General features: G+C 75.4%; 58 protein-coding genes and 1 pseudogene (1 of these 59 only partly in view). 28 read left to right on the plus strand and 31 right to left on the minus strand.

The window, feature by feature from the left end:
* The 3 genes from BMW62_RS14340 to BMW62_RS14350 form a co-directional block, all read right to left on the minus strand.
* A partial coding sequence (locus tag BMW62_RS14340) for a transposase (RefSeq protein ID WP_244524052.1) occupies positions 1-261 on the minus strand: 261 nt, incomplete at its 3' end.
* 46 nt (positions 262-307) lie between these two features.
* On the minus strand, positions 308-496 hold the full coding sequence (locus BMW62_RS14345; protein ID WP_091931746.1) for a hypothetical protein: 189 nt from the start codon (positions 494-496) through the stop codon (positions 308-310).
* Between the two features lie 396 nt (positions 497-892).
* The gene (locus BMW62_RS14350; RefSeq protein ID WP_170852382.1) at positions 893-1,456 is read right to left on the minus strand and encodes a Crp/Fnr family transcriptional regulator; all 564 of its coding nucleotides are present in this window, start codon (positions 1,454-1,456) and stop codon (positions 893-895) included.
* Between the two features lie 96 nt (positions 1,457-1,552).
* Between BMW62_RS14350 and BMW62_RS22685 the strand changes: the two genes are divergently transcribed.
* Positions 1,553-1,795, plus strand: coding sequence for an HAD family hydrolase (locus BMW62_RS22685; protein WP_170852383.1), 243 nt, complete (start codon positions 1,553-1,555; stop codon positions 1,793-1,795).
* Between the two features lie 135 nt (positions 1,796-1,930).
* Here the strand turns inward: BMW62_RS22685 and BMW62_RS14360 are convergent, their stop codons facing one another.
* The 4 genes and pseudogenes from BMW62_RS14360 to BMW62_RS23500 all read right to left on the minus strand — a co-directional run.
* Entirely contained in the window at positions 1,931-2,449 is a 519-nt protein-coding gene (locus BMW62_RS14360; protein WP_139206272.1) for a hypothetical protein, read from the minus strand.
* Positions 2,450-2,749: 300 nt separating this feature from the next.
* Entirely contained in the window at positions 2,750-3,730 is a 981-nt protein-coding gene (locus BMW62_RS14365; RefSeq protein ID WP_091931757.1) for an SDR family oxidoreductase, read from the minus strand.
* Entirely contained in the window at positions 3,727-4,911 is a 1,185-nt protein-coding gene (locus BMW62_RS14370; protein ID WP_091931759.1) for a zinc-dependent alcohol dehydrogenase, read from the minus strand. Before BMW62_RS14370 ends, BMW62_RS14365 begins: the two co-directional genes overlap by 4 nt.
* A gap of 262 nt (positions 4,912-5,173) precedes the next feature.
* A pseudogene (locus tag BMW62_RS23500) lies at positions 5,174-5,344 on the minus strand (antitermination regulator); the annotation flags it as partial.
* A gap of 188 nt (positions 5,345-5,532) precedes the next feature.
* Here BMW62_RS23500 and BMW62_RS14375 point away from each other — a divergent pair.
* Positions 5,533-5,997 carry an ATP-binding protein gene (locus tag BMW62_RS14375; protein WP_139206273.1) on the plus strand — a complete coding sequence of 155 codons (465 nt, stop codon included), beginning with the start codon at positions 5,533-5,535 and terminating at the stop codon, positions 5,995-5,997.
* Between the two features lie 109 nt (positions 5,998-6,106).
* Here the strand turns inward: BMW62_RS14375 and BMW62_RS14380 are convergent, their stop codons facing one another.
* Positions 6,107-6,649 (minus strand): hypothetical protein, encoded by a 543-nt coding sequence (locus BMW62_RS14380; protein WP_091931765.1) that lies wholly within the window; start codon positions 6,647-6,649, stop codon positions 6,107-6,109.
* 150 nt (positions 6,650-6,799) lie between these two features.
* On the opposite strand from BMW62_RS14380, the gene dtd reads away from it, so the two are divergent.
* Both dtd and sigB read left to right on the plus strand, forming a co-directional pair.
* Complete coding sequence (dtd, locus tag BMW62_RS14385) at positions 6,800-7,231, plus strand: D-aminoacyl-tRNA deacylase (protein WP_091932043.1); 432 nt, start codon at positions 6,800-6,802, stop codon at positions 7,229-7,231.
* 279 nt (positions 7,232-7,510) lie between these two features.
* On the plus strand, positions 7,511-8,497 hold the full coding sequence (sigB, locus tag BMW62_RS14390; protein WP_091931768.1) for an RNA polymerase sigma factor SigB: 987 nt from the start codon (positions 7,511-7,513) through the stop codon (positions 8,495-8,497).
* Between the two features lie 111 nt (positions 8,498-8,608).
* Here sigB and BMW62_RS14395 read toward each other — a convergent pair whose 3' ends face one another.
* Positions 8,609-11,359: a bifunctional acetate--CoA ligase family protein/GNAT family N-acetyltransferase gene (locus tag BMW62_RS14395; RefSeq protein ID WP_244524053.1), complete on the minus strand. Its 2,751-nt coding sequence runs from the start codon at positions 11,357-11,359 to the stop codon at positions 8,609-8,611.
* Positions 11,352-12,533, minus strand: coding sequence for an acetoin utilization protein AcuC (locus BMW62_RS14400; RefSeq protein ID WP_091931771.1), 1,182 nt, complete (start codon positions 12,531-12,533; stop codon positions 11,352-11,354). Before BMW62_RS14400 ends, BMW62_RS14395 begins: the two co-directional genes overlap by 8 nt.
* A 156-nt stretch (positions 12,534-12,689) precedes the next feature.
* On the opposite strand from BMW62_RS14400, the gene BMW62_RS14405 reads away from it, so the two are divergent.
* On the plus strand, positions 12,690-13,415 hold the full coding sequence (locus BMW62_RS14405; RefSeq protein WP_091931774.1) for a metal-dependent transcriptional regulator: 726 nt from the start codon (positions 12,690-12,692) through the stop codon (positions 13,413-13,415).
* Between the two features lie 225 nt (positions 13,416-13,640).
* Positions 13,641-15,707: a S9 family peptidase gene (locus tag BMW62_RS14410; protein ID WP_091931778.1), complete on the plus strand. Its 2,067-nt coding sequence runs from the start codon at positions 13,641-13,643 to the stop codon at positions 15,705-15,707.
* Positions 15,708-15,721: 14 nt separating this feature from the next.
* Here the strand turns inward: BMW62_RS14410 and BMW62_RS14415 are convergent, their stop codons facing one another.
* From BMW62_RS14415 to BMW62_RS14425, 3 genes are all read right to left on the minus strand, one after another.
* On the minus strand, positions 15,722-16,801 hold the full coding sequence (locus BMW62_RS14415; protein ID WP_091931781.1) for a DUF4192 domain-containing protein: 1,080 nt from the start codon (positions 16,799-16,801) through the stop codon (positions 15,722-15,724).
* A 286-nt stretch (positions 16,802-17,087) separates the two neighbouring features.
* Positions 17,088-17,828 carry a hypothetical protein gene (locus tag BMW62_RS14420; RefSeq protein WP_091931784.1) on the minus strand — a complete coding sequence of 247 codons (741 nt, stop codon included), beginning with the start codon at positions 17,826-17,828 and terminating at the stop codon, positions 17,088-17,090.
* A 37-nt stretch (positions 17,829-17,865) separates the two neighbouring features.
* A complete protein-coding gene (locus tag BMW62_RS14425) occupies positions 17,866-18,159 on the minus strand; it encodes a Dabb family protein (protein ID WP_091931787.1) in 294 nt (97 codons plus the stop codon).
* Between the two features lie 95 nt (positions 18,160-18,254).
* Here BMW62_RS14425 and BMW62_RS14430 point away from each other — a divergent pair, with 95 nt between their 5' ends.
* From BMW62_RS14430 to BMW62_RS14450, 5 genes are read left to right on the plus strand one after another with little or no spacing between them, the layout of a single operon-like run.
* The gene (locus BMW62_RS14430) at positions 18,255-19,508 is read left to right on the plus strand and encodes a glycosyltransferase family 4 protein (RefSeq protein ID WP_091931789.1); all 1,254 of its coding nucleotides are present in this window, start codon (positions 18,255-18,257) and stop codon (positions 19,506-19,508) included.
* Complete coding sequence (locus BMW62_RS14435; protein WP_091931791.1) at positions 19,502-20,266, plus strand: class I SAM-dependent methyltransferase; 765 nt, start codon at positions 19,502-19,504, stop codon at positions 20,264-20,266. The genes BMW62_RS14430 and BMW62_RS14435 overlap by 7 nt, the downstream gene beginning before the upstream one ends.
* Positions 20,267-20,300: 34 nt before the next feature.
* Positions 20,301-21,365, plus strand: a complete 1,065-nt coding sequence (locus BMW62_RS14440; RefSeq protein ID WP_244524054.1) for a prenyltransferase/squalene oxidase repeat-containing protein — start codon at positions 20,301-20,303, stop codon at positions 21,363-21,365.
* Positions 21,362-22,243 (plus strand): glycosyltransferase family 2 protein, encoded by an 882-nt coding sequence (locus BMW62_RS14445; protein ID WP_091931795.1) that lies wholly within the window; start codon positions 21,362-21,364, stop codon positions 22,241-22,243. The genes BMW62_RS14440 and BMW62_RS14445 overlap by 4 nt, the downstream gene beginning before the upstream one ends.
* The gene (locus BMW62_RS14450; protein WP_091931797.1) at positions 22,240-23,187 is read left to right on the plus strand and encodes a glycosyltransferase family 2 protein; all 948 of its coding nucleotides are present in this window, start codon (positions 22,240-22,242) and stop codon (positions 23,185-23,187) included. The genes BMW62_RS14445 and BMW62_RS14450 overlap by 4 nt, the downstream gene beginning before the upstream one ends.
* Before the next feature lie 79 nt (positions 23,188-23,266).
* On the opposite strand, the gene BMW62_RS14455 is transcribed toward BMW62_RS14450, so the two are convergent.
* The 4 genes from BMW62_RS14455 to BMW62_RS14470 all read right to left on the minus strand — a co-directional run bounded on the left by BMW62_RS14455 (position 23,267) and on the right by BMW62_RS14470 (position 26,195).
* Complete coding sequence (locus BMW62_RS14455; protein ID WP_091932049.1) at positions 23,267-23,599, minus strand: TraR/DksA family transcriptional regulator; 333 nt, start codon at positions 23,597-23,599, stop codon at positions 23,267-23,269.
* Positions 23,600-23,727: 128 nt separating this feature from the next.
* Positions 23,728-24,405, minus strand: a complete 678-nt coding sequence (locus BMW62_RS14460) for a class I SAM-dependent methyltransferase (protein WP_244524055.1) — start codon at positions 24,403-24,405, stop codon at positions 23,728-23,730.
* Complete coding sequence (locus BMW62_RS14465; RefSeq protein WP_091931799.1) at positions 24,402-25,670, minus strand: YibE/F family protein; 1,269 nt, start codon at positions 25,668-25,670, stop codon at positions 24,402-24,404. Before BMW62_RS14465 ends, BMW62_RS14460 begins: the two co-directional genes overlap by 4 nt.
* A 48-nt stretch (positions 25,671-25,718) precedes the next feature.
* Positions 25,719-26,195, minus strand: a complete 477-nt coding sequence (locus BMW62_RS14470) for an STAS domain-containing protein (RefSeq protein ID WP_244524056.1) — start codon at positions 26,193-26,195, stop codon at positions 25,719-25,721.
* Between the two features lie 145 nt (positions 26,196-26,340).
* Between BMW62_RS14470 and BMW62_RS14475 the strand changes: the two genes are divergently transcribed.
* From BMW62_RS14475 to BMW62_RS14500, 6 genes are all read left to right on the plus strand, one after another.
* Positions 26,341-26,838, plus strand: a complete 498-nt coding sequence (locus tag BMW62_RS14475) for an Hsp20/alpha crystallin family protein (RefSeq protein ID WP_091931801.1) — start codon at positions 26,341-26,343, stop codon at positions 26,836-26,838.
* A 100-nt stretch (positions 26,839-26,938) separates the two neighbouring features.
* Complete coding sequence (locus BMW62_RS14480) at positions 26,939-27,265, plus strand: helix-turn-helix domain-containing protein (protein WP_091931804.1); 327 nt, start codon at positions 26,939-26,941, stop codon at positions 27,263-27,265.
* A gap of 119 nt (positions 27,266-27,384) precedes the next feature.
* Positions 27,385-27,654, plus strand: a complete 270-nt coding sequence (locus BMW62_RS14485; protein WP_211435140.1) for a metal-sensitive transcriptional regulator — start codon at positions 27,385-27,387, stop codon at positions 27,652-27,654.
* A gap of 25 nt (positions 27,655-27,679) precedes the next feature.
* Positions 27,680-27,892: a heavy-metal-associated domain-containing protein gene (locus tag BMW62_RS14490; protein ID WP_091931810.1), complete on the plus strand. Its 213-nt coding sequence runs from the start codon at positions 27,680-27,682 to the stop codon at positions 27,890-27,892.
* 13 nt (positions 27,893-27,905) lie between these two features.
* Positions 27,906-28,817, plus strand: a complete 912-nt coding sequence (locus BMW62_RS14495; RefSeq protein ID WP_091931813.1) for a hypothetical protein — start codon at positions 27,906-27,908, stop codon at positions 28,815-28,817.
* Positions 28,814-31,132 (plus strand): heavy metal translocating P-type ATPase, encoded by a 2,319-nt coding sequence (locus BMW62_RS14500; RefSeq protein WP_091931816.1) that lies wholly within the window; start codon positions 28,814-28,816, stop codon positions 31,130-31,132. Before BMW62_RS14495 ends, BMW62_RS14500 begins: the two co-directional genes overlap by 4 nt.
* Positions 31,133-31,318: 186 nt before the next feature.
* Here BMW62_RS14500 and BMW62_RS14505 read toward each other — a convergent pair whose 3' ends face one another.
* Both BMW62_RS14505 and BMW62_RS14510 read right to left on the minus strand, forming a co-directional pair.
* Entirely contained in the window at positions 31,319-32,242 is a 924-nt protein-coding gene (locus tag BMW62_RS14505; protein WP_091931819.1) for a M56 family metallopeptidase, read from the minus strand.
* Positions 32,243-32,257: 15 nt separating this feature from the next.
* On the minus strand, positions 32,258-32,626 hold the full coding sequence (locus BMW62_RS14510; protein WP_091931822.1) for a BlaI/MecI/CopY family transcriptional regulator: 369 nt from the start codon (positions 32,624-32,626) through the stop codon (positions 32,258-32,260).
* 112 nt (positions 32,627-32,738) lie between these two features.
* Between BMW62_RS14510 and BMW62_RS14515 the strand changes: the two genes are divergently transcribed.
* From BMW62_RS14515 to cydC, 3 genes are read left to right on the plus strand one after another with little or no spacing between them, the layout of a single operon-like run.
* Positions 32,739-34,319 (plus strand): cytochrome ubiquinol oxidase subunit I, encoded by a 1,581-nt coding sequence (locus tag BMW62_RS14515; RefSeq protein WP_091931825.1) that lies wholly within the window; start codon positions 32,739-32,741, stop codon positions 34,317-34,319.
* A 26-nt stretch (positions 34,320-34,345) separates the two neighbouring features.
* Complete coding sequence (gene cydB, locus BMW62_RS14520) at positions 34,346-35,389, plus strand: cytochrome d ubiquinol oxidase subunit II (protein WP_091931827.1); 1,044 nt, start codon at positions 34,346-34,348, stop codon at positions 35,387-35,389.
* Positions 35,386-38,769, plus strand: coding sequence for a thiol reductant ABC exporter subunit CydC (gene cydC / locus BMW62_RS14525; protein ID WP_091931830.1), 3,384 nt, complete (start codon positions 35,386-35,388; stop codon positions 38,767-38,769). Before cydB ends, cydC begins: the two co-directional genes overlap by 4 nt.
* A gap of 453 nt (positions 38,770-39,222) precedes the next feature.
* On the opposite strand, the gene BMW62_RS14530 is transcribed toward cydC, so the two are convergent.
* Positions 39,223-39,852, minus strand: a complete 630-nt coding sequence (locus BMW62_RS14530) for a hypothetical protein (RefSeq protein ID WP_091931833.1) — start codon at positions 39,850-39,852, stop codon at positions 39,223-39,225.
* Between the two features lie 19 nt (positions 39,853-39,871).
* Here BMW62_RS14530 and BMW62_RS14535 point away from each other — a divergent pair, with 19 nt between their 5' ends.
* Both BMW62_RS14535 and BMW62_RS14540 read left to right on the plus strand, forming a co-directional pair.
* Positions 39,872-40,105, plus strand: a complete 234-nt coding sequence (locus BMW62_RS14535) for a hypothetical protein (RefSeq protein ID WP_091931836.1) — start codon at positions 39,872-39,874, stop codon at positions 40,103-40,105.
* Between the two features lie 94 nt (positions 40,106-40,199).
* A complete protein-coding gene (locus BMW62_RS14540; protein ID WP_091931839.1) occupies positions 40,200-40,748 on the plus strand; it encodes a hypothetical protein in 549 nt (182 codons plus the stop codon).
* 55 nt (positions 40,749-40,803) lie between these two features.
* On the opposite strand, the gene BMW62_RS14545 is transcribed toward BMW62_RS14540, so the two are convergent.
* The 4 genes from BMW62_RS14545 to BMW62_RS14560 are packed head-to-tail and all read right to left on the minus strand — an operon-like array spanning position 40,804 to position 44,336.
* The gene (locus BMW62_RS14545) at positions 40,804-41,220 is read right to left on the minus strand and encodes a universal stress protein (RefSeq protein WP_091931841.1); all 417 of its coding nucleotides are present in this window, start codon (positions 41,218-41,220) and stop codon (positions 40,804-40,806) included.
* Positions 41,217-42,758 carry a tripartite tricarboxylate transporter permease gene (locus BMW62_RS14550; RefSeq protein WP_091931844.1) on the minus strand — a complete coding sequence of 514 codons (1,542 nt, stop codon included), beginning with the start codon at positions 42,756-42,758 and terminating at the stop codon, positions 41,217-41,219. The genes BMW62_RS14545 and BMW62_RS14550 overlap by 4 nt, the downstream gene beginning before the upstream one ends.
* Positions 42,751-43,308, minus strand: a complete 558-nt coding sequence (locus BMW62_RS14555; RefSeq protein WP_091931846.1) for a tripartite tricarboxylate transporter TctB family protein — start codon at positions 43,306-43,308, stop codon at positions 42,751-42,753. Before BMW62_RS14555 ends, BMW62_RS14550 begins: the two co-directional genes overlap by 8 nt.
* Positions 43,305-44,336, minus strand: a complete 1,032-nt coding sequence (locus tag BMW62_RS14560) for a Bug family tripartite tricarboxylate transporter substrate binding protein (protein ID WP_091931848.1) — start codon at positions 44,334-44,336, stop codon at positions 43,305-43,307. Before BMW62_RS14560 ends, BMW62_RS14555 begins: the two co-directional genes overlap by 4 nt.
* A 150-nt stretch (positions 44,337-44,486) precedes the next feature.
* On the opposite strand from BMW62_RS14560, the gene BMW62_RS14565 reads away from it, so the two are divergent.
* Together BMW62_RS14565 and BMW62_RS14570 are read left to right on the plus strand one after the other, a co-directional pair.
* Positions 44,487-46,082, plus strand: coding sequence for an ATP-binding protein (locus BMW62_RS14565; RefSeq protein ID WP_211435131.1), 1,596 nt, complete (start codon positions 44,487-44,489; stop codon positions 46,080-46,082).
* A complete protein-coding gene (locus BMW62_RS14570) occupies positions 46,079-46,792 on the plus strand; it encodes a response regulator (protein WP_244524057.1) in 714 nt (237 codons plus the stop codon). The genes BMW62_RS14565 and BMW62_RS14570 overlap by 4 nt, the downstream gene beginning before the upstream one ends.
* Before the next feature lie 6 nt (positions 46,793-46,798).
* Here the strand turns inward: BMW62_RS14570 and eutC are convergent, their stop codons facing one another.
* The 5 genes from eutC to BMW62_RS14595 form a co-directional block, all read right to left on the minus strand.
* The gene (gene eutC, locus BMW62_RS14575) at positions 46,799-47,524 is read right to left on the minus strand and encodes an ethanolamine ammonia-lyase subunit EutC (RefSeq protein WP_091931854.1); all 726 of its coding nucleotides are present in this window, start codon (positions 47,522-47,524) and stop codon (positions 46,799-46,801) included.
* Complete coding sequence (locus BMW62_RS14580; protein WP_091931857.1) at positions 47,521-48,936, minus strand: ethanolamine ammonia-lyase subunit EutB; 1,416 nt, start codon at positions 48,934-48,936, stop codon at positions 47,521-47,523. Before BMW62_RS14580 ends, eutC begins: the two co-directional genes overlap by 4 nt.
* A complete protein-coding gene (gene eat / locus BMW62_RS14585; protein ID WP_091931861.1) occupies positions 48,933-50,396 on the minus strand; it encodes an ethanolamine permease in 1,464 nt (487 codons plus the stop codon). Before eat ends, BMW62_RS14580 begins: the two co-directional genes overlap by 4 nt.
* A 110-nt stretch (positions 50,397-50,506) precedes the next feature.
* Positions 50,507-51,406 (minus strand): SDR family NAD(P)-dependent oxidoreductase, encoded by a 900-nt coding sequence (locus tag BMW62_RS14590; RefSeq protein WP_091932059.1) that lies wholly within the window; start codon positions 51,404-51,406, stop codon positions 50,507-50,509.
* Between the two features lie 79 nt (positions 51,407-51,485).
* Positions 51,486-51,887 carry a hypothetical protein gene (locus BMW62_RS14595; RefSeq protein ID WP_091931864.1) on the minus strand — a complete coding sequence of 134 codons (402 nt, stop codon included), beginning with the start codon at positions 51,885-51,887 and terminating at the stop codon, positions 51,486-51,488.
* A 77-nt stretch (positions 51,888-51,964) separates the two neighbouring features.
* Here BMW62_RS14595 and BMW62_RS14600 point away from each other — a divergent pair, with 77 nt between their 5' ends.
* Positions 51,965-52,234 (plus strand): DUF2277 domain-containing protein, encoded by a 270-nt coding sequence (locus BMW62_RS14600; protein ID WP_091931867.1) that lies wholly within the window; start codon positions 51,965-51,967, stop codon positions 52,232-52,234.
* Positions 52,235-52,371: 137 nt separating this feature from the next.
* Positions 52,372-52,875, plus strand: coding sequence for a PGPGW domain-containing protein (locus BMW62_RS14605; protein ID WP_091931869.1), 504 nt, complete (start codon positions 52,372-52,374; stop codon positions 52,873-52,875).
* Between the two features lie 13 nt (positions 52,876-52,888).
* Here the strand turns inward: BMW62_RS14605 and BMW62_RS14610 are convergent, their stop codons facing one another.
* Positions 52,889-53,128 (minus strand): hypothetical protein, encoded by a 240-nt coding sequence (locus BMW62_RS14610; protein WP_091931872.1) that lies wholly within the window; start codon positions 53,126-53,128, stop codon positions 52,889-52,891.
* 75 nt (positions 53,129-53,203) lie between these two features.
* Here BMW62_RS14610 and BMW62_RS14615 point away from each other — a divergent pair, with 75 nt between their 5' ends.
* Together BMW62_RS14615 and BMW62_RS14620 are read left to right on the plus strand one after the other, a co-directional pair.
* Complete coding sequence (locus BMW62_RS14615) at positions 53,204-53,662, plus strand: GNAT family N-acetyltransferase (RefSeq protein WP_091931874.1); 459 nt, start codon at positions 53,204-53,206, stop codon at positions 53,660-53,662.
* Positions 53,663-53,729: 67 nt separating this feature from the next.
* A complete protein-coding gene (locus BMW62_RS14620; protein WP_091931876.1) occupies positions 53,730-55,184 on the plus strand; it encodes a glycosyltransferase family 39 protein in 1,455 nt (484 codons plus the stop codon).
* Positions 55,185-55,194: 10 nt separating this feature from the next.
* Here BMW62_RS14620 and BMW62_RS14625 read toward each other — a convergent pair whose 3' ends face one another.
* A protein-coding gene (locus BMW62_RS14625) for a glycosyltransferase (protein ID WP_091931879.1) crosses the window boundary here: on the minus strand, positions 55,195-55,362 show its end. The gene runs 504 nt beyond the window's last position; only the last 168 of its 672 coding nucleotides appear in the window; its start codon lies off the right edge, out of view; the stop codon is at positions 55,195-55,197.

Below are 55,362 nucleotides of genomic sequence, written 5' to 3' on the forward strand. Positions count from 1 at the left end.
GGCATCGGCCAACAGGGCCGCATGCACCCGGTCCCAGGTGCCGTCAGCGGCGAAGCGGCGATGCCGCTTCCACACCGTCTGCCATGGCCCGAACTCCGCCGGCAGATCCCGCCACGGTGTCCCTGTCCGGTACCGCCAGATGATCCCCTCCACCGTGCGCCGGTGATCGGCGAACGGCCGGCCGCCCTTTCCCGACGCCGCCGGCATCAACGGCTCCACCAGGGCCCAGGCCCCATCCGACAGCGACACCATCCGAGACACCCCGTCAGCCTGCCGCTCCCGAGCGTCGACGGTTAGGAGACACGCCCTAGGTGACCGAGCCGAAGTAGACCAGCAGGGGTTTGCCGCCGATCAGCTCCCCGCTGGTGGCGCGCCTCCCGTCGATAGTGGGTAGGTCGAAGTCCGGGAAGCGGCCACCGGGCTCGACACCGCCCAGGAAGCCCCGGTCCTCGACGAGCAGGCCGGCGTGGAAATGGTCGTAGGCGTATTCACTCATGGTGTCCCCGGATCGTGATCGGTCTGTTCACGTCAGACGGTCAGGTGCCCGCTACTGGGACCGGCACACGCAGAACCGTCATCCCGCACCCCACGGCCCCGTTCTGCGCCCGGTGGATCCGGCCGGGGATCACCCTCCTGCCCGATGTCCGCCGGAGGCGGAAACGGTGATCGCCGCCACCTCGGCGTACCGAAGCCTTGCCGGGGCAGCCTGGGTGTCCGTTCCATGGCAGCGCCGGGTTCGGGCCTTCTCGACCGGTGCGGAGCCCACATCGGTGCCCCTGTCGTCACCTGCTCCTCATTCACTCCCGCGAACGAAGTGAAGGCGGCCGGTGACCCGCGACGCCTCGGTGACGGCTCACACGGGACCGGGGGGCCACGCTTGGGAGGCTGATCGTCACGCGTCCCGCACCGCCGCCAGTCCGTCCTCGTCGAGGAGGCGGATGGCGCCGGAGCCGGCGCTTACGTGTCCCCGGCGCTCGCGGTCCTTCACCACCTTGTTGAGCGAGGGACGGGCCACGCCGAGCATGGCCGCCAGTGTGCGCTGCGGCAGCCGGACCATCCCGTCCTCCGCCTCCTCGATCAGGAGCCCGGCCAGCTGGGCCGGCAGCGGGCGGCCCAGCAAGGAGATCAGGCGTCCGTGGCTCGTGGCGAGGCGCTGCGCGACGCTGGACAGCCAGCGCCGGGAGATCCCGGGATGCCGGTTCAGCAGCGACTCGAAGCCGGCCGCGGCGAATAGGAGGCAGATGGCGTCGTCGAGCGCGTGGGCCGTGTACGGCACGGGGATCCCGAGCAGCAACGGCACGTCTCCGTCGATGTCGCCCGGGTGGAGCACACCGACGACCACCCGGCCCCACGACGTCGGGACGCTGAGCTCGACATGTCCGGCCCGGACGATGCAGACGCCCGGCCCCGTGCCGCCCCCGTCGCCGAAGAACCGTTCGCCCCGCTGGAACGTCACCGAGGAAATCCGGCTGGCCAGGGCGGCGATGTCCTGAGGCCCCAGGGGCGCCTCACCGGCGCCGGCATCCGCGACCAGTCCGACGCGCTGCTGTCCGTGGAGGACGCCGGCGCCTGGAAGCCGGCACGCCGCGCCTACGAGTACGCCGCCCGGACCTGCGACACCGACCCGGCCGACATGCTGCTCGTCTCCGTCCACCCCTGGGACATCGACGGCGCCGCCCGCGCCGGACTGGCCACCGCGTGGATCGACCGGGCCGGAAGCCCGTACCCGTCGTCCTTCACGGCGCCGTCACTGCGCGCCAGCGGCCTGACCCAGCTCGCCGCGCAACTGAGCTGACCGCGACCCAGGTGGGTGTCCTCGACCCGGGTCACCCGGTCGTCGTCGGACGACCGGCCCCCGACCGCCCGCAGCGCGTCGGGCACGACTTCTCTCGGAGGCCGGCGCCTTGCTCGCACCGCACGCGGTCGGGCCTCACCGTCGGCCGGCGGCGAGGAACGGCTCGTCGCGACGCACGCCGGAGCTGTAGAAGAAGAAGCTCAGCAGGGTGCCGAAGACGATGTGCATGACCAGCTCGAACGGCTGGTTGGGCATCTGGAACTGCGGCAGGATCGTGTTCGCGATGATCACGAAGTTGACCACGTAGATGAGTGCGCCGTAGACGGTCCCGACCAACGCGGCGGTGCCGTTGGTGCGCAGCGCCGGGGCGATGAGCGCGAAGGCGATGCCCAGGAGAGCCGAGAGCACCATGTGGACGGCGACGCCGACCCACGGCTGCGCGGTACCGGCCTGTAGTGCGTCGGCGCCCAGCACGATCGTGGAGATGAGCTTGAGCGGCGCCAGCCAGCCGCCACCGGTCGTCGCGGCGAACCACATCGTGATCACCGCGAAGGGGATGCCGGCGACGATGCCACCGATGGCCCCGCGGAGCAGCCGGCGCCCCACCGGCTCAGGGGCGAGCGTGCCAGGTCGGTGCGTTGCGGATTCGTTCATCTCGTCCTCGCTCGTCGTCGGGTCCGTCCCGGCGACGGCCAGGACGGACGGAGGTTGCGGTTCCGGGCGCGCGTCAGCGCCGCATCTGCCTTGCCCTCTCCCGGCCACCCGTACCGGCGAACGTCACCTGGCCGACAAAGTCGGTGGACGGCCTGGTGCCGTGGTGACGTCGGGACCGATCCGCCCGTCCTGTCGCACCACTCAGGTCGCAGGGCCGGTCAGGAGGAGGTCTCCCCCGGCCTCTCGGGGGCTGAACCCCTCACCGCCGGGACCACGGCCTCCCGACGACACGCAGCGGCATCACGGTGCGCGATCGGCGGCCCGGCGCAGCGCGCCCATGGCGCCGGCTGCCGCGACGACGGCACCGGCGCCCACGGCCATGCGGGCGGCCCTGTTCGGCCATCCACCGCGCACCGCGTCCAGCTCGGGCTGCGGCGTGAACACGTTCCCGTCGTCGGCCGGTGCCGGCTGCTTGCCGAGGGCCACGAGCCGCATGGCCAGCGGCGCCAGTTCGCTGTAGGTGCGCGGCAGCAGCGCGTGCCCCCACGAGCCGAGGTGGTGCAGCTGCCCGACCGTCACCTCCCGGCGCGGGTGCTCGGCGCACCGGACGATGGCCCGGGCGGCCCGCGTGGGCGAGGAGACCGGTGGCACCGGCTTGATGTTCCGGCCGGTGTAGTTCGCCGCGTGGCGGAAGATCGGCGTGTCGATCGAGCCGGGCAGGATCGTGCACACGTGGATGCCGCGGTCCTGCTTCAGCTCCTGGCGCAGCACCTCGGAGAAACCCACGATCCCGAACTTGCTCGTCGCGTAGGCGCTGACGTAGGGCGAGGTCATTTTCGCGTACAGCGACGCGACGTTGATGATCACGCCCCGGCCCTGCCGTTTCAGCGCCGGCAGCGCGGCCCGTGCGCCCTGCATCGTGCCGAGGAGGTTGACCTCGATGATGCGGTGCTGGACGTCGACGGGGACCTCCCCGATCGCGCCGTAGGCCATGACGGCCGCCGCGTTGACCCACACGTCGATGCGGCCGAACTCCGTGACCGCCTGCCGGGCCAGCGCCTCCACCGCCTCGCTGTCGGCGACGTCGGTGGGCACGGCTACGGCTCGCGCCCCGGCCGCCCGGCACTCCGCGGCCGCCGCGGCCAGCGAGGGGCCGCCGCGCGCGGCCAGGACGACGTTCGCACCCCGTCCGGCGAACCGCTGCGCGGCGGCCCGGCCGATGCCGCTGGACGCCCCGGTGACGACGACCGCGGCACCGTCGAGATCGACGCCCCGGCTCACGGCTTGAGGACGACCTTGATGCAGCCATCCTCCTTGTTCTTGAAGATCTCGTAGCCGTGCGGGGCCTCGTCGAGCGCCATCTTGTGGGTGGTGAGGTCCTCGGTCCCCAGCGGATCGGCGTCGTCCTGCAGCGCCGGCATGATGTCGTCGATCCAGCGCTTCACGTGCGCCTGCCCCATGCGCATGGTGACGCCCCTGTCGAACAGCTGCATCATCGGCATCGGGTCGGCCTCGCCGCCGTACACGCCGATGAGCGACACCGTGCCGGCGCGCCGGACGGAGTCGAACGCCGTCCGCATCGCCGCCATCCGGTCGATCCCGAAGGTCTCGGTCGCCTTCCGGGCCATGGCATCGGGTAGCAGGCCCGCCGCCTTCTGCGCGACCTCCTGGAACGGCGTGCCGTGGGCCTCCATCCCGACCGCATCGACCACGCCGTCGACGCCGCGCCCGCGGGTCAGTTCGCGGATCGCCGCCGGGACGTCGTCGACCTCGTTGCTGTCGAGCACGGTGATGCCGTGCCGCCGGGCCATCTCCAGCCGCTCGGGCACGTTGTCCACCCCGATCACCTGCTCGGCGCCGAGGTGCTTCGCGACCCGCGTGGCGAACTGGCCGACCGGGCCGAGCCCGATCACCGCGCAGGTGTCACCCTCACCGACGTCGGCGTACTTCACCGACTGCCAGGCGGTGGGCAGGATGTCGGACAGGAACAGCCACCGCTCGTCGGCGTGCTCCTGCGGCACCTTGATGGGCCCGAACTGCGCCTGCGGCACGCGCAGGTACTCGGCCTGCCCGCCGGGGACCTGGCCGTACAGCTTCGTGTAGCCGAACAGGGCTGCGCCCTTGTCCTGTTCGCGCACCTGCGTCGTCTCGCACTGCGCCATGAAGCCGTGGGTGCACATCCAGCAGTGCCCGCAGGAGATGTTGAACGGGATGACGACCCGGTCACCGGGCTTGACGTGCGTGACCTCGGGGCCGACCTCCTCGACGATCCCCATCGGCTCGTGGCCGATGATGTCCCCCTTGTCCAGGTACATCCCGAGGACGTCGTAGAGGTGCAGATCCGAGCCGCAGATCGCCGTCGACGTCATCCGCACGACCGCATCGGTCGGTTCCGCGATCACCGGGTCGGGCACCGTCTCCACCGAGACCTTGCCCGTCCCCTGCCATGTCAGCGCCTTCACCGCGTCACTCCGTCCAGTAGGTGTCCGTCGTCCGAGGACCGGTCCTCTTCGGCGCTACCCGGCGCCGGGAACGGCATGCGATCCGGACCGGACGGGAACATGTCGGTCCTGTGACGCCGCGGCCGCCGAGTTGCTCGACCGGACGCCCGCCGGTCGCTCCCCGTTCGAGCTGCCGCCGTCGCGGGGGCGGTCCCGCCGCCCGCTCGACTGGAGCGACGGGACCTGACCGCTGGAGGCCCCCCCGGGGGACACCGGCGGCTGATCAGGAGTGTCCCGGGGCTCCGGGATCCGGGCGACCGCGCGTCGGCCCGGGACGGCGGCTCCCGCGGTCGCGCGGTACGGCGACGGGGAGCTCGCCGGTGTGCACGAGCTGGTCGGCGATGTCGCGAACCTTGTGGTTGGCGTGCATCGACGCCTGGGCCAGCAGCTGGAAGGCCTGGTCGGGGGCGCGACGTCGTGGAGGTCGCGCGGGGCCACCTGCTTACCGCACCGGCGGCTGGGTACCGGGCGGCGGACGGAGTCTGCTAACACGGGTCCGGTTGCTCGACGGGTGCGCACTGCCGCTCTCCCGGGGACGAGGACCTCTCGCATGCCGGTGGTCCGGCATCCCGGGAGAGGTACATGACACAGCAGTTCTGGGCGTACCGGCCACCGCCGGCGCCCGACGCAAGGATGCCGTCCCTGTACCACGGGGAGCCCGCCACGGCCGCCGAGATCAGCGCCGGACGGGCGCAGCTGCGCACCGCGGCGGTCGGCTCGGCAGCGGTGAGCGGTCCCTGCGACGACGATCTCGACCGGCTCCTGCTGGTCTTCGAAGAGCTCGTCTCGAACGGGCTGCGGCACGGGTCCCCGCCGGTGCAGGTGACCGTCACCGGCACGGCCGGGGGCTGGCTGCTCCAGGTCAGCGACGCCGCGGTCGACCGTCCGCCCACCCCACCCGTCGGCCGGGACCCCTCCACCGGCGGCATGGGCCTGAACCTGGTGGCGGCCCTGTGCCCGGCGCACGGCTGGGACGTGCACGCGGGCCGCAAGGTCGTGTGGGGCTGCCTGGAACCGGTGCCGCCGCTCGGCACGCACCGCCCGTGACGACGGCTCGGCCGCCGGGCGTCCCGGCGTAGCCAGGTGCTCCGACGGCCGAGGCCCGCTGCGGCGGCGCCGTCTCCCGGCCGCAGCGCCGCCGCACCGGCGGGCGGGATCAGTCCCGGTGGCGCCCGCCGCGCCGGCCGGTGCCCGCGTCCTCGTCGGCCACCCGCGCGCTCACCCGCTGCTCCAGGTCGGCGAGGCGCTCGTCGGCCTCCTCCTGCGTGAGGGCACCGTCCTCGACGGCCTGGGCGATGCGCTCCTCCTGCGCCGCCACGAGCGCGTCGACGAGCACCTCGACGGCCACGCCCTGCTGCTCGGCGACGTCGGCCAGCGTGGTGCCCTCGGTGGCCAGCGCCTCCCGCAGCTCGTCGTCGGTCAGGTCGAGCGCCGTCGCGGCCGCGGCGAGGTGCGGCCGGGCCGCAGGGCCGTGACCACGGCCTCCGCCGAGCCCGCTCCCGGCCAGGGTCGCGGCGACCTCGTCGGCCTGCTCCCCCGTGAGAGAGCCGTCGTCCACCAGCCCCGACAGGGCGTTCCGGATCCGGTCCTGGCGGGTGGTCGAGGCCTCCTCGTCGGCCAGCGCCGGAACGGCGACCGCCAGCCCTCCGCCCAGCGCGAGCGCCCCGGCGGTCGTGGCGATGATCAGTTTCCTCCGCACGTTCCCCTCCTCGGTCCGGATCGGTCCGTCGTGACCGACGCGGCAGCAGCCTCGGCCCGCCGGCTGCGGTGCGGCTGTGCGTCGAGCGGGCAGGTGCCTGTGAGCCGGGCGGCCCGCGCCGCCGCCGGCGCCGTCGGGGAGGATGCCCCGGTGAGAGCGGTGGTGAGCCGGGTGGTTGCAGCGGCTGTAACGGTCGAGGGTGCCGTCGTCGGCGAGATCGGTCCGGGACTGCTGTCACTGGTCGGAGTGGGCCGGGACGACGACGCCGACCGCGCGCGGGCGATGGCGCGCAAGATCCACGAGCTGCGCATCTTCACCGGGCCCGACGGGGCCGTCTCGGCGTCCGACCTCGGTCTCCCGGTGCTCGTCGTCAGCCAGTTCACCCTCTACGCCGACACGCGCAAGGGCCGACGGCCGTCGTGGCAGGACGCCGCCCCGGGCGAGCTCGCCGAGCCGCTGGTGGAGGAGGTGGTCGCGGAGCTGCGCCGTCGGGGTGCCACGGTGGCCACCGGCGTCTTCGGCGCGAGCATGCGGGTGTCGTCGGTCAACGAGGGGCCGATGACCCTGCTGCTGGAGGTCTGAACCGCCGCCGTCGTCATGTGAATGACATGTCTGGGACTCCACGGCGGCGGGTATCGGCGGATGACCGAAGACACTCCCTGTCGGTTTGCTGTGAACGACCGGATCGCGGAACACCGGACCCCTCAGTGGCCGTTGTGCAGGGCGTACCACACCGGACAGAGAAGAGCGGGACCGGCCGGTGACCCCGGAACCGTGGCCCCCGCTCCACGCCTGGATCGCACCGCCGCCCATCGACGCCGGCGGGTGCATCCGAAACCAAGGCAAGGACGAAGACCCATCGTGACGCTGCTGCAGTCCTCCCCCACCGACACCCTGGACGTGCGCGCCCCCCGGCGGGAGCCCGACACCAGCGGCCTGGTCTCCACCGACCTCGTGCGCGTCTACCTCAACACCATCGGCAAGACCGCTCTGCTCACCGCGGAGCAGGAGGTGGAGCTGGCCAAGCGGATCGAGGCCGGTCTCTACGCCGAGCGGCTGCTCGCCGAGCAGGAGGGCCTCACGCCCGCCCGCAAGCGCGACTACAAGATCCTCGCCACCGACGGCAAGGCGGCCAAGGCCCACCTGCTGGAGGCCAACCTGCGGCTCGTCGTCTCGGTGGCCAAGCGCTACACCGGCCACGGCATGACGTTCCTGGACCTCATCCAGGAAGGCAACGTCGGCCTGATCCGCGCGGTGGAGAAGTTCGACTACACCAAGGGCTTCAAGTTCTCGACCTACGCCACCTGGTGGATCCGGCAGGCGATCACCCGGGCGATGGCCGACTCCGGGCGCACCATCCGGCTGCCCGTCCACCTGGCCGAGCAGGTCAACAAGGTGGTCCGCACCCGCCGGCGCCTGCACCAGGAGCTCGAGCGCGAACCCACCGCCGAGGAGCTGGGCCTCGAGCTCGACCTGCCCGAGGAGCGGATCACCGAGCTGCTGGAGTACAGCCGCGACCTGGTCAGCCTCGACCAGACCGTCGGCGCCGACGAGGAGTCGCGGCTCGGTGACTTCATCGAGGACGCCGACGCCGCCGTCGCCGAGGACGCCGTCGCCTTCCAGATGATGAAGGGCGACGTGCGCAACGTCCTCTCCACGCTGGAGGACCGCGAGCGGGACGTCGTCGTGCTCCGCTTCGGCCTGGACGGCGGCCAGCCCCGGACGCTCGAGCAGATCGGCAAGCAGTTCGGCCTCTCCCGCGAGCGCGTGCGGCAGATCGAGCGCGAGACGATGGCCAAGCTGCGCGACCCGCAGCGCGCCGACGCCCTGCGCGACTACCTGGCGTAAGTACGGCTCAGCGAGGGCCGGTCACCTGCGGGTGGCCGGCCCTCGCTGCGTCCGCGACCGGGTCGCCCCCGCATCGGTGATCAGCGCACCGATCATCGCGGCCGGGACGGTTCACACCGGCGAGCGCATCCTCCGCGGGCCGGGGTCGACGCGGGCGGTGGGCGGGCCGACCAGCCCGGTGCCGCCGGCGACGACCAGCGAGCGGCCGCCGTGCCAGGCGTTGGCGGGGCCCACGATCACCGGCTCCAGCGTCAGCCGCAGGACCTCCGGCAGGTCGTCGGCCAGCCGGGCCACCCGCAGCAGCAGGTCCTCCAGAGCGGCGAGGTCGACCTGCTCGGAGCCGCGGTAGCCGTCCAGCAGCGGGAACGCCCGCGGCGAGCGCACCAGCTCCGCGGCATCCAGGTCGGTCAGCGGCAGGGTGCGGTAGGCGCGGTCGCCCAGCAGGTCGGTGGCCACGCCGCCGAGCCCGAAGCTCACCAGCGCGCCGAACGACGGGTCGTCGACGATCTCGACGACGGTGGCCACGCCGGGTGCGGCCATCTCCTGCACGATCACCGGGTCGCCGGAGGGGATGGCGGTGAAGGCGCTGCGCACCGCCTCGGCATCGGGCAGGTCCAGGCGCACGCCACCGAGGTCGGACCGGTGCCGCAGCCACGGCGCGGTGGACTTCAGCACGACCGGGTACCCGACCGCTCCCGCGGCAGCGACCGCCGCCTCCGCGTCGGTGACCCTGCGGGTGCCCAGCAGCGGGATGCCGTAGGCGGCCAGCAGTCCGATCAGCTCGTCGTCGGTGAGCTCCCGGCCGGCCGGCGCCCCCGCGAGCGCGGCCCGCACGATGCGCTCGGCGGCGGCCTCGTCGACGTCGGGCAGCTCCGGCACGTCGCCGACCGGGCGCCGCCGCCACTCCGCGTACTGGACGGCCTTGGCCAGCGCGATCACCGCCCGCTCCGGCGTGGAGTAGGACGGCACCGAGCCGCGGCCGGGCACCCCGTGCTCGTCGAGCACGGCGAGTTCCTCCGGGACCCCCTCGGTCGAGAGGAAGCTCGCCACGATCGGCTTGCCCGATGTGCGCGCCACCGCGCGCAGCGCCGGCCCGAACTCCGCCGAGCCGGCCATGAGCGGCGGGAGGAAGACGGCGACGACGGCGTCGACACCGTCGTCGTCCACCGCTGCCTGCAACGCGGCGCTGAAGTCCTCCGGTGTGCCCGCTGCCCCGATGTCCACGGGTTCCTCGCGCGCGAGCTCCAGGCCCTCTTCCAGGACGGCGTCCGCGACGAGCCACCCGATCGCCGTGGAGTTGCCCACGACGGCCACGCGCCTCCCCGCCGGCAGCGGCTGGTGCGCCAGCAGGGTGCCGACGTCGAACATCTGCGCGACGGTCTCCACGCGGATCACGCCGGCCGAGGCGAACAGCGCCGCCACCGACTGCTCCGGCACCGCCACCGACGTGCCGGCGAGCCCGCGGGTGACCTGCACGTGCCGGCCGCTCTTCACCGCCACCACCGGCTTGGTGCGCCCGACGGTGCGCGCCAGGCGGGCGAACTTGCGCGGGTTGCCGAAGCTCTCCAGGTGCAGCAGCACGACCTCGGTGCCGGGATCGGTGGCCCAGTACTGCAGGAGGTCGTTGCCGCTCACGTCGGCGCGGTTGCCGGCCGACACGAAGGACGACAGCCCGAGGTTGCGGCTCCGCGCGCTCTCGAGGAGGGCCACGCCCAGCGACCCGGACTGGGCGAAGAAGCCCACCCGGCCGCGTCCGGGGACCATCGGCGCGAGGCTGGCGTTGAGCCGCACCTCCGGGTCGGTGTTCACCACGCCCAGGCAGTTGGGGCCGACGACGCGCATGCCGGAGGCCCGGGCCGCGGCGACCAGCTGCCGTTCGCGCTCACGGCCTCCGGGTCCGGTCTCGCCGAAACCACCGGAGATGACCACCAGCCCACGCACCCGCTTGCGGCGGCAGGCCTCCACCACGCCGGCGACCTCACCGGCGGGCACCGCCAGGATCGCCAGGTCCAGGTCGTCGGGGATGGACTCGATGTCGGCGTAGGCGGGCACGCCCCGGACGTGCCGCGCGCCGGGGTTCACCGGGTAGACCGGCCCGGCGAAGCCGTAGTCCAGCAGGTGCCGGAGCACCGCGTTGCCGATCTTGCCGTCGTCGTTGCTGGCCCCGACCACGGCGACCGACGACGGCGTCAGCAGCCGGGCGATGGACCGCGACTCGCTGCGCTGCTCCCGCTCGTAGGCGACGGCGAGGGCGTCCTCGGTCTGCTCGATGGGGAAGGTCAGGTGGACGACGCCGTCCTCGTAGCTGCGCTCGGCCTTGTAGCCGGCGTCGCGGAAGACGCGCACCATCTTGCTGTTCTGCGCGAGCACCTCGGCGACGAAGCGCTTGATGCCCCGCTCGCGGGCCGCCGCGGCGAGGTGCTCGAGCAGCACCGAGCCCAGCCCCCGCCCCTGGTGGGCGTCCTCGACGAGGAAGGCCACCTCGGCATCGTCCGTGCCGGGGTAGCGGTCGTAGCGGCCGACGGCGATGACCTGATCGCCCAGCAGCACCACGAAGGCGACGCGGGAGTCGTGGTCGACGTGGGTGAACCGGTGCAGGTCGCGCTCGGAGAGCCGCTTCATCGGCCCGAAGAACCGGTAGTAGCGGGTCTGGTCGCTGCTGCGCTCCATCAGGCCGTTGAGGCCCTCGGCGTCCTCGGGGCAGATCGGGCGCAGGTGCACCGTGCCGCCGTCGGCGGCGACGATGTCGGCCTCCCAGCCCGGCGGCGGGGTGGGGTTCTCCTGCTCCTCGGGCGGCCCCTCTCCAAGGGCCCGCTGCGAGCCTGCGAGCAGTGGTGGGGAGAGGCGTCCTTCGTCAGTCACGGGGGTCGTCCGGGTCGAGGCCGAAGTACGGGAAGCTGGCGCGGCGGGTGCGCATGATCGCCCGGTCGACGCGGGACTCGGTGAAGGAGTCCCAGCGGGAGAAGCCGGTGTACCCGCCCTCGGTCATGTGCGTCGGGGGCCGGGCGCGCAGGCCGCGGCGCAGCACGTCCTCCCGCCACGACTCGGGGATCTCGGTGGCGGGGTCCAGCTTCACGCCGCCGGCCTCGGCGATCAGGTGGGTCCACGCCCGGGGCACGCAGCGCACCAGGCCGTAGCCGCCGCCACCCAGGGCGATCCAGCGCCCGTCGCAGATCTCGTGGGCCAGCTCGTGCATGGCCTTGTAGCTGGCGCGCTGCCCGTCGACGGTGAGCGCGAGGTCGGCCAGCGGGTCCTCGTGGTGGGCGTCGCAGCCGCACTGGGTGACGATGATCTGCGGCTGGAACGCCGTGAGCACGCTCGGGACGACGGCGGTGAACGCCCGCAGCCAGGAGGAGTCGTCGGTGCCGTTGAGCAGGGCAAGGTTGACCGCGCTGCCGAGCGCCTTGCCGGGGTCGCCGGTCTCCTCCGGGAAGCCCGTGCCCGGGAACAGCGTGAGCGGCGTCTGGTGGATGCTGACCGTGAGCACCCGGGGGTCGTCGTAGAAGGCCGCCTGGACGCCGTCACCGTGGTGGACGTCGAGGTCGACGTAGGCGATCCGCTCGTACCCCTGGCCGAGCAGCCAGGCGATGGCGACGGCGGCGTCGTTGAAGACGCAGAAGCCCGAGGCCGATCCGCGCATCGCGTGGTGCAGGCCGCCGGAGATGTTGACGGCGTGCTGCGCCGCACCGCTGTGCACCTGCTGGGCGGCGAGCACGCTGCCGCCGGTGATCAGGGCGGCGGCCTCGTACATCTCCGGGAAGATCGGGTTGTCCGCAGTGCCCAGGCCGTACCCGACGCCCGGGTCGGCCGGCGCCTGGCGCACCGCCTCCAGGTAGACCGGGTCGTGCACCAGGGTGAGCAGGTCCTCACCGGCCGGCTCGGGCTTCAGCACCTGGAGCCGGTCGGAGGCCAGCAGGCCGAGGCCGTCGGCCAGGCGCATCGTCAGGTCGAGCCGCACCGGGTGCAGCGGGTGGTCGCCGCCCATCGTGTAGCCGAGCAGCGCGTCGTCCCAGACGACCGCGACCGCGTCGCTCACGGGCACCTCCCCTCCCGGCGCGCCCGGCCGGGCGCGGCGGCTCGGTCCGGACGCTACCGGGTCCCGTGGTGCCCGGTGCGCCGGCGAGACCACCCGCCGGTGGCCCGGTGCCGGGCCTCCGGCCCCGTAGACTGGCCGCCGACACGGAGGAGACCTGTGAACGACCTCATCGACACCACCGAGATGTACCTCCGGACGATCTTCGAGCTGGAGGAAGAGGGCATCGTCCCGCTCCGGGCCCGCATCGCCGAGCGGCTGCACCAGAGCGGCCCGACGGTCAGCCAGACGGTCGCCCGCATGGAGCGCGACGGGCTGCTCACCGTCGAGGGCGACCGGCACCTGCAGCTGTCCGAGGAGGGGCGCCAGCTCGCCACCGCGGTCATGCGCAAGCACCGGCTCGCCGAGTGCCTGCTCGTCGACGTCATCGGCCTGGACTACGCCGACGTCCACGAGGAGGCCTGCCGCTGGGAGCACGTGATGAGCGAGGCGGTCGAGCGCCGCCTGCTGTCGCTGCTCGGCAACCCCACGGTGTCGCCCTTCGGCAACCCCATCCCCGGGCTGGAGGCCCTGCGCGGCGACGAGCCGCTCGGAGACGAGACCTCCGCGGTCCTGGACTCGCTGACGCTGCTGTCCGCCACCGCCACGGCGGAGGGCCGCCCGGTGGTGATCCGCCGGATCAGCGAGCAGCTGCAGGAGAACGCCGAGCTGCTGCGCGCGCTGGCCGACCACGGGGTGCGCCCGGGCGTGACGATGACCGCGCAGCTGGTCGAAGGCTCGGTGGCCCTCGACGGGTACGTGCTGCCGACGGGCGTGGCCCAGCACATGTTCGTCAGCGCCACCGACGAGGAGCTGACCCCGCTCGGGGCCGCACCGCTCCTCTGACGACGTCGTGGTGACCCGGCGGGCCCGACGGCAGCGAGGTGCTGCGCGTGCCGGCCGGTGACCCCCTCGCGGCCGGGGACATGCTGCGGGAGGTGGAGACCGAGCTCGGCCCGCTGTGTCCCGACGAGTTCCTCCGGGCCTGGGACGTCCGCTGACGCACGGCGGGGCGTGCACCGGCTCACTACGGTGAGGCGGTCCCCCGCTGCCGCCTGAGAGAAGGCCCCGGTGAGCACGTCCGCTCCTGCCCCCGACGACCCGGCTCCCACGCCCTTCCACCGCCTGGCCGACTTCGTCGCGCTCCCGCGGATCGGCGGCCTGGCCCTCTCGCCGGACGGGACTCGGCTCGCGGTGCCGCTGCAGACGCTCGACCGCGAGGGCAAGAAGTGGCAGACGGCGCTGTGGGAGATCGACCCGCAGGGGGTGCGGCCCGCCCGGCGGCTCACCCGCAGCACGCCCGGCGAGTCGGCGCCGGCCTGGGCGCCGGACGGCTCGCTGCTGTTCACCTCGGCCCGGCCCGACCCCGGTGCGGAGCCCGCGGCCGAACCCAGGCCGGCGCTGTGGCGCCTGCCCGCGGACGGCGGCGAGGCGCGACCGGTGCTGGCCCGGCCGGGTGGCATCGCCGGTTTCGCCGTCGCCGCGGGCAGCGGTGACGTCGTGGTCGTCTCCGCCACGATCGCCGGAGGGTCGGCACCGGACGCGGACGAGGAGCGGCGCAAGGCACGGACCGACGCCGGGGTGTCGGCGATCTTGCACGAGGCCTACCCGGTGCGGTACTGGGACCACGACCTCGGGCCGGCGGTGCCGCACCTGTTCTGGGCCGGGCAGCTGCCGGCCGACGAGCAGCCCGGCGCGGAGCAGCCGCTGGAGCTGCGCGACCTGACCCCGGACGCGGCACCGCCGAACGGCTCCGGCGACGACGTCGACCTCTCCCCCGACGGGACGCTGCTCGTCCGGGCCGAGGAGGTGCCCGACGGCCCCGCCGGGCGGCGCACCCGCCTGGTGCTGGTCGGCACCGGGTCCGGGGAGACCCGGGTGCTCGTCGACGACCCGCTGGCCGACGTCCACGGGGCCGTCTTCTCCCCCGACGGCAGCCGGCTGGTGTGCGTGCGGGAGGCGATGTCCTCCTACGCCGACCCGCCGGACTACACCCTGCTCGTGGTCGACGTCGCCGACGGCACCGCCCGCGACCTGACCCCCGGCTTCGACCGCTGGCCCAGCGCCCCGCAGTTCTCCGCCGACGGCACCGCCGTCTACTTCCTCGCCGACGACGACGGCCGCCACGCGCTCTTCCGCGTGCCGCTCGACGGCGGGGAGCCGCTGCGGCTCACCGCCGACGGCGCCTACAGCGACCTGCAGGTCGCCCGCGACGGGAGCGCCCTCTACGCCCTGCGGTCGGCGGTCGACTCCCCGTCCCTGCCGGTCCGCCTGGACCCGGCGACCCCGATGCAGGACCCCGCTCCCCTGCCCACCCCCGTGGCCGTCGACCGGCTGCCCGGGACGCTGCACGAGCTCGACGCCACCGCCGCCGACGGCGCACGGGTGCAGTCGTGGCTGGTCCTCCCGGAGGGCGCGTCGGCGGAGTCGCCCGCCCCGCTGGTGCTCTGGATCCACGGCGGGCCGCTGATGAGCTGGAACTCGTGGTCGTGGCGCTGGTGCCCGTGGGTGCTGGCGGCCCAGGGCTACGCGGTGCTGCTGCCCAACCCGGCGCTGTCGCAGGGCTTCGGCCAGGAGTTCGTGCGCCGCGGCTGGGGCGAGTGGGGCGACGCCCCCTACACCGACCTGATGGCGGCGGTGGACGCGGCCGAGCAGCGGCCGGAGATCGACGAGGCGCGGACAGCGGCGATGGGCGGCTCGTTCGGCGGCTACATGGCCAACTGGGTGGCCACGCAGACCGACCGGTTCCGGGCGATCGTCACCCACGCCAGCCTGTGGAACCTGGAGCAGTTCACCGGCACCACCGACGCCGCGTACTACTGGGAGAAGGAGTGGGGCGACCCCTTCACCGAGCCCCGGCGGTACGAGCAGAACTCCCCGCACCGCTACGTGGACCAGATCCGCACCCCGGTGCTGGTCATCCACGGCGACAAGGACTACCGGGTGCCGATCGGCGAGGCCCTGGCGCTCTGGTACGGCCTGCAGAAGCGCGGCGTGCCGTCGAAGTTCCTCTACTTCCCCGACGAGAACCACTGGGTGCTGACGCCGGGGAACAGCCGCGTCTGGTACGAGACCGTGCTGGCCTTCCTGGCCGAGCACGTGCTGGGCCAGGAGTGGCGGCGGCCGGAGCTGCTCTGAGCTCCAGCCGGCGGTCACGCCTGCGGATCGGGCTCGGCCGCGCGCCCGATCAGGTCCCGCAGGCCCGCGGGCGGCAGGCAGGCGTCCAGGGCCCGCCGGAGCAGGAGCGCGAGGGTGTGCTCCGGGTCGGCGTCCAGGGCGCGGTCCAGGGCGATGCCGGCCATCGCCCCGTCGCCGCGCAGCCACGCGCTGACCGCGAGCAGGGTGGCCGGCGCCGCGTCGAGCGGCGCCGGCACCCGCCGCGTGCACTCGGCCCAGAGGACCTCCGCCGCTGCGGCGTCGGGGCCGAGCGCGAGCTGCAGGGCGCGGTCGCGCACCCGGACGTCGCGCAGCGCCCAGCCCAGCGCGGCGAGCTCGTCGTCGTCCAGCGGGCCTTGGCCGGCCGCGCCCGGCCGGCACCGGGCGACCGCCCGCCGCACCGCGGCCCACGACTCCTCCACCAGCGCCGGCCGGCCCACCTCCTGGAGCCGGGCCGCACGGCCGGCGGCGGCGCGGAGGCAGGCGGCCTGCATGCCCGGCCCCGACCCGGGTGGCGCGTCGAGCCGCTCGGCGAGCTCGGCCCGGTCGGCCGCGACCACCTGCCCCGTGCAGACGGCGGCGGCCGCCAGCGCGCTCACCCCACCGGGTAGCGGCGTCCCCGCCCCCGGTGCGCAGCAGGCGTGCGGGCAGTCATAGGACCACCAGCGCCCGCGCCGGACCAGCAGCACGTCCCGCGGGGCGATGCCGGCCGCGGCCAGGGCCAGCACCAGCTCGTGCACCAGCGCGCGGTGCGGCAGGTCGTCGGCCACCGAGCCGTCCGGAGCGGGGTCGTCGGGCTCCTCGGACACCACCACGGCCAGCGCCGCGGCAGGCCGGTCGCTGTGCAGGCTGCGCACCAGCAGCCGCGCCGTCCGCGCACCGTCGCCGTCCGGGGGCAGGTCGCCCCGGACGGTCAGCCCGACCCGCCCGCCGGACGGCCCGCCGAGGCCGACCAGGACCACCGACTCGGCCGGGTGGAACCCCAGCAGCTGCGGCAGCGCGGCGGCCACCTCCCCCGGGTCGGAGAGCCGGATCTCCAGCTGGTCGGCGGGCTGCTGCGCGGTGGGGACGTCCATGCGGCGACCCTGCTCGCGCCGCGACCGCGGTGGGGCGGTCCGGACCGGTCTGTGGACGGAGGTCGGCGCTGTGGACGCCCCTGCCCACGGGGTCTGTGCGGCAACACGTGGGCAGAGATGTGGGACTTCCGCACCGAGCGGTTCGAGCGCCGGATGATGGGCGCTGACGCCCACTTCCGGGGCCGAGAAGTGGGCGTCATCGCACATCGTCAGCCGGTGACGGGCGGGTGCGCGGGTGCCGGGCCGTCACGGCGGTGCCGGCGGGCCGGCGGGCCGGCGGGCCGGGTCAGTCCAGCGCGTCGGCCTGGGTCTCGTAGGCCTGCTCGAGCAGCTCCGCGAAGGCCGCCGGGTCGGCCGGCGCGGCCCCGCCGAGGCTCGTGTCGACCGACAGCAGGAGGAGCAGCCGGTCGTCGTCCTCCACCGCCGCGACCAGCGTCGGCACCGTCACCTGCGACCCGTCGGGCGCGGCGATCGTGGTCGTGTACCGCAGGAGGGCCGCACCGTCGCCCAGGTCGGCCACCGGGAGCTCCTCGAAGGTGATCGTCGCCTCCCCGATCTGCGGGGCGGTCAGGCGCGCCTCGGGGCACCGCTCGGCGGCGTCGGCCAGCTGCGCGACGGCGTCCTCGATGGGGCCGCCCCGCACCAGCATCTGCACCGTCGTCGTCGACCCCGTCGTGGCGCTCTGCGCGGCGACGTCCTCGAACGCGTCCAGAGCGGGCTGGGTGCCGTCGACAGCGGCCCGGCAGCTCTCCGGGGTGATCTGCATGTCCGGCCCGCCGGCGACGATGCCCGTACCGGCGCGCAGCTGGTCCGGGGAGAGCGCCAGCACGGTCGCGTCCGGCCCGAAGGCGTCGGCGGGCAGCAGCCCCGAGGCGAGGTCGGGGGCCTTCGAGGCCTGCGCGGACGACGCCGCCGCGGCCGACGAGGCCGCCGCGGCGGTGCGGTCCGAGGCGTCCCCGTCGCCGCAGCCGGTGAGCAGCAGGGCCGCGGCCGACCCGGCGACGAGGAGACGGCGTGCGGAGGTCATGCCCCCGACGCTAGCCGCCGCGGACCCGGGAAGGCCCTCACACCCGGTGCTGGATGGCGCTCCGCGCGGCCAGGATGGGCCGCACGTGCTCGGCGATGACCGCCAGGTGCACGGGGTCCTGCGCGTAGCGGTGGAACGCCTCGACGTCGGGGAACTCGGCGATCAGCACGGTGTCGGCGTTGCCGTCGACCAGGTCGGCGTCGTCGGCGACGACCAGCGACGTCATCCCGCCGACGGCGCGCCGCAGCCCGCGCAGCGCCTCGACGGTCTGCGCCCGCCGCTCGGCGTCGGCGTCGGGGGACCAGGTGAAGAGCACGACGTGACGGATCATCGGGGAAAGTCTGCCAGCCGCGCGGTCGTCCGGCCGGGTGGTGGACCTACCGGCTGGTAGCCGAGCGGCGGCGCACGGTCGTTAGAGTCCGTTCCATGGGACGGTCGTTGCGCATCGCACTGCTGTCCTACCGCAGCAAGCCGCACAGCGGGGGCCAGGGCATCTACGTGCGGGCCCTGTCCCGGGAGCTGCGCGAGCTCGGGCACCGCGTCGAGGTGCTCAGCGGCCAGCCCTACCCGGAGCTCGACGACGGCGTGCCGCTCACCCGCGTGCCGAGCCTGGATCTCTACCGGGAGCCCGACCCCTTCCGCACCCCGCGCCCGTCGGAGATCCGCGACTGGGTCGACGTCGCCGAGTGGGCCACGATGTGCACCGCCGGCTTCCCCGAGCCGCTCACGTTCACCCTGCGCGCGGCCCGCCACCTGCTGCCCCGCCGCGCCGAGTTCGACATCGTGCACGACAACCAGTCGCTGGGCTACGGCCTGCTGCGGCTGGTGCGGGCCGGCGTGCCCACCGTCGCCACCGTGCACCACCCGATCGTCATCGACCGCGACCTGGAGCTGGCCGCGGCCCCCACCCTGCGCCGCACGCTGACCCTGCGCCGGTGGTACGCCTTCACCCGGATGCAGGAGCGGGTCGTCCGGCGGCTCGACGCCGTCACCACCGTCTCGGAGAACTCCCGCCGCGACATCGCCGCGCACATGGGCCTGGCGCCGGACCGGATGACCGTCATCCCGGTGGGCATCGACCCCGAGAGGTTCTCCCCACCACCGGCCGGGCAGCCGCGCGAGACCGATTCGATCCTCGCGGTCACCAGCGCCGACGTCCCGCTCAAGGGGCTGGTGCACCTGCTGGAGGCGCTGGCCAAGCTGCGCACCGAGCGGCTCGTGCGGCTCACCGTCGTCGGCAGCACCCGGCCCGGCGGCCCCGCCGAGGCCGCGCTGGACCGGCTCGGCCTGCGCGACGCCGTCCGCTTCACCGGACCCGTGCCCGAGGAGGAGCTGATCCGGCTCTTCCGGCGGGCCTCGCTGGTGGCGATCCCCTCCCTCTACGAGGGGTTCTCCCTGCCCGCCGTCGAGGCCATGGCGTGCGAGACCCCGCTGGTCACCACCGATGCCGGCGCCCTGCCCGAGGTCGTCGGCACCAAGGCAGGGCTGCGGGTGCGGGCCGGCGACGTCGGCGAGCTCACCGCCGCCCTGCAGCTGGTCCTCGACTCCCCCTCGCTGGCCGAGCAGCTGGGGCGCGCCGGCCGCCGGCGGGTCCTGGACACCTACACCTGGCGGGCCACGGCCGAGCGCACCGCCGGCTGGTACGCCGAGACGCTGGACCGGAAGGGACACCCGTGCTGACCGTCGACTACGACCGGCTACACCTGCGGCCGGGGATGACCGTCCTCGACCTGGGCTGCGGCGAGGGGCGGCACGCGTTCGAGGCCTACCGGCGGGGCGCGCGCGTCGTCGCCGTCGACTGGGGGCAGCACGAGGTCGCGACGACGAAGCGCTGGCTCGGCGCGATCGCCGAGGCGGGCGAGGCCCCGGCCGGCGCCCGGTACGAGGTGGTGCGCGGCGACCTGCTGCACCTGCCGTTCCCCGACGCGAGCGTCGACCGGGTGATGGCCTCCGAGGTGCTCGAGCACATCCCCGACGACGCGACCGCGATGGCCGAGATCACCCGCGTGCTCAAGCCGGGCGGTCGCGTCGCGGTGACCGTCCCGCGCTTCGGCCCCGAGCGGATCTGCTGGGCGCTGTCGGACGCCTACCACGCCAACGAGGGCGGGCACATCCGCATCTACCGCGCGGACGTGCTGCGCGCCCGGCTGTCCACGGCCGGCCTGGTGCCCGGGGCGAGCCACCACGCGCACGCCCTGCACGCCCCGTACTGGTGGCTCAAGTGCGCCGTCGGGGTCGACGAGGACTCCGCCGCGGTGCGGGCCTACCACCGGCTGCTGGTCTGGGACCTCACGGAGCGCCCCTGGCTGACCCGCACCGTCGAGCGCGTGCTCGACCCGCTCATCGGCAAGAGCTTCGTGGTCTACGCCGACAAGCCCGCCGAGGTCGCCGTCGCCGCGGCCGGGCTCGACCGGGAGCGGTCCGCTGCGGCCCGCTGAGCGGGGCGCCGTCCTGCTGCCGGAGCTGCCCGGGGTGCTCGACGCCGACCAGGTGCGGCGGACCGTCGCCTGGATCGCCGGCGAGCAGCATCGCGACGGCGCGCTGCCGTGGTTCGCCGGGGGCCAGCTCGACCCGTGGGACTCCGTCGAGGCGGCGATGGCGCTGGACCTCGGCGGCGAGCACGCCCGCGCCGCGGCCGCCTACCGCTGGCTCGCCGGCCGGCAGCGGGCCGACGGCAGCTGGGCGGCCGAGTACCGCGGCGGCGTCGAGACCGCGCCCGGCGCGGAGAGCAACCACGCCGGGTACCTGGCCGTCGGTCTCTGGCACTCCTGGTTGGTCTCCGGGGACGAGGAACTGGTCACCGGTCTGTGGCCCGCGGTGCGCGCCGGACTGGACCTGGTCACCCGCATGCAGCTGCCCGGCGGCGCGGTCTCCTGGGCGCTGCGGCCCGACGGCACGCCCGACGACCTCGCGCTGCTCACCGGCAACGCCAGCCTGTTCCAGGCGCTGCGCTGCGGCCTGGCGCTGGCCGAGCTGGCCGGCGAGGCGCAGCCGGACTGGGAGCTGGCCGTCGCCGACCTCGGGACGGCGCTGCGCGGGCGGCCCGAGGCGTTCGCCGACCGGTCCCGCTACTCGATGGACTGGTACTACCCGGTGCTCGGCGGCGCGGTCACCGGCGTGGCGGCCCGCGAGCTCCTGGCCGCCGGCTGGGACCGCTTCGTCGTCCCCGGGCTGGGCATCCGCTGCGTCGCCGACCGGCCGTGGGTCACCGGGGCGGAGACCTGCGAGCTGGCGCTCGCCCTCGTCGTCGCGGGCCGGCGGGATGCCGCCCTGGAGCAGGTCGCGGCGATGCAGCACCTGCGCGAGGTGGACGGCTCCTACTGGACGGGCTTCGTCTACCCCGACGACGCGCGGTGGCCCGTCGAGCGCACCACCTGGACGGCGGCGGCCGTGCTGCTGGCCGCCGATGCGTTGTGCGGCGCCTCCCCCGCGAGCGGGCTGTTCGCCGACCCGTGGGCCCTTCCGCCCGCGGGCATGGCCGATGCCACGGCCCCGGTTGATTGGCTGGCGAGAGGTGCGGGCACGGTGCACCCGTGACCGCGTCCTCCAGCACCGACCCGTCCCGGCCGCCTCCCCCCGACGTCACCGTGGTCGTCGCCAGCCGCAACCGCCGGGACGACCTGCTGGCCACGCTGCCGCGCCACGAGGCGCCGGTGGTGCTCGTCGACAACGCCTCCACCGACGGCACCGTGGAGGCCGTGCGGCACGCCCACCCCGAGGTGACCCTGCTGCCGCTGGACCGCAACGAGGGCGCGCACGGCCGGACGCTGGGCGCCGCCCAGGCCCGCACCCCGTTCATCGCCTTCGCCGACGACGACTCGTGGTGGGCACCGGGCGACCTGGCCCGCGCGGTGGCGGTCATGCGGGCCCACCCCCGGCTGGCCCTGCTGAACGCCCGCATCCTGGTGGGCTCCGAGGAGCGGCTCGACCCGGTGTGCGAGGAGATGGCCGCGAGCCCGCTGGGCACCGCCGCCGACCTGCCGGGGCCCTCGCTGCTGGGCTTCGTGGCCTGCGCCGCACTCGTGCGCACCGAGGCGTTCGAGGCCGTCGGCGGGTTCGACCCGGTGGTGCGGTTCCCCGGCGAGGAGGAGCGGCTGGCCCTCGACCTGGCCGCCGCCGGGTGGGGCCTGGCCTACGTCGACGAGGTGACCGTGCACCACCACCCCTCCCCGCGCCGCGACGCACCGGGACGCCGGCAGGCCGGCCTCTGGCGGAGCCGGTTGCTCACCGCGGCCATGCGGCTCCCGGCGCGGGACGTCGTCCGGACGGCGGGGCGGGCCGTCCGCGCCGGGCGCCCCGGCGTCGAGGGGCTCGTGACGGCGCTGCCCGACGCCCCGGCCGCGCTGCGCCGGCGCGAGCCGGTGCCGCCGTCGGTGCGGGCGGGTCTGCGCATGCTGGCCGAGGATGCGCCATGAGCACGACCGGCACCTTCTCCGCGTCCTCCACCGGCAACCGGTCGGTCGGGCCCGACCTTCGCGTCGCCGTCGTCGTCATCACCCACCAGCGACGCGACGAGCTGCTGGTCGCCCTCCAGCGCCTGGTGGCCCTGCCCGAGCAGCCGCACGTCGTCGTCGTGGACAACGGCTCCACCGACGGCACCGCCGACGCCGTGCGCGAGCGCTTCCCCCAGGTCGAGCTGATCCCCAGTCCCGAGAACCTCGGCGCGGTCGGCCGCAACCTGGGCGTGGCCCGGCTCGACACCCCCTACGTGGCCTTCTGCGACGACGACACCTGGTGGGAGCCGGGCTCGCTGCGCGCCGCCGCCGACGTCCTCGACGCCCACCCGCGGCTGGCGATCGTGACCGCCCGGATCCTGGTGGAGCCCGGGGGCACCGAGGACCCGATCGTCGCCGAGCTGCGCGACTCCCCCGTCGTCGGCGCCGACTGGCTGCCCGGCCCCGCGCTGGGCAGCTTCCTGGCCGGCGCCTCCGTGCTGCGCCGGGACGCCTTCGACGAGGTCGGCGGGTTCTCCGAGCGGCTGTGGCTCGGCGGCGAGGAGGAGCTGATGGCCGGGGACCTCGCCGCCCGCGGCTGGGAGCTCTGCTACCTGGAGCAGCTCACCCTCCACCACCAGGCCAGCACCGCGCGCCACCCCCACAAGCGGCGGGCCGACGGCATCCGCAACACCCTGTGGACCACCTGGCTCCGGCGCCCGTTGCGGCCGGCGCTGCGGCGCACGGTCCACCTGCTGCGCACCGTGCCGCGCGACCGGGTCACCGCGCTCGGCGTCGCCCGCGCCGTCCGCGGCCTGCCGTGGGTGCTGCGCGAGCGGCGGGTGCTGCCGCCGCACGCCGAGGCGCGGTTCGCCGCGCTGGAGGAGGCGCAGCGGAACTCGACGGCACGGCGCTACGTCAGCTGATCCGCGAGCGTGTGCCCTGACGCGGAGGGTGCGGCCGGCGAACACCCCCTGAGCGCACGCGCTCGGCGCCGGAGGCCTCTCAGCGGGCGCAGTCGATGCAGGTGCGGGCGGTGGGGCGGGCGGCGAGCCGCTCCGACGCGATCGGCCGGCCGCAGGTCTCGCAGCGGCCGTAGGTGCCGTTCTCCACGGCGATCACCGCGACGTCGACGTCGGCCAGCCGGCGGCGCGCCTGCTCCAGCAGCGCGGCCACCTGCTGGCGCTCGAACGCGATCGTGGCGCCCTCGGGGTCGTGCTCGTCGTCGGCGTTGGACGCCTGCGATGCCGCGACGATCGCGTCGAACTCGCGGGTGAGCGCCTCGATCTGCGCCAGCGCCTCCGTCCGGGCGCGGGAGAGGTCGTCGGACGGGAGCACCGGACCATCCTCCCCGCCTTCGGCACCGGCCTCACCCACGGGTCGCCGTCCTCGCGCTGCAGCACGAGGACGGCGGCCGTTCGGCGAGGGCGGCGGTGCCTCGCCCGTGCGGTGCGGTCGGCGGCACCTCAGGCGGTGCGGCGCAGCAGCCGCAGCGACCCGGTGCCCGGCAGCTCCTCGAACTCCCCGCTCGCCAGCACCCGCCGGTACACGCCGTAGGGCGCCTGCCCGCCGTCGGCCGGGTCGGGGAAGACGTCGTGGATCGCCAGCGTCCCGCCCACGGCCAGCTTGGCCACCCAGGCGTCCTGGTCGCGCCGCGCGGACTCCTCGGTGTGGCTGCCGTCGAGGAACAGCAGCGCCAGGGGCGTGCTCCACAGCGGGGCGAGGGTCTCCGACCGGGCGACGACGGCGACGACGACGTCCTCGGCGCCCGCCTCGGCGATGGTGCGCCGGAACCGCGGCAGCGTGTCGATCCGCCCGACGGCGGGGTCGACCAGCGACGGGTCGTGGTACTCCCAGCCGGGCTGGTGCTCCTCGGAGCCGCGGTGGTGGTCGACGGTGACCACCTGGCGACCGGTCTCCCGCGCGGCGGCGGCCAGGTAGAGCGCCGACTTGCCCATCCAGCTGCCCACCTCCAGCAGCGGGCCCTGAACGGGGACGGCGCGCGCGGCCTCGTAGAGGGCCCGGCCCTCGTCGTCGGGCATGAAGCCGGAGGCCGCCCGGGCGGCGGCGAGCAGAAAGACCCCGCCCTCCTCCCGCCTCGCAGGCTCGGCGCGAGCCTCTGGACGGGGCCGGTCGATCGTCACCGGGCGAACCTAGTCCGAAGCGCGGTCAGCCCGCGCTCGGTGGCCGTGCCGGCCTGGGTGTCCGCGGCCTTGGCGAAGAACGCACCGGCCGCCGTCGTCACCGGGACGGCGAGCACCAGCGCGATCGCCCCGACCAGCGTGCGGATGACCTCCTCGGCCAGCGCCGAGGAGGTGAGCACGACGTTCCACGGCTGGTCGTAGAGGTCGAAGAGCAGCAGCAGCGGCAGCGCGGCACCGGAGTAGGCGAAGACGATCGTGTAGACGGTCGAGGCGATGTGGTCGCGCCCCACGGTCATCCCGCGGGTGTACAGCTCCCGCCAGGTCATCGACGCGTCGACCTCGTGCAGCTGCCAGATCGCCGAGGCCTGGGTGATGGTCACGTCGTTGAGCACGCCCAGCCCCGCGACGACCATGCCGGCGAGGACCAGGCCGGAGAAGCTGAGCGTCGGGTCGTAGCCCTGCAGGGTCACCGTCTCCTCGCTGGTGAGCCCCGTCAGCCGGGCCGTGGCCACCGCTGCCGCCCCCATCAGGGCGACCAGCGTGAGGCCGAAGAGGGTGCCGACCAGCGCCGTCGTCGTCCGGGCGGAGAACCCGTGCGCGAGGTAGAGGACGACGAACATGATCGCCGCCGAGCCCACGAGGGTGACCAGCGCCGGTGACCCCTCCCCGAGCAGCCCGGGCAGCACGAACTGCAGGAGGACGAAGAAGGCGAAGGCCAGCCCGAGCAGCGAGGCCAGCCCACGCAGCCGCGCGACCAGGCCCACGACGACGGCGAAGACGATCGCCAGGGTCACCATGGGGATGTCGCGCGCGAAGTCGAAGAACGCGTAGGCGACGCCGCCCTCGGCCGCGGCGTCCCGGGTCAGGACGAGGGTGTCGCCCTCCTCGACCCCGTTGGCCACCACCACGGCGTCCAGGTCGAGCTCGACGAACGCACCCGCGCCGTCGCCGTCGAGCACCTCGACGACGGCGGTCGCGCAGGTCGCCGGGCGCCCCTCGATCCCGCAGTCGTACGGTTCGAGCGAGGCGACGCGGCCGTCGGGGTAGGTGATCCCCGGGGGCAGCGCCTGCGTGGCCGCCTGCTCGGCACGGGTGGGCTCGCCGCTGGGCCACAGCACGAACAGCCCGATCACGGTGGCCAGCCCCACCGGGACGAGGAGCAGCAGCATCAGCCACACCGCCCGCCGTCTGCGGGTCAGCGCCTCGGGGCTGGGCGGGGGCGCGTCCGGGTCGGGACCGTGGCTGTGGGCATGGGTGGACGACACCCGGTCAGGCTAGGAGCCGCGCCGCCCGAGGACCGCTCCGGTGCCGGTTCAGGTGTGTCGGGGATCCCGGGGAGCCGGGCCACCGCCGCCCGACGGCTCGGCGACCACCCGGCCGTCGCCGGCCACCACGGTGAAGCGGTGCCACAGCCCGGTGAGCTGCAGCGGGCGGGACACCGAGAGCGGCGGGTCGACGAGCACGGTCTCGATGCCCCGCGGCACGCCGAGCTTCTGCAACTGCACCAGCACTGCCAGCCCGGCGGAGTTCATGAACCCGACGCCGCGCAGGTCCAGCTCCACCCGCTGCAGGCCGTGCTCGGCGAGCAGCAGGTCGGTGAGCGTGCGCACCAGGGGGCGGCGGGCGGACTCGGTCAGCTCTCCCCCGACGACCACCCGCACCCTGTCCCCCTCGACCGTGTGCGACACGGTGGGCTCGGCGGACGGCGCATCGTGGTCGGGGGCGGCGTGGCGCGGCGCGGCGTTGGTCTCCTCCACGGTGCGGTCGTGCCCCGTCGGCGAGGTGTTCACGCACCCGACCTTCCGGGACCGGCCGGGAACACCTGCGGCCGACGTACGTTTACACGGGTGCACGACCGAGGTAACCTCCAGTTGCCGCTAGAGGTTCATCCTCGGGCAGCGAACACCAGCACGACCGTCACAGGAGGTTCCAGCCATGATGCTGACCGCTTACGACCCGTTCGCCGCCACGTCCGCCGCCTTCCGCGCGCTGGACCAGCTGACCGGTCGCGGCGGCGCCGCGACCGCCCGCCCACTCTCGGGCATGCCGATGGACGCCTACCGCGTCGGCGACAACTTCGTCGCCCACTTCGACCTGCCCGGTGTGGACCCCGGGTCGATCGACCTCTCGGTCGAGGGCAACACCCTGACCGTGAGCGCCGAGCGCTCGGTCCCCCAGCTGGAGAACGCGGAGTGGACGATCGCCGAGCGGCCGTTCGGCAGCTACACCCGCCAGCTGGTGCTCGGGCGCAGCCTCGACACCGACCGGCTCGAGGCCAGCTACCACGACGGGGTGCTCACCATCAGCATCCCGGTGGCGGAGAAGGCGAAGGCGCGCCGGATCACCGCGACCCGCGCCGACGCACCCGCCGCGGCCGAGGCCCGCACCGTCGAGGGCGGGTCCCAGCAGGAGGCCGAGGCGGTCGAGCGCTGACTGCGGCCGAACCGGTCGCAGCACCGCAGGGGCCGGGCCCGTCCAGGGCCCGGCCCCTGCACCGTTCCGGCCCCATCCACCACGACAGGAGCGCGCCGAGATGACCACCGAGGGGCAGGACCCGCTGCGCCGCCTGGACGACCCGGAGTACCCGGCGCTCACGATGAGCCAGGCCGCCGACCTGCTCGGCGTCCAGGCCGCATTCCTGCGCAGCCTGGACAGCTCCGGGATCATCTCCCCGCACCGCTCCCCCGGCGGCCACCGGCGCTACTCCCGCCGGCAGCTGACGCTGGCCGCCCGCATGCGGGTACTGCTCGACGACGGCCACCCGGTCGCCTCGGCGGAGGTCATCGTCGGCCTGCAGGACGAGCTCGCCGCGGCCCGCGCCGACCTCGCCCGGCTGCGGGAGCGGCCCCGCCGGGATTGACAAGGAACCCTAGGGGGGTATGGTTCACCTCGGCGGCGCAGGGTGCGACGCCGGCAGGGAGGGACGACGTGGAGACCACCGACGGTGCCTGCACCAGCCACGACCACGCGCACGGCTACATCCACCGCAAGGAGGACTACCTCAAGCGACTGCGGCGGATCGAGGGGCAGGCCCGCGGGCTGCAGCGCATGGTGGAGGACGAGAAGTACTGCATCGACATCCTCACCCAGGTCTCGGCGATGACGAAGGCGCTGCAGGCGGTCTCGCTGGGCCTGCTCGAGGAGCACCTGAGCCACTGCGTGGTCGACGCCGCCCGGGCCGGTGGCCGCGAGGCCGAGGAGAAGGTCCGCGAGGCCACCGACGCGATCGCCCGTCTCGTCCGTTCCTGAGCAACCGATCCCGAGAGGAACTCCCATGAGCACCACCGCCGGCTACACCGTCACCGGCATGACCTGCGGCCACTGCGTGAACGCGGTGACCGAGGAGGTCTCGCAGGTGCCCGGCGTGACCGATGTCGAGGTCGACCTCGCCACCGGCGGGCTCACCGTGAGCAGCAAGAGCCCGGTCGACGACGCCGCCGTCCGCGCCGCCGTCGAGGAGGCCGGATACGAGGTGAGCGGCCGCTGATGCGGCCGGCGCCATGAACACCCCCGCGAAGATCGCCGCGTTCGCCGTCGGCCTGGTCGCCGTCTTCGGGGCCGCGGTCGGCGTGGGCTCCGCGGTCGGCCCGATCGGCCCGGTCGATGCCCCCGCCGGGGCCGGGCACGCCGCCGGAGCCGGGCACGGGGACGGCGGCCACGCCGCCGCCCCGGCGCCTGCGGAGGCGCCGGGCGGCCTCCAGGTGAGCGAGGACGGCTACACGCTCGCCCTCGCCGACGGCACCGCCCCGGCCGGCCCCTCCACCGAGGTGGCCTTCCGCGTCCTGGGGCCCGACGGCTCCCCGGTCAGGGCGTACGAGACCGACCACGACGTCGACCTGCACCTGGTCGCGGTCCGCCGCGACCTCACCGGTTACCAGCACGTGCACCCCGAGCTCGGGGACGACGGGGTCTGGCGCGCACCACTGGCGCTGGAACCGGGCAGCTGGCGGCTGTTCGCGGACTTCACCACCGCGGCCGACGGCGCAAACCGCGTCCTCGGCGCGGACCTCGCCGTCCCCGGCGCCTACGACCCCGCTCCCCTGCCGGCCCCGTCGGCGGTCGCGGAGGTCGACGGCTACACCGTCGTCCTGACCGGTGGGCTCACCCCGGGTGAGGAGTCGGAGCTGACGCTGAGCGTGAGCCGGGACGGCGTCCCGGTCACCGACCTGCAGCCCCACCTCGGCGCCTACGGGCACCTGGTCGCCCTGCGGGACGGGGACCTCGCCTACCTGCACGTCCACCCGGCCGAGCACGAGGGCGCCGGAGCCGCCCCCGGGCCGCACGTCCCGTTCGTCACGACCGCCCCCTCGGCGGGCACCTACCGGCTGTTCCTGGACTTCCGGCACGGCGACGCCGTGCACACGGCCGCGTTCACGGTGACCACCGGGCACTCGGAGGAGCACCCCTCATGACCACCGCCTCCGGCAGCGCCACCAGCGACGTCGAGCTGCTCATCGGCGGGATGACCTGCGCGTCGTGCGCGGCCCGCGTCGAGAAGAAGCTCAACAAGATCGAGGGCGTCACCGCCACGGTGAACTACGCCACCGAGAAGGCCAAGGTCAGCTACGCCGACGGCGTCAGCACCGACGACCTGATCGCCACGGTGGAGAAGACCGGTTACACCGCGCGGCTGCCCGAGCCCCCGCGACCGGAGATCGCCCGGGAGGCCGACGGCGACCCGGCCGACGCCCCGCTGCAAGCGCTGCGGACGCGCCTGCTCGTCTCGACCCTGCTCACCGTCCCGGTGGTCGCCATGGCGATGGTGCCCGCGCTGCAGTTCGAGTACTGGCAGTGGCTCTCGCTCACCCTGGCCGCGCCGGTGGTCGTGTGGGGCGGCCTGCCCTTCCACCGGGCCGCGTGGACCAACCTCCGCCACGGCGCGGCGACGATGGACACCCTGGTCTCCCTGGGCACGCTCGCGGCCTTCGGCTGGTCGCTGTACGCGCTGTTCTGGGGCACCGCGGGCGTGCCGGGCATGACCCACCCGTTCGAGCTCACCATCGCCCGCACCGACGGCAGCGCGAACATCTACCTCGAGGCCGCGGCCGGCGTGACGACGTTCATCCTCGCCGGGCGCTGGTTCGAGGCGCGGTCCAAGCGGCGGGCGGGGGCGGCGCTGCGCGCGCTGCTGGAGCTCGGCGCCAAGGAGGTCGCGGTGCTGCGCGGTGGCACCGAACGGCGCGTCCCGATCGCCGAGCTCGGCCGCGGCGACCTGTTCGTCGTGCGCCCCGGCGAGAAGATCGCGGCCGACGGCGAGGTGACCGAGGGCAGCTCCGCCGTCGACGCCTCGATGCTGACCGGCGAGTCGGTGCCCGTCGAGGTCCGGCCCGGCGACGCCGTCACCGGGGGCACGGTCAACGCCGGGGGCCGGCTGGTCGTGCGGGCCACCCGCGTGGGCAGCGACACGCAGCTGGCCCAGATGGCCCGGCTCGTCGAGGAGGCGCAGAACGGCAAGGCCGAGGTACAGCGCCTGGCCGACCGCATCTCCGGCGTCTTCGTCCCGGTCGTGCTCGCGCTCACCGCGGCGACGCTCGGCTTCTGGATCGGCACCGGCGCGGGGCTGCCGGCCGCCTTCACCGCCGCGGTCGCGGTGCTGATCATCGCCTGCCCGTGCGCGCTGGGCCTGGCGACGCCGACCGCGCTCATGGTCGGCACCGGCCGCGGCGCCCAGCTCGGCATCCTGATCAAGGGCCCCGAGGTGCTGGAGTCCACCCGCCGGGTGGACACCGTCGTCCTGGACAAGACCGGCACGGTCACCACCGGGCGCATGACGCTGCTCGACGTCGTCCCCGCTCCCGGCGAGGACCCCGACCGCGTGCTGCGGCTGGCCGGCGCCCTCGAGGCGGCCTCGGAGCACCCGATCGCACGGGCCGTCGCTGCCGGCGCCGTCGAGCGCACCGGTGAGCTCCCGCCGGTGGCGGAGTTCGCCAACGTCGAGGGCCTCGGGGTCCAGGGCGTGGTCGAGGGGGCGGCGGTGGTCGTGGGCCGCCGCCGGCTGCTGGCCGACTGGTCGCTGCCGCTGCCCGAGGAGCTGGTCCGGGCCGTCGACGAGGCGGAGGCGGCCGGGCGCACCGCCGTCGCCGTCGGGTGGGACGGCGCGGCCCGGGGCGTGCTGGTGGTCGCCGACGCGGTCAAGGAGACCTCCGCCCGTGCGATCGCCCAGCTGCGCGACCTGGGGCTGACCCCGATCCTGCTCACCGGCGACAACGAGCGGGCCGCGCGGTCGGTCGCCGCGCAGGTCGGCATCGACGAGGTCGTCGCCGAGGTGCTCCCCCAGGACAAGGTCGACGTCGTCCGGCGGCTGCAGAACGAGGGCCGGACGGTGGCGATGGTCGGCGACGGCGTGAACGACGCCCCCGCGCTGGCGCAGGCCGACCTGGGCCTGGCGATGGGCACCGGGACCGACGTGGCGATCCAGGCCAGCGACCTGACCCTGGTGCGCGGCGACCTGCGGGCAGCCGCGGACGCGATCCGGCTCTCCCGCCGCACGCTGGCCACCATCAAGGGCAACCTGTTCTGGGCGTTCGCCTACAACGTCGCCGCCCTGCCGCTGGCCGCCGCGGGGCTGCTCAACCCGATGATCGCCGGCGCCGCGATGGCGTTCAGCTCGGTGTTCGTCGTCTCCAACAGCCTGCGGCTGCGCGGCTTCGCGCCGCTGCCCGAGAACCGGGACGCGGCCCTGGCCGTGGCCGGCGGCCACCGCGCGGACGCGCGCACCCCCGCCTGACCGGCCTGCCGACCGCACCTCCGCCCGGCCGGCCTGCCGCCGGACCCCGACCACACCCTCCGGCACAGTCGCGCTCTGCCCACCCCGGCGGGGCAGAGCGCGACTGCCCGAGGACATCCCCACCGCCCCGGAGGGCAACCGATGAGGGACGTGCAGCGAGCCACGGCGCCCGCCGTCGCGGCGCGGTCAGAGCGCCGGTAGCAGCAGCAGGACGGTCGGCACCAGCAGCAGCAGGACGGCGGCGGCGAGCGCGCTCGCGCGGGCCGCGGGCGGGAGCGGGTCGGCGGGCTCCAGCAGCCGGACCACCCGGGCCCGCACCCCCGCCCCGGCCACCGCGAGGGCGCCGGCCGGCACTCCCCCGGCGCCGCCCGCGGCCGTGACGATGGCGGCGGCCAGGGTGCGGCGCGGCGCGGACCCGTGCAGCGAGCCCAGCGCGACGTCGTCGGCCCGCATCTCGACCAGCTCCCGCACGGCACCGTGGGCGCGCTCGGCCGCCGGGAGCACCGGCAGCGCCGCCTTCCACGCCACGAACGGCAGCAGCAGCAGGTGGTGGTGCTCGCCCAGGTGCGCCCGCTCGTGCGCGACGACGGCGGCCAGCTGCTCGCCGTCGAGCTCGGCCACCATGCCGGAGGAGAGCACCAGCAGCGGGCGGGCGCCGGGGATGCAGAAGGCCACGGGCGCGGGGTGCTCGAGCAGCCGGGCGTCGGGCTCCGGCGCCGGCTGCACCACCAGCTCCAGCAGCGCACGGTGCCGGCGCCGGGTTCGGGCGATGCGCGCCCAGGAGAGCAGCAGCACGCCCACCAGCTCGAAGGCCAGCACCCCCGCGAGGGTCAGCGTGACCCAGTGGTCGCCGCGTACCGCCCCGGTCGCCGCCCGGCCGTGCAGCACCGCCCACACCGCCTCGGGCAGCGAGTGACCCCACGGCGCGAGCCCGTGCACCAGCAGCGCCCCGATGATCGACAGCCCACCGGCCAGCCCGATCGCCTGCCAGCAGAGCAGCGCCACCAGCGGGTCGCGCCCCGGCCAGCGGGCGCGGGCCAGCAGCGCCGGCACCGGCCACGCCAGCAGTGCGGCGAGGACGGCGAGGAGCGCGGCGGTGATGGGCAGCACGGGTCGCGGCCCGGGTCAGCCCTGGGCGGCGTCGTCGGCGCCGGCGGCGGCCAGCAGGTCGCGCAGCATCCGGGCCTCGTCGGCGTCGACGGCACCGACGAAGCGCGCCAGCACGGCCTGCCGGTCGGCGGCCTGCCCCAGCACCTCGCGCATCGCCTGGGCGGCGTGGTCCTCGCGGCTGGCCCGCGCGGAGAACCGGCGCGGGCGGGCCTCGTCGTGGACGACGAACCCCTTCTGCTCCAGCCGGCTCAGCACCGTGTGCACGGTGGTCAGCGCGAGCCCTCGGTCGGCCAGCTCGTCCCGCAGCCAGGTCGCGGCCACCGGGCCGTCCGCGGCCCACAGCCGCTCCATGACGGCCCGCTCGAGCTCTCCCAGCGACGCCATCGCTCCTCCTGTCCGGCAGATCACACGTGCCTCTTCTACGTATCGTAGAAAACGTCTTCTACGAGGCGTAGAAAGAACGTGCCGATAGTAGACCGCAGAAGGGATCCGGGCCGTGGACGTCCTGGACATCGCACGCTGGCAGTTCGGGATCACCACCGTCTACCACTTCATGATGGTCCCGCTGACCATCGGCCTGGGGATCCTGCTGGTGGTCATGCACACCATGTGGGTGCGCACCGACGACCCCGAGTGGCTCCGGATGACCCGGTTCTGGGGCAAGGTCTTCCTGATCAACTTCGTGCTGGGCGTGGCCACCGGCCTGGTGCAGGAGTTCCAGTTCGGCCTGGCCTGGAGCGAGTACTCCCGCTTCGTCGGCGACGTCTTCGGCTCGCTGCTGGCCCTCGAGGCGCTGCTGGCCTTCTTCCTGGAGTCGACGTTCCTCGGCCTGTGGATCTTCGGCTGGGGCCGGATCCCGAAGAAGCTGCACCTGGCGACGCTCTGGGCGGCGGTCATCGGCTCGACCGTGAGCGCCTACTTCATCATCGCGGCGAACTCCTGGATGCAGCACCCGGTCGGGGTCGTCGCCGACGACGCGACCGGCCGGCCGGTGCAGGTCGACTTCCTCGCGGTGCTCACCAACAACACCGCGCTGGCCGCCTTCACCCACACCATCGTCGCGGCGCTCATGGTCGCCGGCGCCCTGCTCGTCGGCGTCGGGCTCTACCACCTGCGCCGGCGAAAGCTGGCCGGGCGCTCGCCCGAGGAGATCGACCACCGGGTGTGGCGCCGTTCGGTCCGGATCGGCGGCTGGGTGTCGCTCGCGGCCTTCGTCCTGGTCGCGGCCACCGGCGACTGGCAGGCCAAGCTGATGTACCACCAGCAGCCGCTGAAGATGAGCTCGGCCGAGGCGCTGTGCGAGACCGAGGCGCCGGCGTCCTTCTCGATCTTCGCCTGGAACAAGCTGGGCTCCAACGAGTGCGACGACGTCCACTCGATCACCGTGCCCGGGCTGCTCTCCTTCCTCGCGCACGGCGACTTCACCAGCGAGGTGCCCGGCGTCAACGAGCTGCAGGAGCGGTACTCCGAGGTCTACGGCGCGACCTACCCCGACGACCCGTCGCGCTTCGGCAACCTCGCCGGGGAGCCGGTCGACTACCAGCCGGTGCTCGCGGTCACCTACTGGAGCTTCCGGCTGATGATCGGCATGGGGGCGGTCTCGGCCGGGGTGGCGGCCCACGCGCTGTGGTCGACGCGGCGCGGCCGGGTGCCCACCTCGCGGATCGGCGTGTACGGCTCGCTGGCGGCCGTGGGCGCGCCGTTCGTGGCCAACGCCGCCGGGTGGATCTTCACCGAGATGGGCCGCCAGCCCTTCGTCGTCGTCCCCAACCCCGACGTGCCGGTCGACGAGCAGATCTGGTTCTTCACCGCCCAGGCCGTCTCGCCCGGCGTCACCGCGGCCGAGGTCTGGACGTCGCTGGGCGCGCTGACCCTCGTCTACGGGGTGCTCGCGGTCATCGAGCTCGGGCTGCTCACCCGGTTCATCCGGTCGGGCATCACCGCCGGCGACACCAGCACCACGCCGCCGATCGGCACCGGCAGGGACGACGACCGCCGCGAGGGCCCGGACGGCGGCGCCGGTGGCGCCGGCGGGGGCCGCCGCGCCGACGACGACGTCCTCCAGTTCGCCTACTGACCCCCGTAGATCCGAGGAACCCCGTCATGGACCTGCAGACCCTGTGGTTCGCCGCCGTCGCCGTGCTCTGGATCGGCTTCCTGCTGCTGGAGGGCTTCGACTTCGGCGTCGCCGCCCTCCTGCCGGTGCTGGGCCGCCGGACCGCCGACCGGCACCTGATGCTCCGCAGCATCGGCCCGCTGTGGGACGGCAACGAGGTGTGGCTGATCACCGCGGCCGGCGCGGTGTTCGCCGCCTTCCCCGGCTGGTACGCCACCTGGTTGCCCGCGCTCTACCTGCCCTTCGTGTTCGTGCTGTTCGGCCTGATCATCCGGGCGGTCGCCTTCGAGTGGCGGCACCAGTCGCACGACCCGCGCTGGGACGGCACCTGGACGCACGTGATCACGGTGGGCTCGCTGATCGCCGCCCTCGGCGTGGGTGCGGCGCTGGGCACGACCACGCTGGGCCTGCCGATCGACGGAGACGGCATCCGGGTGGGCGGCAGCTTCGCCGGCGTGGGCTGGGCGGCGCTGCTCGGCGCGGTCGCGGTGCTGGCCTTCTCCCTGGTCCACGGCGCGCTGTTCCTGGCGCTGAAGACCGACGGCGACGTCCGGCTGCGCGCCCGGGCCTTCGCGCTGCGGTGGTCGCCGGTGGCCGCGCTGCCGCTGCTGACCTGGGCCGGCTGGGTGCACCTGCGCTCCGGGACGCCGGTCACCGCGGTGCTCTGGGTCGTCGGCGCGCTCGCCGTCCTGGTCACCTGGGCGCGCATCCGGGTCGACCATGAGGGGCAGGCCTTCGCCGGCTGGGCGGTGCTGCTGGTCAGCTCGGCCGCGACCATCTTCGGGGCCGCCTACCCCGTCGTCGTCCCCTCGACGATCGACCCCGCCTTCGACGTGACGATCGCCGACGCGTCGGTCAGCAACTACACGCTCACCGTGATGACGTGGGCGGCCGCCGTCGGGCTGCCGGTCGTGCTGGGCTACCAGGCCTGGACGTACTGGGTGTTCCGCAAGCGGCTGACCGCGGAGCCGCAGCACGAGGACGCCCCCCGCAGCGGGGAGGCCCCGGCGCCGAGCGAGCTGCCGGCATGAGCGCCGGCGCGCCGCGGGGTCCGCTCGCCGCGCTGGCGGGCGTCCCGGGGCTCCGCGGCGCGCTGGTGCGGGCCGGGCTCGCGGCGCTCGCCCAGACCGCGGGCCTGGTGCTCCTGGCCGCCGGTCTCGCGCACGCCGTCGCCCGGGCGAGCGGGCTGGGCGAGGGCTCCCCCGCGGTCCCGCTCGCGCTGGCGGCGGCCGGTGTCGCGCTGCGCGCCGCCGCGGGGAGCCTCGGTGAGGCGGTGGCCGCGCGGGACGCCCGCCGGGCCGAGGACCTGCTGCGCCGCCGGCTGCTCGAGCGGCTCGCCACCTCCCCCGCCGCGGTGGCCGCGGCCGGCGGTCCCGCCCCGGCCGCGCTGCTGGCCACCACGCGGCTGCACGAGCTCGGGCCGGCGCTGGCCACCTACCTGCCGGCGGTCGCGCAGACGCTGGTCGTCCCGCCGGCGCTGCTGCTGGCGCTGGCCTGGATCGACCTGCTGTCGGCGGTGCTCGTCGCCGTCACCCTGCCGCTGGTGCCGCTGTTCATGGTCCTGGTCGGGAAGTTCACGCAGGACGCGACGGCGGACTCCGCCAGGGCGCTGGACCGCATCGCCGCGCACGTCGCGGAGCTGGTGCGCGGCCTGCCCGTCCTGGTGGGGCTCGGCCGGGCCGCCGAGCAGACGGCGGCGCTGGCCGCGCTCGGCGAGGCGCACCGCACCCGCACGCTGGCCACGCTGCGGATCGCGTTCCTCTCGGCCTTCGTGCTGGAGCTGATCGCCACGCTCTCGGTGGCCCTCGTGGCGGTGACCGTGGGCGTCCGGCTGGTCGAGGGCCACCTCGTCCTGGGGATCGGGCTCACCGCGCTGCTGCTCGCCCCCGAGGCGTTCGCCCCGCTGCGCGCGCTCGGCGCCGCCCACCACGCCGCGGAGGACGCCGCCCTCGCCGCCGCCGAGGCGCGCGCGGTGCTGGCCGCGCCCGCCGGCGGCGCTCCGGTCCCGGTCCGGGGGGACGACGACCCGCGCGGTGCCGACGTCGCCGTCGCGGGGCTGAGCGTCTCCTACCCCGGCCGCGCCGTCCCGGCCCTGCCGCCCACCGACCTCGCCGTCCACCCCGGCGAGCTGGTGGTGCTCCGGGGCCCGAGCGGCTCGGGCAAGTCCACGCTGCTGGCCGCGCTGGCCGGCCTGACCGATCCCCGCGCCCGCGTCGGCGGCGCAGTCGCCGCCGGGGGCCCGGTCGCGGTGGTGCCGCAGTTCCCGCGCACCACCGGCGCGACGGTCGCCGACGAGCTGCGCCGGCACGCCGCCGCGGCGCCGGGGGTCGACGAGGTCGTGGCCGAGGCCTACGTCGTCGAGGCGCTCGGCCGGGTCGAGGCCCACCACCTGGCCGGCCGGGCGCCGGAGTCGCTCTCCCCCGGTGAGCTGCAGCGGGTGGCCCTCGCGCGCGCCCTGGTGCGGGTCCGCCGCGGCGCCCGGCTGCTGCTGCTCGACGAGCCGACCGCGCACCTGGACGATGACGCCCGCGGGCTGGTCGCCGCCGTCCTCGCCGCCCTGCGCGGCACCGTCACCGTCGTGCTGGTCACGCACGACCCGGTGCTCGCCGGCCTCGCCGACCGCGCCGTCGACCTCCCCGCCCCGGTCGGACCCGCGGGTACCGCCTCCCCGGCCGCAGCCGCAGGCCCGACCGGCTCCCCGGCCGCACCCGCGCGCCCGGCCGGCTCCCCCGGCGGCACCCCGGTGGACCAGCCGCGCCCGGCCGGGGCCGCGCCGGCGACCCCGGCTCCCACCGCCGGGGCCCTCCGCCGCGCGGTGCTGGCCGGCGCCCTCGCGTCCGGGGCGGGCGTCGCGCTCACCGCGGCGTCGGGCTGGCTGATCGTCCGGGCGGCGGAGATGCCCCCGGTGCTGACCCTGCTGGTCGCGACGGCCGGCGTCCGCTTCTTCGGCCTGGCCCGCGCGGTGCTGCGCTGGCTGGAGCGCCTGTCCGCCCACGACGTCGCGCTGCGCCGGGCCGCCGACCTGCGGGTGCGCGTCTGGCGGGCGCTGGCCGCCCAGGGGCTCGCCGCTGACCGGACGCCCGGGTCGGCGCTGGCGCGGGTGGTCGGCGACGTCGGCGTGGTGCAGGACCTCACCGTGCGGGTCCGGCCCCCGGCGCTGGTGGCCGCCACCGTGCCGGCCGCCACCGTCGCGGTGCTCGCGCTGGTGGACCTCGCCGCCGCCGGTGTCGTCGCCGCGGTGCTCGCGGGAACGGTGGCCGCCGTCCTGCTGGCCCACCGCGGTCTGGATGCCGGCGCCGCCCGCGCGGAGAGCAGCCTGCAGGTGGCGGCGCTGCGGGAGACCAGCACCGTGCTCGAGGGGCTGGCCGACCTGCGGGCGCACGGGCTCGCCGCCCGCGCCGCCGCCGACCTCGACGCGGCCGCCGCCCGCCAGGCCGGCCGGGCCGGCACCCGTGACCGCGCCGCCGCCGTGGGCAACGGCCTGGTGGTGCTGGGCACCGGGCTGGCCGCGGTGCTCGGCACCGTCGCGGCGACGGCCGGAGGGCTCACCGGCCCGGCGATCGCCGTGGTCGCGCTGGCGCCGCTGGCGCTGGCCGAACCGCTGGCCGGGCTGGTCGGCGCCCTGCAGCGCCGTGGCGCGCTCGCGGACGCGCAGGCCCGCATCGACGCCGTCCTCACCGCGCCGGTCGCGGCCGAGCCCGCCGACCCGCTGCCCGCTCCCGATGTCGTCCGCTCGCTGCGCACCGGGGCGCTGGTCGCCGGCTGGCCGGGCGGACCGGACGTGCTGCGCGGGGTCGACGCCCGCGCGGAGGCCGGTCGCGGCTGGCTGGTGATGCGCGGGCCGTCCGGCACGGGCAAGTCCACGTTCCTCGCGGTGCTCATGGCCGCGCTGCGGCCGCGGGGTGGCAGCTACGCCGTCGACGGCGTCCCCACCGACCGGATCCCCGGCGACGACCTGCGCGCCCGCATGGCCTGGCTGCCGCAGGAAGCGCACGTCTTCGCCTCCTCCATCCGGGCGAACCTGGCGATGGCCGCCCCGCGCGGCGAGCTGGCCGGGCCCACCGGGGAGTCCCGCATGCGCGCGGCGTTGGCCGCGACCGGGCTGGCGGGGCTGCTCGCCACGCTGCCGGATGGGCTGGACACCCCGGTCGGTGCCGGCGGGACGGCGCTGTCCGGTGGCGAGCGGCGGCGGCTGGCCGCTGCGCGCGCCCTGCTGGCCGACCGGGACGTCGTGCTGCTCGACGAGCCGACCGCCCACCTGGACGGGCCGACCGCCGCGACGCTGATGCGCGACCTGCGGACGGCGTTCGCGGGGCGGGTGGTCGTCTGCGTCACCCACGACGACGACGTCGAGCGCCCCGGTGACACGGTGCTGCACCTAGGCGAGACGGCGGTCCGGGCAACCGCCTGAGCAGTCCGGCGACCAGTCGCGCTCTGCCCACCCACACGGGGCAGAGCCTGACTGTCCCCGACACCCCACTTGCCTGCCCGGGAAGCACCCGACCCGGCGGCCGCCGGGGTGGTCCGGCGACCAGTAGCGCTCTGCCCACCCACACGGGGCAGAGCCTGACTGTCCCCGACACCCCACTTGCCTGCCCGGGAAGCACCCGACCCGGCGGCCGCCGGGGTGGTCCGGCGACCAGTCGCGCCCCTGCCCACCCACACGGGGCAGAGAGCGACCGTCCCCGGCACCCCACCTGCCCGGCGTCATCCGGCTTGTTGCCGGCGGTCATGCGCCCGGCCGGGCGGTGCGGCGCGGTGCGGTGCGGCGCGGTGCGGTGCGGTGCGGCGCGGTGCGGCGCGGCGCGGCGCGGTGCGGTACGAGGCTGTGCGGTACGGGGCGGGCAGGGCGGGTCAGGCCGGGTCAGGCCGCCGGGACGTCCACCGGGATCTCCGGGCCGAGGCGGGCGCCCTGCAGCAGCGGCAGGTCGTCGCCGGACCAGAAGCTCCCCGGGTCGTAGGCGGTGAGCGGGCGGTCGCCGGGCAGCAGGCCCATGGCCGTGTAGGTGGCCGCGACCAGCTCGGCGCAGAAGACGGTCTCCGCCGACGTGTGCCGCCGCAGCCGGCCGTTCACCCAGCCCCGCACGAGTCCGCGGGTGGTCGGGAACGGCCGCCCGTCGAGGCGGGCGATCGTGCGCAGCACGGCGTCCTCCATGGCCGGGGTCACCCCGCCGTCCTCCGCCGGGCCGACCAGCTGGCGCAGCCACGCCCGCTGGCCGTACCGCCCGCGCCAGGTGAGGACGGCGTCGCGCAGGTCGTGCAGCTGGACCCCGCGCTGGTGCGTGCCGCTCCACGCGTCGGGCAGCGACTTCCCCAGCTCGGCGTGCCAGAGCAGCGGGGGCAGGTCCTCCAGCACGACCGCCATGCCGACGTGGTTCACCGGCGCGTTGGTCAGCGCGCGGATGGCGCGGTCGGCCAGCGAGGGGCCGCGGAAGATCCAGACGTCGCCGGTGCGCGTGAGGTCGACCGCGGCGTCCAGGGAGAGATCGGGCACGGGCCGCTACGTTACGGACGTGCGCCTCTGGAAGATGCTCGGACTGGCCGGCCTCGCGGGAGTGACCGCCGGTGGTGTCGTGCTCGCCCGCAACGAGCGGCAGCGCCGCGCCTACACCCCCGACGACGTGCGGGCCCGGCTGCACGAGCGGGCCGCGGCGGCCCCGGAACCGGAGGTAGCGGCCCCGGCGTCCGCCGCCGAGCTCACCGGGGGCCGGAAGCACCGGCTGGCCCGGCTCCTGCGCCGCCCCTGAGCGCCGGCGCGCAGACTCCGGTCGTGGGCAACCGGCATGCCGCCGGGTGCCCGGGGTAGGGACGGCTGACCATCCCCCTCCCCGAGGAGCCGACATGGCCCGCAACACCCTGTCCCGCTCGCTGCACGACCTCGGCCTGTCCGCCTGGTTCGGCGGAACCCTGGCCAACGCCGTCGCCCTGAACGCCGCCGCGGGCGAGGCCGGGACGGATTCGGCCACCGGGCGCGTCGCCAATGCCGGCTGGGACCGCTGGACCCCGGTCAACGCCGCCGCCATCGGCGCCCACCTGATCGGCAGCGTCGGCCAGCTGCGGGCGAACAAGCAGCGGGTGGCCGCCCAGCAGGGCGTCGGCGGCATGTCCACCCTCAAGACCCTCGTCACCGTGGCCGCGCTCGGCGCCACCGCCTACAGCCGGGTGCTGGGGCAGCGGGTGTCGGATGCGGGCGCGGTGGCGTCGAAGTCCGGCACCCGGCCCAGCAAGCGCACCAAGGTCGCCCGGGCCGACCTCGCCGCCGCCCAGCAGCAGCTGGACACGCTGCAGTGGGTCATCCCCGCCCTCACCGGCACGCTGGTCGCGATCAGCTCCTACGCCGGAGAGCAGCAGCGCCCGAGCGAGGTGGCCGCGGGCGTCCGCGCCCGCTGAGCGAGACTCCCCGGCCGGCGGGCGGCACCGGCCGGGGACCGCGGCACCCCCCAGGTCAGCGACCGGCCCCGCTCCCGCCCGGCCCGGCCTTGACGGCCAGCACCTGGCACCCGGCGTCGAGCAGGATCCGCTGGGCGTCGCTGCCGAAGATCAGCTTGCCCGTCGGCGTCCGCCGTCGGAGCCCGATCACGATGAGCGATGCGTCCAGCCGCTCGGCCAGGGCGACGATCTCCTCCGCCCCGTCCCGGCCGCCCACGCGCTGCTCGAGCTCGAAGGGCACGCCGGACTCCTCGAGCACCCGCCGGACCTCGGCCAGGTCGCCGGCGTCGGCGTAGGACGGGTCCACCAGGGAGTCCCCCCGGGACGTGTTCAGCACGTGCAGCGGCTGGTTCCGGAGATCGGCCTCCTCGACCGCCGCCTGCAACGCGGCGCGCCCCTCGGGCTTGGGCACGTACCCCACGACGATGGTCACGAGCGGTTCCCCTCTGCCGGCACGGTCTCGGGCCGGTCGTGGACGAGCTCCTCCTCCACCCGGGACTGCCGGCGCTTGAGGTACACGCCGGCGGCCAGGAAGACGAGCAGCAGGATGTAGACGACCGCCGCGAACGGGCTCGTCACGAGTGCGCTGGGATCGCCCTGGCTGATCGCCAGGGTGCGCCGCAGCTGCTCCTCGGCGATGGGCCCGAGGATGAGCCCCACGACGGCCGGCGCCACGGGGAAGCCGAACTGCCGCATGCCCCAGCCGAGCACGCCCACGAGGAACAGCAGGATCATGTCGGCGGTCGAGGCACCGACCGCGTAGCTGCCCAGCGCGGCGAAGGTGAGGATGCCGGCGTACAGGTACGGGCGCGGGATCTGCAGCAGCTTCACCCAGACCCCCACCAGCGGCAGGTTCAGCACCAGCAGCAACAGGTTGCCGATGTAGAGGCTGGCGATCAGCGTCCACACCAGCGGCGCCTCCTGCTCGAACAGCAGCGGACCGGGCTGGATGCCGTAGCTCTGGAACGCGACGATGATGATCGCGGCCGTCGCCGAGGTCGGCAGGCCGAGGGTCAGCAGCGGCACCAGCACCCCGGCCGCCGCGGCGTTGTTCGCCGACTCCGGCCCGGCCACGCCCTCGATGGCGCCCTTGCCGAACTCCTCCTTGCGCTTGGAGAGCTTCCGCTCCATGGAGTAGGAGAGGAACGTCGAGACGTCGGCCCCGCCGGCGGGGATCGTGCCGATGGGGAACCCGACCGCGGCGCCGCGCAGCCACGGCTTCCACGAGCGGCGGAAGTCCTCGCGGGTCATCCAGCTGCCGCCCACCGGCACCAGCGGCAGCGGCCCCTTGCGCATCCGCGAGGCGACGTACAGGGCCTCGCCGACGGCGAAGATGCCGACCGCCACCACGACGACGTCGATGCCGTCGGCCAGGGCGGGCAGGCCGAAGGTGAAGCGCTGCTGGCCGGTGAGCGAGTCGGTGCCCACCATCGCCAGCAGCAGACCGACCGCGAGCGCCGCGATGCCGCGCGCCGGCGAGGCGCCGAACATCGCCGCCACGGTGAGGAAGGCCAGCACCGTGAGCGCCACGAAGTCCTGCGGGCCCAGCTGGACGGCCAGGTCGGCCACCACCGGGGCCACGAAGGTGAGCGCGACCGTCGCGATCGTGCCGGCGACGAACGAGCCGATCGCCGCCGTGGCCAGCGCCGCCGCCCCGCGTCCGGCCCGGGCCATGGCGTTGCCCTCCAGGGCGGTGACGATCGACGCCGCCTCGCCGGGGGTGTTGAGCAGGATCGACGTCGTGGACCCGCCGTACATGCCGCCGTAGTAGATGCCGGCGAACATGATGAAGGCGGCGGCGGGCTCCAGGCTGTAGGTCAGCGGCAGGAGCAGGGCCACGGTCATGGCCGGGCCGATCCCCGGCAGCACGCCGACGGCCGTGCCCAGCGTGACGCCGAGCAGCGCGTACAGGAGGTAGAGCGGCTGGAGGGCGGTCGCGAAACCGTCCACCAGCAGGCCGATGTCACCCAAAGAAGGGCACCCCCTCCAGCGGCCCGGCGGGCAGGAACAGCCCGAGGACCTGCACGAACAGCACGTGGATGCCGACGTTCAGCACGGCACCGATGACGGCGGCGCGAACGATGCGGGCGCCGAGGGCCCAGGCCGTGCCCGCGAACAGCAGGGTGGCCGCGATGGGCCAGCCCAGCGGCTCGATGAGCAGCACCAGCGCGGCGAACGAGGCGACCAGCTTGGCGACGGTTCCCCAGTCGGTGCGGGCGCCGGCGTCGACGTCCTCGCCCTCCTCGGCGGAGCCGTGCTGACCCCGCAGCAGGCTGACCGCCAGCGCCACGGAGGCGCCGACCAGCAGCACGCCGACCGCGTACGGGAAGGCCCGGGGACCGAGCACGTTCGCCGAGCCGGGGACGGTGATGCTGGTCGTCTCCACGAGGGTGAACACCCCCACGGCGAACAGGCCGACGGCGATGGCGGCCTCGCCCCAGGACCAGGTCCGGGTGCGGCCACCCCGCTCCGGCGCCGCCACCCGCTCGGGGGCGGCGCCGGAGCCGGAAGCGGTGCTCACTGGACCAGCCCGATGTCCTCCAGCACGCCGCGGACGCGCTGGCGCTCCTCGGCCAGGAAGGCCTCGAACTCGTCGCCGGCGAGGTAGGCGTCGGACCAGCCGCGCTCCTCGACCTCGGCCTGCCACGCCTCGGACTCCTGCATCTGCGCGACCAGGGCGAGCAGCCGCTCACGCGCCTCGTCGGAGATGCCGGGCGGGCCGACGACGCCGCGCCAGTTGGTCAGCTCCACGTCGTAGCCGGCCTCGGTGAGGGTGGGTGCGTCGATGCCCTCGACGGGCTCCGCGCCGGTCACCGCGAGGGCCCGCAGCTCCCCCGCCTCGATCTGCTGGGCGTACTCGCCGACGCCGGAGATGCCGGCGTCGACCTGGCCGCCGAGCAACGCGGCCAGCGACTCGCCGCCGCCGGAGAACGCGACGTAGTTGAGGTCCTCGACCGGTAGGTCCGCCGCCTGGAACAGCAGCCCGGCCGCGATGTGGTCGGTGCCGCCGGCCGAGCCGCCGGCGATCGAGACGCCGCGGCCCTCGGTGCGGACGGCCTCGACCAGGTCGTCGACGCTCTGGAACGGCGAGTCCGCCGGGACGACGATGATCTCGTCCTCGGTGGTCAGCCGGGCCAGCGGCGTGACGTCGTCGAGGGTGGCCTGCGACTGGTTGGTCTCGACGGCGCCGACCATGACCAGGCCCATCACCATGAGGAAGTCCTCGCTGCGCTCGTTGGCGAGCTCCGCGAGGCCGACGGTGCCGCCGGCGCCGCCCACGTTCGTCACGCGGGTGCTGCCGACGAGCCCCTCGCTCTCCAGCGCCGCGGCCATGGCCCGGGCCGTCTGGTCCCAGCCACCGCCGGGGTCGGCCGGCGCCATCACCGCGAGCCGGTCGATCTGGTCGGCACCCCCGCCGCCGCCGCCGCTGCTGCCGCCGTCGCTGCTGCAGCCGGTCAGGCCGACGGAGACCGCGGCGGCCACCGCGACGGATGCCGAGCGCAGGCGCCGGCGCGCCGGGCGGTGCACCGCTCGATGGGGAACTGTCATGGGGAGACCTCCTCGTCCCGGAGCCGGGTGGCTCGTGGTGCGCCGGACGCTAGGAGCGCCGGGACGGCGGGAGAATGCTGCGGTCGTAGCGGTCGTATTGGTCGTTGTGGTCGCAGTCACATCCGGGTGCCCGACGGCGACAATGGGTCCGTGCGACGAACCATGACGCTGGGCGCCCAGCTCCTGCTGCTGCAGGTGGGCATCGTGCTGGTGACCCTGCTGCTCGCCGGCGCCGTCGCCGTCCACTACCAGCAGGAGCAGATCCGGGACGCCTACCGCCAGCAGGCGCTGACCGTCGCCAACAGCACCGCCCGGCTGCCGAGCGTGGTGGACGCCTACGGCACCGCCGACCCCAGCGAGACGCTCCAGCCCCTGGCGGAGCTCATCCGCGAGGCCTCGCTGGTCACCTTCGTCGTCATCACCGACGCGAGCGGCATCCGGTTCTCCCACCCCGACCCTGACCGGATCGGCGAGCGGGTGTCCACCGACCCGACCACCACCCTGGCCGGCGAGGTGTTCGTCGGCACCGAGACCGGCACCCTCGGCGAATCCCTGCGGGCCAAGGTGCCGGTGCGCGACGCCGACGGCGAGGTCATCGGCGCGGTCTCCGTCGGCATCCTGGAGCGCGAGCTGGCCGCGGAGTTCGACCGCGAGGCGCCGGTCCTCGTGGCCTGGCTCGGCGGCGCGGCGTTGGTCGGCGCGCTGGGCTCGGTGCTCGTGGTCCGGCTGCTGCGCCGCCGCATCTTCGGGCTGGAACCGGAGGAGATCGCCCGGCTGCTGGAGACCCGCGAGGCGATGCTGCACGGCATCCGCGAGGGCCTGGTCGCCGTCGACCAGAAGGGGCGGGTGGTCCTGGTCAACGACGAGGCATCGCGGCTGCTGGACCTGCCGCCCGACGCCGTCGGCCGTCCGGCCGCCGAGGTGCTCGACACCGCCATGCTCCCGCTCGTGCTCGGCGACCGGCCGGTCACCGACGAGCTGGTGCTCTCCGGGGAGCGTCTGCTCGTCGCCAGCCGCACCCCCGCCGTCGTCGGCGGCCGCCGGATCGCCGACGTCCTCACCCTGCGCGACCGCACCGAGCTCTTCGGCGCGATGCGCGAGCTCGACGGGCAGCGGAACCTCACCAACACGCTCCGGGCGCAGGCGCACGAGTTCAGCAACCAGCTGCACGTCGTCCAAGGGCTGATCGAGCTCGACCGGCGGGACGAGGCGGTCGCCTTCATCGAGCGGATCGGCGGCGGCCGTCTGCTCGGCGGCGCCCCGCTGAGCACCGTGGTCGATCCCGGCGTGACGGCGCTCCTCCTGGCCAAGGCCGCGGTCGCCCGGGAGCAGGGCGTCCGGCTCGTGCTGGGGGCGGACAGCCGGCTGCCCGCCGGGCTCGGCGACGACGTCGTGACCGTGGTCGGCAACCTGGTCGACAACGCGGTGGACGCCACCGGGCAGGGCGGCGAGGTGCAGGTGCTCGTGCGCCAGGAGGACGACGGGGCGGTGCTGGTGCAGGTCGACGACGACGGGCCGGGGGTCGCCCCCGCCGACCGAGCCCGGGTCTTCGACGTGGGCGTGACCACGAAGGGGCGGCCCGACGGCGACCACGGGCGCGGCATCGGGCTGGCCCTCGTCGCCCGCATCGCGGCACGCCGGGGCGGGACGGCGGCGGTCACCGACTCCCCCACCGGCGGCGCCCGGGTCACCGTGCGGCTGCCCGGATCGCGGCAGCCCTCCCCCGGCGCGCTGGTCGCCCCGTGACCGGCGTGGTGCGCGTGCTCGTGGTCGACGACGACTTCGCCGTCGCCTCGGTGCACCGCGGCTACGTGGAGTCCCTCCCCGGCTTCGCGGTGGTGGGCGAGGTGCACCGCGGGGTGCAGGCGGTGGAGGCGGTGCAGGCGCTCCGGCCCGACCTGGTGCTGCTCGACGTCTACCTCCCCGACATCTCCGGCCTGGAGGTGCTCCGCCGGATCCGCGCCGCAGCCGGCCCGCAGCCCGACGTCCTGGCGATCACCGCCGCGCGCGAGGTGGACACGGTGCGCCAGGCCATGACCGGCGGCGTCGTGGACTACCTGGTGAAGCCCTTCTCGCTGGCGACCTTCCGGGAGCGCCTGGAGGTCTACCGCGCCCACCGCGCCGAGGTGCTGCGGCGCAGCGGCGACACCGCGGGGGGTCTGGAGCAGAGCGACGTCGACCGGCTGCTGGCCGGCCGGCGCCGGCCCGGCGGCCCGGGGTCGGTGACCGACCTGCCGAAGGGCCTCTCGCCGCGGACGCTCGAGGCGGTGGCGCGCACGCTGCGCAGCGACCCGGCCGTCGACCTCTCCGCCGGCGAGGTGGCGGAGCGGTGCGGCCTGGCCCGGGTGAGCGCGCGCCGCTACCTGGAACACCTGGAGCGCACCGGCCGGGCGGCGGTGCTTCCCCGGTACGGCGGCACGGGCCGGCCGGAGAACGGCTACCGCTGGGTCGGCTGACCCGCGTCAGGCATCCACGGCCGGCCCCTCGTCCTTGAGCGCGACGCCGGAGGCGCCGAGCTCCCGGGCGGACGCCAGCAGCCGCACCACCACCTCGGCCGCCTCCGCGCAGCCCAGACCGTGCGGCGGCCGGACGTTGGAGACGCAGTTGCGCTCGCTGTCGGCCCGGCCCGGCCGCGGGTCCCAGGTGAGGTAGACGCCCAGGGAGTCCGCCGAGGAGAGCCCCGGCCGCTCGCCGATGAGCACGAGGACCACGCGGGCGCCCAGCGCCGCACCGATCTCGTCGCCGAGGGCCACCCGCGCCTGCGCGGCGAGCACCACCGGGCCCACGGACCAGCCGGCCAGCCGGTCGAGCAGCGCCCGCGTCAGCGCAGCCCCGTGCTCGTGCACCGCCCGCGGCGAGAGCCCGTCGGCCAGCACGACGGCGACGTCGGCGTCGGCCCGCGGCAGCGCGCACCCCGGCGCCAGCCGCCGGCCGAGGTCGGGCCGCTGCAGGTACTCCGCGCGGTCGGCGGCCGCGGAGCGCACCTCCACCACCGGCACCCCGTCGAGCCCCGCGCGCACGAGCGCCGGGTCGAGCGGCGTGTGCACCGCGTCGCGGGCGACCGCGTGCGCCAGCCGGAACTCCAGCTCCCGCGCGGTCGGCAGCCCGTCGCCGGCCCGGCCCAGCGCCACCCGGGCCCGGGTGGCGCCGCGCAGCACGGCCCACGGGTCGCTGCCGGTGATGCTCATGCCCGGGCCGCCGCGAGCAGGGCCTTCGCCGCCGGGGCGTCCGGGGTCAGCGCCCGCACCCGTCCGTCGCCGTCCAGCAGGTCCATGCGGGCGAGCCACGCCTCGAACTCCGGGGCCGGCCGCAGCCCGAGCACCCGGCGGGCGGTGAGGACGTCGGAGAAGGAGAGCGACTGGTAGTGCAGCATCACGTCGTCGGACCCGGGGACGGCGATGACGAACGAGCAGCCGGCCGCCCCGAGCAGCAGGGTCAGGGTGTCGGTGTCGTCGGCGTCGACCTCGGCGTGGTTGGTGTAGCAGACGTCCACGCCCATCGGCAGGCCGAGCAGCTTGCCGCAGAAGTGGTCCTCCAGCCCGGCGCGGACCACCTGCTTGCCGTCGTAGAGGTACTCCGGCCCGATGAAGCCGACGACGGTGTTCACCAGGAGCGGCTCGAAGTGCCGGGCCACCGCGTAGGCGCGGCACTCCAGCGTCTGCTGGTCCACCGGCACCCCGTCGATCCCGCGGTGCGCGTCGGCCGACAGCGCCGACCCCTGCCCGGTCTCGAAGTAGGTGACGTTGCTGCCGACGGTGCCGCGGCCGAGCTCCAGCGCGCCCGCCCGGGCCTCGGCCAGCAGGTCCAGCGTCACGCCGAAGCCGCGGTTGGCCGCTTGCGTGCCGGCCACGGACTGGAACACCAGGTCCACCGGCGCCCCCTGCTCCATGGCGCGCAGCGTGGTGGTCACGTGCGCGAGCACGCAGGACTGGGTGGGGATCTCGTAACGGCGGAGCACGGCGTCGACCAGCTCGAGCAGGGCCACCGTCCGCGCCGGTGAGTCGGTGGCCGGGTTGATGCCGATGACCGCGTCGCCCGACCCCTGCAGCAGCCCGTCGACGATCGACGCCGTCACCCCCACCGGGTCGTCGGTCGGATGGTTGGGCTGCAGCCGGGAGGCCAGCCGCCCGGGCAGGCCCAGGGTGCTCCGCAGCCCGGTCACCACCCGCGTCCGCCGCCCCACCGCGACCAGGTCGGCGTTGCGCATCAGCTTCGAGGTGGCCGCGACCATCTCCGGGGTGAGGCCGCGGGCCAGCGCGCTGATCGAGGTCTCGTCGCCCTCGGCGGCCCAGGTGAGCAGCTCGTCGCGGAACTCCCCCACGGTCAGCCCGGCCACCGGGGCGAAGGCGACCGGGTCGTGGGTGTCGAGGACCAGCCGGGTGACGTCGTCCTCCTCGTAGCCGACCACCTGCTCCTCCAGGAAGGTGGCCAGCGGCAGGTCGGCCAGCACCACCTGCGCGGCCACCCGCTGCGCCGCCGACTCGGCGGCGCACCCGGCCAGCACGTCACCGGAGCGGGCCGGGGTCGCCTTGGCGAGCAGGTCGGCCAGCGAGGGGAACTCGTAGGTGCGCCCGCCGAGGGTGGTGCGGCGCACGGTCATCGCACCTCCTCCTCGGCGGCGGCGAGCAGCTCGAACTCCTCCTCGGGGGCCGAGGCCACCAGGTGGTGGCGGCTGTAGAGGGCGAAGTAGCCGAGGAAGGCCGCGTAGGCGCCGAGCGTCCAGAGGGCGGCGACCTCGTCGACCAGGAAGGTGGCGACGACGGCCGCCGCGGCCAGCACCAGGGCGACGCCGGTGGTCGCCGTCCCGCCCGGGGTCCGGTACGGGCGCGGCAGGTCCGGCTCCCGGCGGCGCAGCACGATGTGGCTGACCATCATCAGCACGTAGGAGACCGTGGCGCCGAAGACCGCCATGTTCAGCAGCATCGCCCCCTGGCCGGTCAGCGACAGGACGAAGCCGATGGCGCCGGGCACCAGCAGCGCCAGCACCGGGGCCCGGCGGCCGTTGGTCACCGACAGCGCCCGCGGCAGGTAGCCCGCGCGGGAGAGCGCGAAGGTCTGCCGCGAGTAGGCGTAGATGATCGAGAAGAAGCTCGCGACCAGCCCGAACAGGCCGGCGTAGTTCACCACCGTGACCAGCGCCGAGGCCGAGCCCGCCACCTCCAGCGCCTCGACGGGCGGGTTGCCGCTGGCCGACATCGCCTCCGCCCCCCCGGCACCGGCGGTGAAGACCAGCATGAGCAGGGCCAGCACGAGCAGCAGGCCCATGGCGGCGACGATGCCGCGCGGCATGGCCCGGGCCGGGTCGCGGGCCTCCTCCGAGGCCAGCGGCACGCACTCCACCGCGAGGAAGAACCAGATGGCGAACGGGAACGCCGCCCAGATGCCCATCAGGCCGAACGGCAGGAGGTCCGAGGCGCCGGCGGCGTCGGTGGGCGCGATGTCGAGCAGGTTCGCCGGGTCGAACGCCGGGATCGCCCCCACCAGGTACACCACCAGGCCGGCGACCGCGATGCCCGCGATGACCAGCATGACGGTGAGCGCCTCCCCGACGCCCAGGAGGTGGATGCCGATGAACAGCGCGTACACGACCAGGTAGACCCACCAGCCGTCGGTGATGCCGAAGAGGCCGAGCGACTCCACGTACGCGCCGATGAAGGTGGCGATCGCGGCGGGGGCGATGGCGTACTCGATGAGCACCGCGACGCCGGTGGCGTACCCGCCCCACGGGCCCAGCGCCCGGCGGGCGAAGGTGTAGCCGCCACCCGCCGTCGGTAGGGCGGAGCCGAGCTCGGCGAGCCCGAGGACCATGGCCGAGTACATGACGGCCATGAGGACGACGGCGATCAGCAGCCCGCCGAAGCCGCCCTCGGCCAGCCCGAAGTTCCAGCCCGCGTAGTCACCGGAGATGACCGCGGCGACGCCGAGGCCGGCCAGCAGGACCCAGCCGGCGGTGCCGGTGCGCAGCTGCCGCTTCTGGTGGTAGCCGGCCCCCACCGCCTCGGCCTCGACGCCGTGCCGGGCGACCGGCCGGGGGTGGTGTTCCTGTGGTTCCGCGGTCATGGCCGGCCTCCGGGTGAGCCCCCGCAGGTCGGGTGGGGTCAGCCTGGCCCTGCGCCCCCGTCGGGGCAATGCCCCGCGACGGGACGGAACACGCTGTTCACACGCCCGGCTCAGATGCTGCGCCAGCGCCCCTCGGTGGCGTTGCCCTCGGGCCGGGACCGGAACACGTTGCCCTCGGTGGGCGGCGCATCGTCCCCGGCGAGCGCGAAGGTGCGCAGCAGCGGCTCGACGAGCACGTCGTAGAGCCCGGGGAACAGCCGGAAGCCCGCGGTGACCACGTGGTTGAGCAGCCCCGCCTGCACGGCCCGGCGCGGCCGGTCCACCGTGGCGAGCACCCGGCGGGCCACCCGCGCCGCGGAGTAGACCGGCGGGGGCGGGCGCCCGGTCGAGCCCGCGTACGAGGCGCCCTGGTAGTAGATCGGCGTGTTCACGCCCCCCGGCTGCACCACCGAGACCGAGATCCCCGGCTCGTCGCGGGTCTCCTGCTGCAGCACCCGGGCCAGCGCCAGCTGCCCCCACTTGGCGACGGAGTAGCTACCCAGCACCGGCGTCGTCACGGTGCCCAGCAGCGAGTTGACGATCACCAGGTGCCCGGCGCGCTGGCGGCGGAAGACCGGCAGGACGTGGCGGGCCAGGGTGGCGGTGCCGTGCAGCGAGGTGTCGACGACGCGTTCGTACACCTCCTTGGGCACGTCCTCGATCCGGCCGTAGGCCATCACCTGGGCGGAGTGCACGACGACGTCGAGCCGGCCGAACTCACGCACCGCGGCGGCGACGACCGCGGCGATCCCCTCCTCGTCGAGGACGTCGGCCGGGCACACCGTCACCGCGGCGGCACCGGCGGCGCGCAGCTCCTCGGCGGTCTCCTCCAGCGCGGAGCGGCCGCGGGCGACCAGCACCAGCCGTGCGCCGCGGCGGGCCAGCCGCACCGCCGTCGCCCGGCCGATGCCGCTGGACGCGCCGGTGATCAGCACCGTGAGGGGTGACCCGGTTCGGTCGGGGATCGGCACGGGGAGCTCCTCGCTGGGGCGGCGATCGATGCCGGTCGACACCGGTTGTCCGCAACCGGCTACCCGACCGGCCCCGCGGTCATGCGGTGCGCCGGTCGAGCTCGGCCAGCAGCCACCTCGGCCCGGTCGCGACGGCGCCGCCGGGCAGCCGGGCGCGCAGCCCGCGGTCCGCGGTCACCACGAGCACGTCCTCGCCGCCGGCCGCGAGGTCGGCCGCCGCCGCGGCGAGGGCGTCGTCCCCGCTGCCGGGGGCGCGCACCACCGCCACCCCCTCGGGCGCGGGCACGTCCCGCGCGCGGCCCTCGACGACCGCGACCACCCCCGTGCACGTCAGCGCCTCCCCGTCCGGGCCGGCGAGAGGCCTGCCCGCCAGGCCGGCCAGCCGGTCCAGCAGGCGGGAGGCCGCGCCGGCCCGGTCCCGCCACCAGCCGTCGGGGCGCGACCCGACCACGTTCGCCACGTCCACCAGCAGCACCGCCACCGCGTCGCCCTCCTCCGTCTCCCGGACCGTGCTCCGCAGCCCTCCCGCGGGGCGGTCGCGCCCCTACGCTGCCCGGCATGTGCCGGAACATCCGCCCGCTGGCCAACTTCGCGCCTCCGGCGGCCGACGACGAGATCCACGCCGCGGCCCTGCAGTACGTGCGCAAGATCAGCGGCACCACCAAGCCCTCCCGCGCCAACGCCGAGGTGTTCGAGCAGGCCGTGGCCGAGGTGGCCGCCGCCTCCGCCCGGTTGCTCGACGCCCTGGTCACCACCGCCCCGCCCAAGGACCGGGAGACCGAGGCCGCCAAGGCTCGCGCCCGGTCCGCCGCTCGCTACGCCGGCTGACCCGCGAAGGGGCGGCGCGATCCGGTTGCGCACGACCGGCATGGGCGCACGGCGACCGGGTACTCCCTCCGGCGGCCCCGTCCACCGAGGAGTTCCTCCTCGCCATCCTCCAGGAGCACTCCGCCGTGGGAGCACCCGTGCCGTCCACCCCGCAGACCACCCGCCCCGCCGACCCCCGGTTCGCCGGCAACCGGGCGGCCGACCAGGCCGCCGGCGGCAGCGGGAGCACCCTCTGCGCGCACTGCAGCGACGGGCTCGGCGAGCCCCGCCCTGTGGAACCGGGCTCGTTCCGCGCGCGGGTGCACAGCAACCCCACCGTCGCGATCGCCTACCGCGTCGCGGTGTTCACCGCCGGGCTGCTGCTGGTGCTGATCGGCCTCGCCCTGACGGTCCTGCCCGGGCCGCTGACGATCCCGCCGGTGCTTGCCGGCCTGTGGGTGTGGTCCACCGAGTTCGAGTGGGCCCGCCGCTTCTTCACCACCTTCAGGCGCAAGGCGCGGGAGGCGTGGCGGCACGCCCGCCAGCACCCGGTCAGCTCGACCGCGGTCACCGTGGGCGGGCTGGCGCTGGCGGGCGTCGTCTTCTGGGCCGTGGGCCACTTCCAGCTGGTGGACCGGGCCGTCGCCGCGCTGGGCGGCTGACGGCCCGGACCGCTCAGTTTTCCGACGCCGGCCCGACGTCGTGCGGGTCCGGGGTGCGGAAGGTCGGGTCCTCCGGCGGATCGACGTCCTCGGTACCGGGACCGGGGCGATCGGTCTCCGGCGCGCGATCGGGCTCCTCCCCGCCGATGCCGAACCCGTCGGCGGTCGGCGGGGCGCCCGCTCCCGGGTCGGCCGCGGGGATGCTCTCGTCCTGGTCGCGGAGGTGTGGTTCGAACGGGCTCGACATCGACATGCGCGGTGCCTACCCCGGGAAGGCGCCGTCCTCCCCTCCGATCCAGCGCCGGGGGCTTCGGCTACAAACGTCGGCATGACCTCCGCCGGGACCGCCCCCGAACCGCTGCTGCGCCGCGCCCGGTTCGCCGACCTCACGCCCTTCGAGGTCTACGCCCTGTGCCGGCTGCGCGTCGACGTCTTCGTGGTCGAGCAGACCTGCCCCTACCCCGAGCTCGACGGGCGCGACGCCGAACCCGAGACCGAGCACCTCTGGTTCGAGCAGGCCGGCCAGGTGCTGTCGACCGTCCGCGTGCTCCACGACGGCGCGACGCGGGCCATCGGCCGGGTGGCCACCGCCGAGGCGGCGCGTGGGCGCGGGCTGGCCGGGCGGCTCATCGAGGCCGCCCTGGCCGGCTACGGCGACGGGCCGCTCACCCTGGGCGCCCAGGCCCACCTGGAGCACTGGTACGCGCGGTTCGGCTTCCGCCGGAGCGGGCCGGGCTACGTCGAGGACGGCATCCCCCACGTGCCCATGCGGCGCGACCCCGCCTGACCGGCTCGGGGCCGGCGTCCCCGGTGCCGCGCCCGGGTGCCCGCACAGGGTCGCCTAACCTGCAGGGGTGTCGACGGTGACGGAGGGGCCCCCGCAGGCCACCGCTCCCTCCGGCCGGGACCGGAGCGCAGCGGCGCCGCTGCGCTGGTCGCCGGTGGAGCTGCTGCCCGCAGTGCTCGTCGCCCTCCTCGGCGGCTGGCTGCTGATGCCGGGCCACGGCCTGTGGTTCGACGAGCTGTTCACCGCCGAGGTGGCCCGCCTGCCGCTGGGTGACATCCTCACCGCGATCGCCACCGGCGAGGGCACCACCAGCTACCTGGCCGGGGTGCCGCCGTCCTACAACGCCCCGTACTACCTGGTCACGTACCTGTGGACGTCGGTGCCCGGTCTCGGCGGCGACACCTCGCTGCGCATCCTCTCCCTCCTGGCCACGGCGGGTGGCCTCACCCTCATCACCCGGGCGCTCACCCGCCTGGCCGGCCGGGGCACCGGGGTGCTGGCGGGGCTGGTGCTCGCCGCCAACCCGCTGGTGCTCGAGCAGTCGGTCGAGGCCCGCAGCTACGGGCTGGCCGTGCTCGCCACCGGGGCGGCGGCGCTGGGGCTGGTCCGCTGGCTGCAGGAGCCGCCCCGCGGCCTGCTGCTGTTCGGCCTCGCCGGGGCGGGGATGGGCCTCGCGCACTGGTACGCGGTCACCGTGCTCGCGGCCTTCGTCGCCGCCGCGGTGCTGCTGCGGCGCCGGCGGGCCCTCCCGGTCGCGCTCACCGGGGCGCTGGCCGCGCTGCCGGCCGTGGGCTTCGTGGGGCTCGCCGTCCTGAACGGGACGGGCGCACGCAACGCCGAGCACCTGCGCGACACCGACGGCCGGCTGGTGGCGCTCGCCGCCGAGGCCTGGGCCGGGGGGCGCACCCCGCTGCTCTACCTGGGGCTGGGCCTGGCCGTGGTCGGGGCGTTCCGCGCGGCCGGTGCCCGGGTGGTCGGCGCCTGCTGGGTGGTCGTTCCCCTGCTGCTGCTCGTGGCCACCGAGCTGGTCCGGCCGGTGTACCTGCCCCGCTACCTGCTGGCCGGGCTGCTGGGGCTGGGCGTGCTGGCGGCGGCCGGCGCGATGGCGCTGCCACGGCCGGCGCGGATCCCTGTGGGTGCGCTCCTGCTGGCCTGCTCCCTGCTGGCCTCCGCCCCGCTGGCCGACCGGGGCCCGCGCGAGCGGGCCGACGACCTGGTCGCGGTGCTGGCGCAAGCGCACGAGAGCGGCGAGCCGATCGTCGCCGCCGACCAGCGGTCGGCCACCGGCCTGGACCACTACGTCCGCACCCTGGCTCCGCAGCTGCGCCCGGACGTCGTCCTCCCCCCGGACGACGCACCGCCGGGCGAGGACCGGGTCTGGGTGGTGCGCCGGCTCCTCGACGGCGAGCCCGAGCCGACCGACGACGACGCGATCCTCCGCGCGGCGGGCCTGCGCATGGTCGACCAGTACGACTTCCCGGCGGGCAAGACCGACCTGGTCCTGCAGCTCTGGAGCCGCTGACCGGTCGTGCTCAGCGGTGGCCGCGCGCCGCCCAGGACAGCGACCGCAGCGACTGCCGCACCCGGGCCCGGGCCGTCCAGGCCGACCGGCCCACCGGGCGCCGGTCCCGGACGACCGGCACGCTCGCCACCGGCCGGCCGGAGCGGCCGACGGCGAGGACCACGCTCGGCGCCCCCTG

Origin of the sequence: Blastococcus sp. DSM 46786 (assembly GCF_900109665.1) — a bacterium.
Classification (GTDB): Bacteria; Actinomycetota; Actinomycetes; order Mycobacteriales; family Geodermatophilaceae; genus Blastococcus; species Blastococcus carthaginiensis.

Excerpts from the sequence above, each read along its gene's own strand:
- BMW62_RS14345 (WP_091931746.1), bottom strand. The coding sequence starts at position 496 with ATGAGTGAATACGCCTACGACCATTTCCACGCCGGCCTGCTCGTCGAG.
- BMW62_RS14360 (WP_139206272.1), bottom strand. The coding sequence starts at position 2,449 with ATGAACGAATCCGCAACGCACCGACCTGGCACGCTCGCCCCTGAGCCG.
- BMW62_RS14375 (WP_139206273.1), top strand. The coding sequence starts at position 5,533 with ATGACACAGCAGTTCTGGGCGTACCGGCCACCGCCGGCGCCCGACGCA.
- BMW62_RS14415 (WP_091931781.1), bottom strand. The coding sequence starts at position 16,801 with ATGGACGTCCCCACCGCGCAGCAGCCCGCCGACCAGCTGGAGATCCGG.
- BMW62_RS14420 (WP_091931784.1), bottom strand. The coding sequence starts at position 17,828 with ATGACCTCCGCACGCCGTCTCCTCGTCGCCGGGTCGGCCGCGGCCCTG.
- BMW62_RS14425 (WP_091931787.1), bottom strand. The coding sequence starts at position 18,159 with ATGATCCGTCACGTCGTGCTCTTCACCTGGTCCCCCGACGCCGACGCC.
- BMW62_RS14430 (WP_091931789.1), top strand. The coding sequence starts at position 18,255 with ATGGGACGGTCGTTGCGCATCGCACTGCTGTCCTACCGCAGCAAGCCG.
- BMW62_RS14450 (WP_091931797.1), top strand. The coding sequence starts at position 22,240 with ATGAGCACGACCGGCACCTTCTCCGCGTCCTCCACCGGCAACCGGTCG.
- BMW62_RS14475 (WP_091931801.1), top strand. The coding sequence starts at position 26,341 with ATGATGCTGACCGCTTACGACCCGTTCGCCGCCACGTCCGCCGCCTTC.
- BMW62_RS14480 (WP_091931804.1), top strand. The coding sequence starts at position 26,939 with ATGACCACCGAGGGGCAGGACCCGCTGCGCCGCCTGGACGACCCGGAG.
- BMW62_RS14490 (WP_091931810.1), top strand. The coding sequence starts at position 27,680 with ATGAGCACCACCGCCGGCTACACCGTCACCGGCATGACCTGCGGCCAC.
- BMW62_RS14495 (WP_091931813.1), top strand. The coding sequence starts at position 27,906 with ATGAACACCCCCGCGAAGATCGCCGCGTTCGCCGTCGGCCTGGTCGCC.
- BMW62_RS14500 (WP_091931816.1), top strand. The coding sequence starts at position 28,814 with ATGACCACCGCCTCCGGCAGCGCCACCAGCGACGTCGAGCTGCTCATC.
- BMW62_RS14510 (WP_091931822.1), bottom strand. The coding sequence starts at position 32,626 with ATGGCGTCGCTGGGAGAGCTCGAGCGGGCCGTCATGGAGCGGCTGTGG.
- cydB (WP_091931827.1), top strand. The coding sequence starts at position 34,346 with ATGGACCTGCAGACCCTGTGGTTCGCCGCCGTCGCCGTGCTCTGGATC.
- cydC (WP_091931830.1), top strand. The coding sequence starts at position 35,386 with ATGAGCGCCGGCGCGCCGCGGGGTCCGCTCGCCGCGCTGGCGGGCGTC.
- BMW62_RS14540 (WP_091931839.1), top strand. The coding sequence starts at position 40,200 with ATGGCCCGCAACACCCTGTCCCGCTCGCTGCACGACCTCGGCCTGTCC.
- BMW62_RS14560 (WP_091931848.1), bottom strand. The coding sequence starts at position 44,336 with ATGACAGTTCCCCATCGAGCGGTGCACCGCCCGGCGCGCCGGCGCCTG.
- eutC (WP_091931854.1), bottom strand. The coding sequence starts at position 47,524 with ATGAGCATCACCGGCAGCGACCCGTGGGCCGTGCTGCGCGGCGCCACC.
- BMW62_RS14580 (WP_091931857.1), bottom strand. The coding sequence starts at position 48,936 with ATGACCGTGCGCCGCACCACCCTCGGCGGGCGCACCTACGAGTTCCCC.
- eat (WP_091931861.1), bottom strand. The coding sequence starts at position 50,396 with ATGACCGCGGAACCACAGGAACACCACCCCCGGCCGGTCGCCCGGCAC.
- BMW62_RS14600 (WP_091931867.1), top strand. The coding sequence starts at position 51,965 with ATGTGCCGGAACATCCGCCCGCTGGCCAACTTCGCGCCTCCGGCGGCC.
- BMW62_RS14610 (WP_091931872.1), bottom strand. The coding sequence starts at position 53,128 with ATGTCGATGTCGAGCCCGTTCGAACCACACCTCCGCGACCAGGACGAG.
- BMW62_RS14615 (WP_091931874.1), top strand. The coding sequence starts at position 53,204 with ATGACCTCCGCCGGGACCGCCCCCGAACCGCTGCTGCGCCGCGCCCGG.